This is a genomic window from Klebsiella sp. JB_Kp004 (assembly GCF_040065795.1).
Classification (GTDB): domain Bacteria; phylum Pseudomonadota; class Gammaproteobacteria; order Enterobacterales; family Enterobacteriaceae; genus Klebsiella; species Klebsiella quasipneumoniae.
In genome coordinates this window covers 1-57671 of the sequence record NZ_JBEAKW010000003.1, presented here as the reverse complement: position 1 = coordinate 57671, position 57671 = coordinate 1, and the positions used below count along the sequence as shown (strand labels likewise).

Below are 57671 nucleotides of genomic sequence, written 5' to 3'. Positions count from 1 at the left end.
AGGCCGTGGGCGAGGGTGAAGATCGATTCGGTTTCGCCATTGCCGGCGAGGATATGCCCCGCCGGCAGCTGATGGTGGGCCGCCAGCGCCTGGTGCAGCTGTTGATATTCGACGTCAGGATAGCGCTCGGCGCAGCCGAGGTTATCGACGATCGCCTGCCTGAGCGAGGCAGGCATTCCCAGCGGATTGATGTTGGCGCTAAAATCCAGCAGCTCGTTGGGGGCAATGCCCAGCAGGGCGGCGGCCTCGCGGATATTGCCGCCATGGGCGCTTTTCAGTAAGGCCATATCCTTTTCCTGTGTGGTTATCCACGCCGGGCCAGCGTCGCGCCGTCGGCGAAGTACGCTTTAATCCCGGCAAGGATCGACTCGGCCACCTCCTGCTGGAATTTGGCCGTTTTCAGCTTCCGCTCCTCTTCCACGTTACTGATAAACGCCGTCTCCACCAGAATGGAGGGGATATCGGGCGCCTTGAGCACCGCAAAGCCCGCCTGCTCTACCCGATTTTTGTGCAGATTATTGATGTTACCCATTTTCTCCAGCACCGCCTTACCAAATTTGAGGCTGTCGGCGATGGTGAGGGACTGCACCATATCGAACATGGTGTGGTCGACATAGCGATCGCCGCTCTTGCTGACCCCACCGATCAGATCCGAGGCGTTCTGCGTCTGGGCGAGATATTTTGCCGCGGTACTGGTGGCTCCCTTGGTGGAGAGCGCAAACACCGAGGAGCCGCTGGGCTGGCGGCTGGTAAAGGCGTCGGCGTGAATCGATACGAACAGATCGGCGCGCTGCTTCTGCGCCTTGGCGACACGCACCTTCAACGGGATAAACACGTCTTCGTTGCGGGTCATATAGGCCTTCATATTGCCTTCTTTGTCGATCAGCGCCCGCAGGCGACGGGCAATCTGCAGCACCACGTCTTTCTCGCGGGTGCGATACTTGCCCACGGCGCCCGAATCTTCGCCGCCGTGGCCGGGATCGAGCATAATGACAATCGGCCGATCGCGCCCGGCTTTGCCCGGCTGCGGCCCGCTTTGCGCCGGCGGTACCTGACGCTGCAGATCGCCTTTGTTGTAATCCTCGAGCAGCGCCAGCAGCGGATCCTGCACATCGGTGGCGTTGGCGGGGTAAAGATCCATCACCAGACGCTCTTTAAAGCCGGCCACCGGCGCAAGGGCAAACAGCTGAGGCTTAACGTTCTGCTTGAGCTCGAAGACCATGCGCACGGTTTGCGGATCAAACTGGCCCACGCGGGCGGACTTAATAAAGGGATCGTCATCGCGGATCTGCCCCCCCATGCCTTTCAGCACCGAGTTCAGATTAACCCCTTCCAGATCCACCACCACCCGTTCCGGATTACTGAGGGCAAACTGCCGGTATTTCAGCACATGATTCGATTCCACCGTGACGCGCGTGTAGGTCGATGCTGGCCAGACGCGAACGGCAACCACCCGCGCGGCGGCGGCCAGCCCAACGGGGCTCACGCTCATTAACCACATGGCGCCCGCGCCCTGCAGCAGACGGCGACGGCTTAATCCAGAGTTGTTTCCCGACATGCCACTCCCAAGCAATAAAACGCATTTATACCCAAAACAAACAGATTGACCAGAAACTTTAACGAAAGGCATATAACCTGTCATCTATAAAAGGGTAAACATTCATTGACACCCTGCGCCGGGTCACATGTTTTTCAGGGCTTAGCCTCAAATTGGGGCTTGCGTTTAACGGCAAAACAGAATAAAAATACAATAATTACGAATAATCATGCATTGAGGGTTTGTCATGGTGAAGGAACGTCGCACTGAACTGGTAGAAGGATTCCGCCATTCTGTTCCCTATATTAATGCCCATCGGGGAAAAACGTTTGTCATCATGCTGGGCGGCGAAGCCATTGAGCATGAAAATTTCTCAAATATTGTCAATGACATAGGGTTATTGCATAGCCTGGGCATTCGCCTGGTGGTGGTCTATGGCGCCCGCCCGCAGATTGACGCTAACCTCGCCGAGCACCATCACGAGCCGGTCTATCACAAGCAGACGCGAGTGACTGACGCCAAAACGCTGGAGCTGGTTAAGCAGGCGGCGGGGATGCTGCAGCTGGAGATCACCGCCCGCCTGTCGATGAGCCTCAACAACACCCCGCTGCAGGGAGCCCATATCAACGTCGTCAGCGGCAACTTTATCATTGCCCAGCCGCTGGGCGTTGATGACGGCGTTGATTATTGCCACAGCGGCCGCATTCGCCGCATTGACGAAGAGGCGATTCATCGCCAGCTCGACAGCGGCGCCATTGTGCTGATGGGGCCGGTCGCGGTGTCGGTCACCGGCGAAAGCTTTAACCTGACTTCGGAAGAGATCGCCACCCAGTTGGCCATCAAGCTGAAAGCAGAGAAAATGATCGGCTTCTGTTCTTCGCAAGGGGTTTACAACCAGGCCGGGGAAATTGTCTCCGAACTGTTCCCCAATGAAGCGCAGGCCCGCGTCGAAGAGCTCGAAGCGGACGAAGATTATAACTCCGGTACCGTGCGCTTCCTGCGCGGGGCCGTGAAGGCCTGCCGCAGCGGCGTGCGGCGCTGCCACCTGATCAGCTATCAGGAAAATGGCGCGCTGCTGCAGGAGCTATTCTCACGCGACGGCATCGGCACCCAGATCGTCATGGAGAGCGCAGAGCAAATCCGTCGGGCGACCATCAACGATATCGGCGGAATTCTCGAGCTGATAAGCCCGCTGGAACAGCAGGGCATCCTGGTGCGCCGCTCCCGCGAGCAGCTGGAGATGGAGATCGACAAATTCACTATTATTCAGCGCGATAACACCACTATCGCCTGCGCCGCCCTCTATCCTTTCCCGGAAGAGAAGATCGGCGAAATGGCCTGCGTGGCGGTGCATCCGGATTACCGGAGCTCGTCGCGGGGAGAGGTGCTGCTGGAGCGTATTGCCGCCCAGGCCAGACAGATGGGGCTGAGCAAGCTGTTTGTGTTAACCACCCGCAGCATCCACTGGTTCCAGGAGCGCGGCTTCACGCCGGTGGATATCGATCTGCTGCCGGAGAGTAAAAAGCGGATGTATAACTATCAGCGCCGGTCGAAGGTGCTGATGGCCGACCTCGCTTAAGCCCTTCTTCGCTGTTGCTAACGGCCCGGGATAAAACGGCGTTTATCGCTCCCCGGGCCTGTCCCCTGCTACGCCTGGCCGGCACGCTGTCTGCGGCTCGCGGGTAGAATTCTGCTTTTCGCGTAGACCCTTTACCTCGCTGGCTCACCTATATGCGCCCAGCCGTCGAGGTGCGTCGTCACGCTACCCGTCGCCCAAACGCGGCATCTCAGGGGGCTTTGTGCCCGGCGAAGATCTCCGTCAGGCCGCTTCGCCGCTCGGTTCGCGTCACAATGGCCTGGGAGAGCACCTGCTCGTCGGCATAGAGCGACAACCGCTGTTTCGCGCGGGTGATCGCGGTGTAGACCAGTTCGCGCGTCACCAGCGGGACGCTGCGCGCTGGCAGGATCAGCGCCGCATGGTCGAACTCCGATCCCTGCGATTTATGCACGGTCATCGCCCAGGCGGTATCATGCTCCGGCAGGCGGCTCGGCTGCACCGACTTGATGGCGCCGTCGGGCATCAGGAACCACACCCTCAGCTCGCCGTTGCGCTCCAGCGCTATCCCGATATCGCCATTAAACAGTCCCAGCGCGCTGTCGTTGCGCGCGATCATAATCGGCCGGCCGTCATACCAGCGGGAGTGGCGCGGCAGGGCGATCGCCCGCTGACGGTTGAGCCGCTGCTCCAGCCGCTCATTGACGCCGCTCACGCCGTACGGCCCTTCACGCAGCGCGCACAGCAGCTGAAATTCGCTGAAGGCGGCCAGCATGGCCTGCGGTTCCGCCCGCTCGCGGCGCAGCTGCAGGTAGCGCTCATAGCCCTGCTGTGCCGCGCCGAGCATGGCTTCGTACTCTTCGGTCGTGCTGAGGGGATGAAGCGCGATATCGTCAAACGGCTGGCGCAGCGTGGCCTTCACCTCCGCGCGCGCGCCAGCGTTCACCGCCCGCGCCAGGCTCCCAATGCCGGAGTGACTGCCGAAGCGATAGCTCTTTTGCAGCAGGCACAAGCTATCTCTCAGCGCGCCAGCGATAGCCCCCTCGCCCGCCGGTACCGGCGAACCGGTCAGCCGGGTCAGCTCCTGCGCCCGCGAGGCGGTATAGCCCGAACTCGCCCAGGCGCAGATATCCCCCAGCACCGCCCCCGCTTCCACGGAGGCCAGCTGGTCGCGATCGCCGAGAAAAATCACCCGCCCGTGAGCCGGCAGCGCGTCGATGAGCCGCGACATCATCGGCAGGTCGATCATCGACGCTTCATCCACCACCAGCACGTCCAGATGCAGCGGGTTGCCGGCGTGATAGCGCATGCGCTGGCTGCCGGGCTGGGCGCCCAGCAGACGATGCAGCGTGCTGGCCTCGGTGGGAATCAACGCTTTCTGCGCGTCGGTCAGCGGCAGTTTTCTCAACGCCGCGCCCAGCGATTCGGTCAGGCGCGCCGCCGCTTTCCCCGTCGGCGCCGCCAGGCGAATACGACAGCGCGGACTGTCTTCAATCTGGATTAGCGCCGCCAGAAGTTTGGCCACGGTGGTGGTCTTCCCGGTCCCGGGACCGCCGGAGATCACCGAGATGCGGCGGGTCAGCGCCACCGCCGCGGCCACTTTTTGCCAGTCGGTTTCGCCGGTGCCAGGGAACAGAGCGTTCAGGGTTGACGCCAGCCGGGCCTCATCCATCTCCAGCACCCGGTTGGCTTCGTTGAAGAAGCGGGCAACGGTCAGCTCGTTGCGCCACATCCGGTTCAGATAGAGCCGGTCGCCGCATAAGATCATCGGCGCCGGGGCATCGCCGCAGCTCACCGCCGACGAAGCGAGCAGTAGCCCGGGCCAGTCTTCCGGCGCGCCGGCTTCGGCCAGCAGCCGATCGCGGATTTCCCCCGCTTTCCCGCCGAGCGCCTCGTCGCCGCTCAGCCGCGAGAGCGGCAGGCATACGTGCCCCTCGCCGGCGTCCCGGCTCAGCAAGGCCGCCGCCAGCTTGACCGCCGGCGGGTCGTTTTGCGCCACCATCAGGGCAAACTGGACGTCCAGCGGCCGCAGCAGACGCTGCTCCACCGCCGCCAGCAGTAGTTGTTCGAAAGTCATGAGGCCTCCTCCTGAGTTTCTCCGGCAAAAAGCTGATCCAGACCGTCAATCAGCGGTCGCACCGGCCGGGTGGTGAAGATCCCCTGCCCCCCCTCCTGCCCGTCCATGCCGCGCAGGAAGAGATAAATCACGCCGCCGAAGTGGCGGTCATAGTCGTAATCGGCCAGCCGGTGGCGCAGATAGCGGTGGAGCGCCAGGCTGTACAGCTGATACTGCAGATCGTAGCGGTGAGCCCGCATCGCCTGCTCCATCGCGGGCCGGGTATAGGCCTCGCGATCTTCCCCCAGCCAGTTCGATTTGTAATCCAGCAGGTAATAGCGGCCTTCGTGGCGGAAGACCAGATCGATAAAGCCTTTCAGCATGCCGCGCACCTTGCGGAAATCCAGCGGCGGCGTGTCGGCGGAAAGGGGATCGTACTGGCGGATAAGCGCGTCAAGGCGCTCCGCCGTCAGCAGCTGGGCGATGGGCAGGTAAAATGCCATCTCCACCTGTTTATCCCGCGCCGCAAGGCGATTGAGCGCGATATCCGGCCCCGGCAGACGGGTCTGCAGCACGCCCCCCAGCCAGTCGGTCAGCACCGGCGCCCACTGCGCGTCAAACCCGCTCAGCTGTAGTTTCTCCGCCATCCACCCGTCCGGTACCGGCTGGGTAAAGTCCAGCTCCTCAAACAGACTGTGCAGGAAGGTTCCCGGCGCGGCGCCGCGCGGAAACTGGTGGGGGGTCAGCTGCGGATCTTCCACGACTTCGCCGACGCCGGCGGCATCGACATCCAGACGCGGCAGCAGATCCTGTCCGCCGCTGAAACCATGCTGCTGCAGCCCGGAATAGCTGGTCACCCGCCAGTCGTCGGCGATGCGGCGCTGCAGCTCGCGCGCCGACAGCGGGGGAATGCTCGCCGCCGGCGCCTGCCACGGGGTCAAATCCAGCTCGCCAGGTCTCTGTAATGCAATATCGCCATGGCAGAAGTCCGCTAAGCGCGCGGCCAGCCCGGCGGCATCCATGGCTTCGCCCGCCTGCAGCAGCCGCCCGAGGGCGCTCAGATGAAAATCGCTGTTGCCGGACTTTCGACTGCTGAGGGGCGCCACGCCAAGGCTGCAGTGCCAGACCGCGCGGGTCAGGGCGACGTACAGCAGGCGCAGATCTTCCGCCAGCCGTTCCGCCTCCGCCAGCTCGAGGCTGGCCTCATCCTGGCCCAGATCCAGTACCGCCGCGAACGTCTCGCGATCGTGATAGAACGCCTGGTCTTGTTTGCGAAACCGGGCGATAAACGGCAGCCAGACCAGGGGATATTCCAGTCCTTTTGACTTGTGAATAGTGACGATTTGCACGAGGTGTTTATCGCTTTCGAGACGCATCTGCTGGCTGGCGGCGTTGCTGTCCGGCTCGGCGATATGCTGCGTCAGCCAGCGCACCAGGGCATGCTCGCTTTCCAGCTGGCTGGCCGCCTCCTGCAGCAATTCGCTGATGTGCAGTATGTCGGTTAAGCGCCGCTCGCCGCCCCGGGTCGCCAGCAGGTTCTCGGCGATGTGCCGGGCCGTCATCAGCGCCCGCAGCATCGGCATCACCCCGCGCTGACGCCAGATCTGGCGGTATTCGCTGAACTCCTCCACCAGCGCGTCCCACGCCTGCTCATCCTGGTTGAGGTTTTCAATATCCAGCGCGGTCAGGCCAAACATTGAGGTCGCCAACGCGCTGCGCAGGGTATTTTCCCGCTCCGGGGACAACACCGCCTGCAACAGCCAGAGCAGCTCCTGGGCCTCCAGCGTCTCAAAAACGCTGTCGCGGTTGGAGAGGTAGACCGAGGGGATGCCCAGCGTCTGGAGCGCTTCACGCACCTGCGCCGCCTCCAGCCGGTTGCGCACCAGCACGGTAATATCCGAAGCCTGCACCGGGCGCGAAGTTTCCCCACGCCACAGCCGTGCGCGCCCCTGCTGACCGGCGCTCAGCCAGTCGCGGATCTGCGTGGCGCAGAGCTGGGCCATAAACGTCTGATAATCGCCGGCGCCAACGGTGTCGCCGGGCATCAGCCAGACGTTCATCGCTGGGACATCCGCCGCGTCAACGGTAAAGCGCAGCCCCTGGTTCTTCGCCGCCGACTTCACCGGCAGGAACGGTATCTCGCGAAACATGAAGGGGTTATCGCTGAGGCTGAACAGCCGGTTGACGCTACCCACCATGCCAGGGGAGGAGCGCCAGTTGGTGTCAAGCGTGTAGTGCGCGGCAACGTCGCCGCGCGCTTTCATATAGGTAAAGATATCGGCGCCGCGAAAGGCGTAGATGGCCTGCTTCGGATCGCCGATCAGTAGCAGCGCCGTCTCCGGACGCTGGCGCCAGATACGGCGGAAAATCCGGTACTGCTGGGGGTCGGTATCCTGAAACTCATCGATCATCGCCACCGGAAAACGCTGGCGAATGGCGCTGGCCAGCGCCTCGCCGCTGTCGCCGCGCAGCGCCTCATCAAGCCGGCTGAGCATGTCGTCAAACCCCAACTCGCCGCGGCGGCGCTTTTCGCGCGCGACCGCATCACGGATCTCGACCATCGCTCTCGCCAGCACCAGATCGGTGAGCGTCAGCGACGAGGCCAGCAGCGATTCGACGGCGCTAAACAGAGGATGCACGGGCGGTTCGCCACCGGCTTTGGTACGCTCAAGCAGAAACGACTGGGCAAATTTCTCCAGCGCGTCGGGCAACTGATAGCTCAGCGTCTCTTCCTGCGCCCAGGCGGTCACTTTCTCAAGCCATTTGCCCTGGTTGCCGCGATTGAACTTCCGCCGGTCAAGGCCGGAATCTTCAAGCACGCCTTCGATCTCCCCCACCTGCTCGCGCCACTGCTGCTTGAGCGAGTCAATGCGGCCGATGATTTGCTGATGGCGTTCGGCCAGCGTCTCGTCGGCGGCTGGCGGCGACTTGAGCTGCGGCGCTTCGCCCTGCAGCCAGCGGTCAAGGGACTTCAGCAGGTCGCGCGGCCCTTTCCAGACGTCATGGATCACCGCCGCGATATCGCGGGTCAGTGGATAACAGTGACGGCGCCAGAAGTCGGCGCAGGCCTGATAGCGCAGGCGGGATTCATCCTCGATCAGCTGCTGCTCGAACAGCATGCCCGACTCGAAGGCGTTAAGGCTCAGCATCCGCTGGCAAAAACCGTGGATGGTGAACACCGCCGCCTCGTCCATCTGCCGCTCGGCCAACAGCAGGGTCTTCGCGGCATCGTCTTTATCGGCGATCTCCGCCAGCAGCGCGCTGTAGAGCGGGTTGTCGGATTCACCGCGCATACAGGCGATGCGCAGTTCATGGATGTTGCTGCGGATACGTCCGCGCAGCTCTTCGGTCGCCGCCTCGGTAAAGGTCACCACCAGCAGCTCTTCAACGCTGATGGCGCGGGGATAGGCGGCCTCGCCGCCCAGCCCCAGCAGCAGCCGCAGATACAGCGCGGCGATGGTAAAGGTTTTTCCGGTGCCCGCAGAGGCTTCTATCAGACGCTCGCCCCTCAAGGGCAAGCGCAGGGGATCCAAAGACTCAGCGGTGTCGGTCATTCATTCTCTCGCATCAGGGGTAAGGATTGCTGCAATGCGCTGACGTTTTCCCACACTTTGCCGCCTGCCGGCTGGGCGTAGTCCGCTTTGCCATTCTGGCTACCGGAAATCTGGGACAATATCGTCATGCCCTGCGGATCCACCACCGTCTGATGGAAGAAATCGGCAAGTTTTTGCGGCGTCAGCAGTTTAATCTGAGCCACTACTTTATCACGTGAATCAAAACGCATATTACCGCGATCGAAATCTTTGCTCAGTTTCGATGCCTCTTCGCCCAGCGTCTGCGGCGCCTGCAGCATCTGGCTTATCACCGCCTGCTGGAGCTGGGCAAACTCTTCCGGCTTCATCGCCCGCAGCTTCGCCTCCGCGGTGGGGAAGAAGGCCTGGAACCGCTGCCAGAGGAAAGCCGGCTGCTTATCGCTACTCTGCAGCAGGAAGCCCATACCCCACTGGCGCCCCACGTTCATCGGGAAGGCAAAGACCGCGTAGCCGAGCTGCTCTTCGGTGCGCAGCTGGTTGTAGAACCACGGCTGAATAATCTGTCCCAGCAGGGTGCTGGCGGCGGTGCTGCTGAACTCATCCACGTTGGGCGGCGCAAACACCGCGGCCAGCGCGGAGTCGGTGCTGTTGCCCGCTTTGTTGAAGATCGCCAGCTGCTGCCGGTTCACCACCACGTCTTTATTGCGGCACCATTCGTTGCCGTCTGCGCCCAGCTGCTGCTGGATCTGGCGAGCCAGCGTCGTGGCGGCATCGGCGGACATATTGCCGATCACCATCAGTTCAGGGCGCCCCTTGGTTTTCAGGTTGGCGCGGTAGTCGAGCACTTCCTGCAAGGTGATGGAAGGCAACAGCGCCCGGCGTACTTCGCGCTGGAAATACGGTACCTGGGAGACCATCTGGATCGGCATTATCGCCTGATCGTAGGCTTTGCCCTTCTCAGCGGAGTCCATCATTTGCGCATACCATGATTTGGCCTGCTCCAGCTGCTCCTCGGTCGGCGTATAGCTGAAGTATCCCTGCAGCAGGTCGCTGAACAGCGCCGGCAGGTGCTGGGTGTAGCCGTTGGCATTGACCATTAACCCGTTATTGGCGCCGGTGGAGAACGAAATGCCGCCGACCGCCGCCTGGTTACTGAGCTGATCGAGGGCGATGCCGGCGAGATAATCGTTGAGGGCAAACATCACCTGCCGGCGAGCGCTGTCCATCGCCTGGGGATTACGCAGCACCAGGGAGATATCCGCCTTCGGCTCGCTGGCGAAATACTGGCTCGGGGCATAAACCACCCGCAGGGTCGGCTCATCGAGGATCAGCTGAGGGTGCGGCCAGGCTTTATCGCTTTTGATGAGGGTGAAATCATCCGGAATATAGGGGTTGAGCGCCGGCAGCTGCAGCTTGATCGCCTGCGCTTTTTGCTGCCAGTCAGCGAACGTCTGCTCGCCGATCTTATCCACCTGATACGGCGCATCGACAAAATAAGCGGTCTTGTTATGCGGTTCCTGCGGGCTAATATACCAGATGCGCGCGTTCTGCGGAGTCATCATCGCCAGCCGGTCTTTGATCGCCTGCGGGTCGTAGCGATCGGCAATGTTGACCACGTCCAGCGCATGCTCGACCGGCACCCGGATCATGGTATCCGCCAGCCATTCCACGTAATCCATGTCGCGGTTGATCGACGGATAGCGGAAATCCAGCGCCAACACATGCGCCAACTCGTCAAAGTAACGTTTGTCGACGCCCTGGGTACGCAGGAGGTTGAGGTAGCTGAATATGGCCGCCGTCACTTCGTCGCGGTGCGCCAGGCCTTTATCGGTGAGGGTGGCAGAGATCGCCAGCACGCCGCTGTTGCCGTTCACCGCCGGGTCAGAATCCGCGCGGATACCTTCCGCCAGTCCCTGCTTTTGCAGCCAGTCGGAGAGCGTCCCCGGGCTGCGGTTGCCGATCAGGTAAGTGACCAGTTCATCCGTTTTGCTGCGGAAACGATCGCTGTTGTTGTCGATGCGAAACTCGACGCGCAGCACTTTACGCGGCATCGCCGGCACATAGTGAATAATAATGCCTTTTTGCGCATCGGTTACCACCGGGACGCTTATTTCCGGCCTGCTGATGTGACGATTCGGCACGCGGCCAAAGGTGTCAGCGGCCATGCGCGCCAGCTCCGGCAACGGCTTGTTGCTGTAGATCACCGCTTTCATCAGGTTGGCGGAGTACCAGCTATCGCGGAAGGTGTGCAGCGCATCAAGAACCGGGTTGCCGGGCTTATCGCTGAGCGTCTCGAGGTTGCCGCCAGAGAAGTGGGCCGCCGGGTGAGCCGGGTTAATGGTTTCTGCGCTGACCTGGGCCATGCGCATCCCGTCTCGCGTCCGGGCCATCGTCAGCTCGGCGTTGACCGCGTTACGTTCGCGGTCGGCATATTTTTTATCCAGCAGCGGCGCGGCGATGGCGTCGGCCAGCCGGTCTACGGCCCCGTCCAGCGCATCATTCTCCACTTCGAGATAGAACGCGGTGCGGTAGGGCGCGGTGCTGGCGTTATGGCTGCCGCCGTGCAGCTTAAGAAACTCTGCAAGGCTGTCAGGCTGGGGATATTTTTGCGACCCCATCAGCGTCATATGTTCCAGAAAATGCGCCAGCCCCTGATGATCGGCCGGATCCTGCAGGGATCCCACCGGCACCACCAGCGCCGACAGCGATTTCACCGCCTGCGGATCGGAAACCAGCAGCACGACCATGTCGTTATCAAGACGGATCGCCTGATACTGACGCGTATCTTTTTCGCTTTTGCGGATCGTCTCCTGAACAGGCTGCCATCCGGTGTCGGCTTGACTCAACGGCGCCCAGAGGGCGGCCAGCACTACAAAAACCTTGAACCATAAACTGCGGGGCATTCACGAACCTCATCATTAACAAACTTGCGCTGCACGGCGTGCAGCCTTTTATGTCCATCAGTCCGTGATACGTTGCGCATAATAAATGAACCGCCATTCACTGCGCAATTTTTATACTATTTAAATTTGTGTGGACTGATGGTAACGATATAGCGGTAACAGATAACGCTGCGTCTGGGCAATGATTTCTTCGTAACGCGCCGGCTCCAGCGAACGCCACAGGCGTTGATACCAGATATCGGCGCCTTCCCCGCTGACCACCATGTTACCTTCGTAGGTCTGCAGGAATTTGCTCCGCGCTTTCTGCTGCGTCTCTTCGTCCATTACGATGACATCCTTTTCGGCGTCATAACAGGCTTTCAGCCAGGCGCCACCGCTTTCCGGCAGCAGCAGCAGCGGCTGCGACATCCCCAGCAAATAGCCATCCACCAGCTCATTAAGGTACGCCTGCGCCTCGGCGGGCGCCAGCGGCGGAAAACGCCACTCTCCCTCTTTACGCACAAACAGCCGGCTCTCGCCGGCGCCGCCGCTGGCACAGTAGACAAGGTGTTCCAGCCAAAGTTGCATCCCCTGGGAGACGCTCAGCAGCGAAGGCCGCCAGCGCAGCAGCCCGTCCGGCTGCACCTGCTGCAGCCAGCCGGTCAGATTTACGCCGCCGCACTGGAGATCGATCTCCATGCTCTGCGCCTGCTGGCGCTCGGCTTTCACCCGCTCGGCCAGAGCCTGCATCTCCAGACGCTGCGTCTCCCACACCAGCTCGCCAAAGGCGCCATACGGCAGCTCGCCGGCGGCGCGGAAGCGGCGGAACATGGCCGAGGCGTCCTGTTCCTCGATAAGGGTATTGAGCAGTTGCTGGTTCAGTTGATAACGGCTCAGCCCTTCCAGGGTGAAGGGCTCGTCATCGGGAATATCATCCTCTTCCGCACGGAAATTGACCCGCAGACGCTGCTGAAAGAACGCGCGAACCGGGTGCTGCCAGAAGCGCAGGAGCTGCTCGAACGGCAGGCTGTCTATCGGCGGCGGGGTAAGCGGTTGAATGAAGTCGCTATGCGCCTCACCCTGCTGGCCGGCGGCAGCCAGCCATTCCCGGGCGTAGCTCTTGTTCTCGTCCTCCTGGAAATTGGCGATGTCGAACGGCATGCGGGTATGCAGGTGAGTGATGTGGGCTTTAACCCGCGCCTCGCTGGTGTCGCAATCAAGCTCCTCGTCGCCGGCGAGACAGTGGCTCTGGCCGATGTAATCCACCAGCTCCTGCACCAGCACCGAGGGAAAGCGCTCGCTGTTGTCCTGGATAGAACGGCCGATGTAGCTGATATACAGCGTCTGTTCGGCGGACATCAGCGCCTCAAGGAACAGGTAGCGGTCATCGTCGCGCCGGCTGCGGTCGCCGCGCTGCGGCTTCTGGCTCATTAAATCAAAGCCCAGCGGCGGCAGCGGTCGCGGATAAACCCCATCGTTCATCCCCAGCAGGCAAACCACTTTGAAAGGAATAGAGCGCATCGGCATCAGGGTGCAGATGTTGACCGGGCCGGCGAGAAAGCGCTGGCTGATCCGTTGTTGATCGAGGCGCTGGGCCAGCTCATCGCGCAGCAGCGTCAACGGCACCTGGTCGCCATACTGCGCTTCCAGACCGCTATCAATCACCGCCAGCCACTGCTGCTCAATCAGCGCCAGCGCCGCTTCGGTCTCGCTGTCCGGCAGGAAAAAGTCATTCAGCAGATCGCGACAGACCGGCAGCCACTCCGCCAGCGGCCGCTGCTGGGCGAGACCGCGTCGCCAGAGGTTAAGCTGCATCAGCAGCGATGCGAGGTTACCCACCAGTTCGGCGATCAAACCACTGGATTCGTCATAGGGCAGCACCGACTGCCATTCGCCCTCCCGGCTGTCCATCGCGTAGCCCAGCAGCATGCGGGTAAGGCCGAACCGCCAGGTGTGCTGGCCGGTCGCCGGCAGGTCAAGCTCACGGACGTTGTCGTCATCCATTCCCCAGCGGACCCCGGACTCGTTGACCCACTGGCGCAGGTAGCGCAGCCCCTCTTCGTTGATGTTAAAGCGCGCCGCCAGCACCGGCACGTCCAGCAGCGCCAGCACATCTTCGCTGGCGAAGCGGCTGTCGGGCAGCGAGAGCAGCGTGATAAACGCCTGCAGCACAGGGTGCGACTCCCGGGCGCGGCGGTCGGAGATCGCCCACGGCAGCCAGCGGTCGCCGCTGGCGGCGCCAAACACCGCCTGTATATAGGGGCTGTAGCTATCGATATCCGCCACCATGACGATGATATCCCGCGGCGTGAGCGTCGGATCCGCCTCCAGCATCGCCAGCAGCCGATCGTGCAGAACCTCCACCTCACGCTGCGGACTGTGGCAGACGTGAATGCTCAGGCTGCGGTCATCCTGCGCCAGCGGACGTTTGTCGCGACTGTGAGCGAACGCCTCTGCGCTCTGCCCGGCCACCGCCGCGTTGCGCAGTTCGAGGATATCCGACTGCAGGTTATGCAACAGGTTATCAGGAACGATATCGACAAAGGCGTCCAGCTCCTCATAGCGCTCCAGCCCCGCCAGCAGGTAGATATAGTCGCGTCCCAGCTTGCCCCAGGAGGCGAGCAGCGGGTTGCCGACATCCTGCTCCCCGGCGTCATTAAACAGCCCTGGCGCCTGCCCGGCGTCGCGGAACAGGGGCAGCGCGCGCGCCTCGCGGTGATGGCGTCGCTGACGCGACAGTAGCTTCGCCAGAAACGCCGGATCTTTAATATCTCCCCAGTAGTAGCGGCAGGGGTTGGTGAACAGCACATAGACATCGACATGCTTACCCAGCGCCTGCAGCGCCTGCAGGTAGACCGGCGGCAGCGCGGAAATTCCACAAATAAAGACGCGCGACGGCAGCCCGGCGGGCGGTTCATCCGCCTTTTCCAGGGCGCTGATAAAGCGCTGATAGAGATTGGCGCGGTGCCACTGCGGCTGACCGAGCTCGGCGGTATAGCGCACCAGCGCTTTCCACAGCGGCGCCTGCCACTGCTGGGCGTCGCCGAGGCCGTCAACCCGCTGGTCGGCCTCCCAGCGCATCAGCCATTCCGGGCGATAGACCAGATACTGGTCATAGAGGTCCGCTACCCGGGCGGCCAGCTGAAACAGCTTGCGTTTGTCGCCGTCATCGCTCAGATACTGGCGCAGCAGGATAAAATCGTCTTCTTCCAGGTGCTGCGGCAGGAGAGTCATCAGCTTCCAGCTCATGCTCTGCTTGCTGAAGGCGCTTTCGCCAGGGATATCTTTCAGGACGCGCACGAACATATCCCAGATAAAGCTCGCCGGCAGCGGAAACTCGATGTTGGCGGCAATTCCGAAGCGCGAGGCCAGGGTCATCTGCAGCCACTGCGCCATACCGGTACTCTGCACCAGCACCATTTCAGCCTGAAAAGGGTCATCCAGCCGCTGGCGCTCGACGATAAACTCCATCAACGCCTCGAGAACATCCAGCCGGTTTGAGTGGTATACCCTTAACATAATTGCTCCTGACTACTGGCTGACCGGGCAATGCAGCCGGGTCATCTGCGCCCGCTTTGCAACGGGCATACTGATCGTTACCGTGATGCTGACACATCTTTGCGTCGATGTCTGCATACGGCTTACCTGCTCGCCTGCCGGCGGAGGCGGCGCGGAGAGCTGGCTATAGCGCCAGGCGTCGCGCCATAGCTGACGCGTCTGGTTCAGCTGGTGGACCCCTTGCGCCATTCCGCGCTGATAGCCGCCCAGCGCGGCGACCGTCAGCACCATCAGCGCCATCGCCAGCACGGTTTCCGGCAGGCTAAAACCCCGCTGGCGCTTCATGGCATTTGACATAAGCTCACCTCCCTGAGCGGGCAAAAATCGCTCCAGCCATGGGCGGAGAAACGCACCTGCCCGCCGCGCACCTCGCCGGACTGCCAGACCTGCACCTCGCCGCTGGCGCTGCTGAGCAGCAGCGAACCGTCGTCGAAGATGCGCAGACAGGCGCGCCAGCCCTGCTGCGCCTGCTCGCGGCAGGCCAGCGGCGCCTGTGTCGACCAGGCCTGCTGTTTTCCCCACTGTAGCGCCGAATGGGCCACAGCCGTATCGCGGATCGCCTGCGTTTCGCTGGCGGTTTGCGCCAGCAGCGCCCGCTGCTGCAGGTTAAGCCCCTCAAGCAGCAGGCTACCGAGAGTCAGCAACAGGAGCACCATCAGCAGCGACGACATTCCACGCTGGCGGATCACAGGTTATACCCCGTCACCCGCTGCTCCACCTCGGCCGCCAGACCCACCTGCCGGGCAGAGCGCGCCGCCAGCGTCACGATCAGCTCCGGCGCGAAGCCCTCGGTCAGCAGACGCTGCGCCGCAAAGCGCGTCACCACGATAGCGGCCGGATTGGTGATTTTCTCCCATCCGCTGCCGCGGCAGTCGCTGGCTCCGCGCAAAGTCTCCAGCGCGCCGTCGCGCAGGCGAAAGCCGGTGCTCTCCGCCGCTGCCGCAGGGGAGGTTTCCCATGTCCCATTGCTGTTCGCGTCCCAGCGCACAATCAGGCACTCGCCGTCGGCGGCAAGCTCCAGTCCGGCTCCGCCGCACTCTCCCCGGCAGTATCCGGCGCGCTGCAGATGTTTACCCACGGCATGCACCCGCTGCCACAGTTCGTTCTCCAGGGCCAGCTGTTCGCCCTGGCGCAGAATATGGCGCTGCAGGGCGGGTAGAAAGCGGCAGGCGCCAATCAGCAGCAGCGAGCCTATCGCCATGGCGATAAGCGCCTCCGCAAGGGAAAACCCGCGGCGGCTCACTGGCACCCTCCCGCGCTGTCGCTGCGGCATAAACGAATCCGCCCCCAGTGTGAAATCACAATGCTCCAGCTGCCGGCCTCGCTCTGCAGCCGCAGATTCCCTGCCCAGGCGGTGCTGCGCAGTCCGTAGAATCCCAGGCCAGGCGTGACGCCTGCCAGCGAGATCCCCGGCCAGCGCGGGCGCAGCGTTAAGGTCGACGCGGAGGCGCACGCCGGCGCCTCCCCCTGCGCACTCAGGCACCAGCCCTCTTCATCCTGGCCGACGCGAAGCACGCGGTCCCGGTTGTAGGCGTTGGCGTCATCGCGCAGGAAGACCAGGAAATCCCGCACCTGGACGGCGGTTTGCCACAGTCGTTGCTGCTGCTGCCAGCGCTGCCAGCCGTACAGGCCGCCGACGCTGAGGATCATCATTAACGTCAGCGTCACCAGGGTTTCCATCAGGGTATAGCCATGTTCTCTGTTCATGGCGCAGAGTATGCCGCGGCGGTTAGCCCTGGCGCGACGACGGAAAATAGCTTTCCCGGCCAGACACGCAAAAAAGGTTTGTATGATCAACAGCAGAACATTTTTTTGCGAGCCTCTTTCCAACATTCCCGCCCACAACCGCCTGTGGCCAGGGGGCGGGGTGAAGCGTTCCTATCCTAATGGCGACGAGGGCTGCCACTCATTCAGGTGGTGAAAACGGCATAAAAAAACCGGCGTCATCGGACGCCGGTTGGTCATATCTGCAGAGGGGGTTAAATCGCCACTGGCGCTTTGATTCCCGGGTGCGGATCGTAACCTTCAATCTCGAAGTCTTCAAAGCGGTAGTCGAAGATCGACGCGGGCTTGCGTTTGATGACCAGCTTCGGCAGCGGACGCGGTTTGCGGCTCAGCTGCAGATGAGTCTGCTCGAGATGGTTGCTGTACAGATGGGTATCGCCACCGGTCCAGACGAAATCGCCGACCTGCAGATCGCACTGCTGCGCCACCATATGCACCAGTAGCGCGTAGCTGGCGATGTTGAACGGCAGGCCGAGGAAGACGTCGCAGGAGCGCTGATACAGCTGGCAGGAGAGCTTGCCGTCGGCGACATAGAACTGGAAGAAGGCATGGCACGGCGCCAGGGCCATCTTATCCAGCTCGCCGACGTTCCACGCCGAAACGATGATCCGGCGGGAGTCCGGGTCGTTTTTCAGCTGGTCCATCACCGTGCTGATCTGGTCGATATGACGACCGTCCGGCGCAGGCCAGGAACGCCACTGTTTGCCGTAAACCGGTCCCAGGTCGCCATTTTCATCTGCCCACTCGTCCCAGATGGTGACGTTGTTATCGTGCAGATAGGCGATGTTGGTGTCACCCTGCAGGAACCACAGCAGTTCATGGATGATGGAGCGTAAATGACAGCGCTTGGTGGTCACCAGCGGGAAGCCTTCCTGCAGGTTAAAACGCATCTGATGGCCGAAAATAGAGATCGTGCCAGTGCCGGTGCGGTCATTTTTTGGCGTGCCCTCGGCGAGCACTTTCTGCATCAAATCAAGATACTGTTTCATGGTTCCTCAAGAATTCAGTTGCTGCGGACGGTGGCGGTAAGCCCAAACCATCATGATGATACCCGCAAGCACCATCGGGATCGAAAGAATCTGCCCCATGCTGATGTACTGCACCCAGCCGCCGGTGAACTGGGCGTCGGGCTGGCGGAAGAATTCCACGATAATGCGGAACAGGCCGTAGCCAATCAGGAACAGGCCGGAAACGGAACCGGTCGGGCGCGGTTTACGGATAAACAGGTTCAGGATCAGGAACAGCACCACGCCTTCCAGCGCCAGCTCGTACAGCTGCGACGCGTGGCGCGGCAGCGCGCCATAGGTATCAAACAGCGATTGCCATTCCGGGTGGGTCGGCAGCAGCGCCAGGTCTTCAGCACGGGAGCCCGGGAAAATCATCGTGTAGTGGAAGCTCGGGTCCACGCGGCCCCACAGCTCGCCGTTGATAAAGTTGCCCAGACGCCCGGCGCCAAGGCCAAACGGGATCAGCGGCGCGATAAAATCGGAGACCTGGAAGAAGGTCCGTTTGGTGCGTCTGGCGAAGATAATCATCACCAGGATCACGCCGATCAGGCCGCCGTGGAACGACATGCCGCCGTCCCAGACGCGGAACAGATACAACGGATCGGCAAGAAAGACCGGCAGGTTGTAGAACAGCACGTAGCCGATACGGCCGCCCAGGAAGACGCCGAGGAATCCCGCGTAAAGCAGGTTTTCCACTTCATTTTTCGTCCAGCCGCTGCCCGGACGATTCGCCCGACGGGTGGCCAGCCACATCGCAAAGACAAAGCCCACCAGGTACATTAAACCGTACCAGTGGAGGGAGACCGGGCCTAGAGAAAAAATGACCGGATCGAACTCCGGAAAATGCAGGTAGCCACTATTCATCTGTCACCATAAAGACTTGTTATTCCGCCGAAAGTGGACAGCGGTGATGATCCATGCCCGATTAAAACGGGCACGCCGAAGGAGGCGAATCATAGCATAAGCCAGGTGTGCGATCCGCGCCGGCGTGTAAAAGATATGTATACGGATGCTAACAGAATGCCGTTTTCCCGGTGGTATCCTATTTTGCCGGAGGGTGCGAACAGAGGATTCCCGGGTTACGGCTTACGCCTCACCCGGGCTACCGCTACCGCCCGCCGCGGATCAGGCCGCCGAGACCGCGCCGCTCCATAAAGGCCGCCACCTGATGGCGCACCTCGGCGGTCATCTGGGCTTCGAGGCTGCGACGCGACAGCTCCTGCGCCTCTTCGATATCGATGCGGCGCAGCAGATATTTCACCCTCGCCACCGAGCGGCCGTTCATCGACAGATGGCGATAACCGAGACCGATGAGGATCGTCACGCACATCGGGTCGCCTGCCATCTCGCCGCACAGTCGCAGATCGATGCCAAAGCGCTCCGCGTCATGGGCGATCATCGCCAGCGCCCGCAATACCGCAGGATGCAGGCTGTCATACATGCTGGCGACCCGGGTATTGTTACGGTCGACGGCCAGCAGGTACTGGGTCAGGTCGTTCGTGCCTACCGAGATAAAATCGATCCGGCTGGCCAGCTGCGGCAGCATAAAGACCATCGACGGCACCTCCAGCATCACCCCCAGACGCGGACGCGGGATGGCGTAGCCGATCATCTCTTCCACTTCCCGGCTGGCGCGGTCGATCAGCCGACGGGCCTCATCGACCTCTTCCAGACTGGTCACCATCGGCAGCAAAATGCTGAGGTTGCCGGTGGCGGCGTTGGCGCGCAGCATCGCCCGCACCTGGATCAAAAAGATCTCCGGCTGATCGAGGGTGATGCGGATCCCGCGCCAGCCAAGGCACGGGTTCTCTTCACTGATCGGCATGTACGGCAGCTGTTTATCCGCGCCGATGTCAAGAGTACGCAGGGTCACCGGTTTGCTGTTAAACATCTGCAGCATGCCCTGATACTGGGCGACCTGCTCCTCTTCTGAGGGGAAGCCGCTCTGCAGCATAAAAGGAATTTCGGTACGGTACAGACCAATACCGTCAACAAAGCTGCCGAGCTTCTCTTCGTGCTCCGGGCTTAAGCCGGCGTTGAGCATGACTTTCACCCGTTCGCCGCTTTTCAGCTCCGATGCGCGCTGGAGATCGTCCTCCGCCAGGCGGCTGAGCTCGTTCTCTTCGCTGATAAGCCGCTGATATTCCTGCAACAGAACAGGTTCAGGATCCACCAGCAGCTCGCCGCGATAGCCATCGACAATCAGCGTATGGCCATGCAGCAGCGAGGGCTGAATATCGGCGCCCATCACCGTTGGGATGCCAAGGGCCCGCACCATAATGGCGGCATGGGAGTTGGCAGCGCCATCGCGCACCACCACGCCGGCCAGACGATCCTGCGGCACCTCGGCGAGGGTGGTGGCCGACAGCTCGTCCGCCACGAGGATAATGCGCGCCGGCCAGGTGTTAGGTCCCTGAATACTGTCGTCGAGATGGAACAGCAGACGCTGACCCAGCGTGCGCAGGTCGCCGGCCCGCTCTTTTAGATAGCCGTCGCTCAGCGCGGCAAACTGTTCGGCGAACTTCTCGATGATCTTTTTGACCGCCCACTCGGCGACGGCGCCTTTGTCGACTTCGGCAAAGAGCTCGCGACGCAGGCGGGCGTCGGAGAGCAGGTGCGAGTAGAGATCGAAGATCGCCGCCGTCTCTTTTTGCGCGCCGGCGGCGTAGCGTTTGCTGTAGCGACGAAACTCGTTGGCCGCTTCTTCCAGCGCGCCGGTCAGGCGTTCACGTTCCGAGGCGGTGTCCAGCGTCGAGGCTTCATACACCTGCTCCATCAGCGGCAGGCTGACGTCCATCCAGCCCTCGGCGATCGCCACCCCGGAAGAGGCCGGCAGAGCGCGAATGCGCGTCTGACGATACTGACCGAACAGGGCGTTCAGCTGGGACTGGGAGAGGATCGCCGCCATCTGGGTGGCGAGAGTGACGAGGAAAGACTCTTCGCTTTCATCAAACTGGCGCAGCTCACGCTGCTGGACCACCAGCACGCCCAACAGCTGGCGGCGCTGGATGATCGGCACGCCAAGGAAGGCGCGGAAGCGGTCCTCTTTGACGGCGGGAATATACTTGAAGCTGGGGTGTTTTTGCGCATCGGCGAGGTTGATGGGCTCCGCCAGGCGGCCAACCAGCCCCACCAGGCCTTCATCGAACGCCAGCGCAACGGTGCGCCCGCGAGGTTTTTTTAACCCGCGGGTAGCCATCAGGTAATAGCAGCGTCGATCATTGTCAGCCAGGTAAACCGAGCAGACTTCCGTCTCCATCGCCTGGCAGACATCCGTCACCAGAATATCCAGCGCCTCGTTTAAACGCGGCGCACTCGCGACCTTCTCGACTATTTCTCGCAACCGAGTGAGCATAATGTGCGTGGCTTAACCTCTTTTACGTCGATAAGCAGGCGCGCTTTGCGGCTTAGGTGCGCTCTCCGCCAGCGACATAGTGACGCTGGCGAACTCTTTCATCACCCGGCGGTAGACGTCGCGTTTGAACGACACCACCTGACGCACCGGGTACCAGTAACTCACCCAGCGCCAGCCATCAAATTCAGGTGTGCTGCTGGTTTGCATATTGATGTCCGCGTCGTTACCGATCAACTGCAAAAGAAACCACTTTTGTTTCTGGCCGATACAAACCGGCTTTGTGTCCCAACGCACCAAACGTTTAGGCAACTTGTAACGCAGCCAGTTACGGGTTGAGGCAAGGATCCGCACATCTTTACGGCTTAACCCGACCTCTTCAAACAATTCCCGATACATCGCCTGCTCTGCGGATTCTCCTGGATTTATGCCCCCTTGCGGGAACTGCCACGAGTGCTGACCATAGCGTCGGGCCCACATGACCTGGCCCTGACGATTACAGATTACAATACCGACATTTGGGCGGTAGCCATCGTCATCAATCACCGGACTACCTCAAGATAAGCTTCAATGTGAATGATTGTTTCACACTCGTCGGAAACGGTAAACCACTCTGTTCGCACACTGAGAACGGATAACATTTGAATAACTCACAGTAATTGCCAGAGTTATAAACAGCGAAAGCGCCCGACGTCCGATTTTATTCACTTTTTCTGTGGATAGAGTTGTGAAGAAGTACGGAATTAACCCGGGAAAACCCGGAGCAATCTGAACATCGCACTGCTAGCACCTTATAATAATGATAGCATATTCATTAAGTTAGAATATACTCCTTTCACTTATTACAGCATAACGTGACGATCATCACACATGCGATCCGCCGACTGATGAAAGATCGAACAATGTCGATTTTATCCACAGATTACGCGCAGGTCGCGGGCATATTTTCTCTAAAAATTCGATTTTCGTCGCACGTCAAGGCTGTAAATCGAACCAGTAGTGGGGCTTTTCCCCAGTTATCCCACTTTTCTGTGGATAACATGGTGTAAGATCCTGTTTATTGTCAGTGACCAGTTCTGGAAAACCTGTTTTCATGGTTTTCACCTGCCGCGTAATGACCTTAAAAAATCATATAAATCATGGGATTGGTATAGTTACTCAGAAAACGATAGACTCTATCCACAACGCGCAAAATTAGCGCTCATTTTTTAACCAAAGGTGTCGCCCTATGCCCGCTATCGCTCCGCTCTCTTCTCCGCCGCAAAGTCAGGAACAGCTGTTGGCCCAGGCCCGCCAGCTGGCCGGCTATACGCTGGGTGAGCTGGCGGCGCTGGCCGGGATCCCCATTCCCCGCGATCTGAAACGTGATAAAGGCTGGACGGGCATCCTGCTGGAGCTGTGGCTGGGGGCCAGCGCGGGCAGTAAACCCGAGCAGGATTTCGCCGCGCTGGGGGTGGAGCTCAAAACGATCCCTATCGACAGCCGGGGCCGTCCGCTGGAGACCACTTTTGTCTGCGTCGCCCCGTTAACTGGCAATAGCGGCGTCACCTGGGAGAGCAGCCATGTGCGGCATAAGCTGCAGCGAGTCCTGTGGATCCCTGTGGAGGGAGAGCGCGCCATTCCTCTGGCGGCGCGGCGCGTCGGCGCACCGCTGCTGTGGAGTCCGGACGAAGAAGAGGAGCGCCAGCTGCGCATGGACTGGGAAGAGCTGATGGATCTTATTGTCCTCGGTGAGGTGGAGCGCATTACCGCCCGCCACGGCGAGGTGCTGCAGCTAAGACCGAAAGCGGCCAACAGCAAGGCGTTGACCGAAGCCATCGGCGCCCGCGGGGAGACGATCCTCACGCTGCCGCGCGGCTTCTACCTGAAAAAGAATTTTACCGCCGCCCTGCTCGCCCGCCATTTCTTGTTACAACACGATTAATTTTTTGTTCTGCGTTGGGGCTTGCATATAATTGCTGCTTTCTATTTTGCAGGACTTTGAACAATGTTATTTGCATGGATAACCGATCCTAACGCCTGGCTGGCGCTGGGCACCTTGACGCTGCTGGAGATCGTGCTCGGGATCGATAATATTATTTTTCTCTCTCTGGTTGTGGCCAAGCTCCCCACCGCCCAGCGCGCCCACGCGCGACGGATCGGTTTAATGGGGGCGATGGTCATGCGCCTGGCGCTGCTGGCCTCTATCGCCTGGGTCGTTAAGCTGACCAACCCGCTCTTTACCGTCCTCGGTCAGGAGATTTCGTTTCGCGATCTGATCTTGCTGTTTGGCGGACTGTTCCTTATCTGGAAAGCCAGTAAAGAGATCCATGAATCTATCGAAGGCGAAGAGGAGGGGCTGAAAACTAACGTTCACTCCTTCCTCGGCGCCATCGTGCAGATCATGCTGCTGGACATCATCTTTAGCCTCGACTCGGTGATCACCGCCGTCGGCCTGTCGGATCATCTGTTTATTATGATGGCGGCGGTTGTGATTGCGGTGGGGGTCATGATGTTCGCCGCGCGACCTATCGGCGATTTTGTTGACCGTCATCCGTCGGTAAAAATGCTGGCGCTGTCGTTTCTGATCCTCGTCGGCTTTACCCTGATGCTGGAAAGTTTCGACGTCCATGTGCCGAAGGGATACATCTACTTCGCGATGTTCTTCTCTATTGCGGTGGAGAGCCTTAACCTGCTGCGCAATAAGAAAAACCCGCTGTAAACCACAAAATTGCAGCCTGGTCACAGGCTGCAACCCTTTTTCAGACTTTACTGCTTTTTATGTCTCACAAATCAGGCTATTAATAGACAGGTATGGGGTGCAGCTACTCAAGAGGTGATGACGATGAAAAAATGGGCAGTATTGATTTCCGCCGTAGGACTGGCGTTCTCGGTTTCCGGTTGCAGCAGCGATTACGTCATGGCGACCAAAGATGGGCGAATGATCCTGACCGACGGTAAACCCACCGTGGATGACGATACCGGTCTTATCAGCTACGAAGATCAGCAGGGTAATAAAATGCAGATCAATCGTGACGACGTTTCACAAATCATTAAGCGTTAATTTTTCCCCGTCGGCCCCAGCCTCTGTTGACGCTGCGCTTACCGACAACCAGTCTTATGAGAAGAGTCGGGACACACCAGGACACCGCGGGTTTCACCCACCGCTCCTCCTCGTCACCCGGCTTTTTTGATTTTTTTACTTCCTCTTTTTCTCACCCTCTGCCATGTTGATACTCCTTTGTCGGGGAATGCCTGACCTTATAAATAAAAAGGAAGCTGGCTATGCAGTATCACCGTATCCCACACAGTTCACTTGAAATCAGCACCCTCGGGCTGGGAACCATGACCTTTGGCGAGCAGAACAGCGAGGCCGATGCCCATCAGCAGCTCGACTATGCGGTCGCCAACGGCATCAATCTGATCGATGTCGCTGAAATGTACCCTGTCCCGCCGCGCCCGGAAACTCAGGGGCTGACCGAAACCTACGTCGGCAACTGGCTGGCGAAACGCGGCAATCGTGAAAAGCTGGTGCTCGCCTCGAAGGTCAGCGGGCCCGCGCGTAATAACGACAGCAGTATTCGACCAAACCACGTCCTGGACCGGAAAAATATCCGCGAGGCATTGCACGCCAGTCTGAAGCGTCTGCAGACTGATTATCTCGACCTGTACCAGGTACACTGGCCGCAGCGCCCCACCAACTGCTTTGGCAAGCTGGGCTACACCTGGGCCGACGCCGCCCCCGCGGTGACCCTGCTGGATACCCTCGAGGCGCTGACCGAGTTCCAGCGCGCCGGCAAGATCCGCTACATTGGCGTGTCGAACGAAACCGCCTTCGGCGTGATGCGTTATCTGCACCTGGCGGATAAGCACGACCTGCCGCGGATCGTGACCATTCAGAACCCCTACAGCCTGCTGAACCGCAGTTTTGAAGTCGGCCTGGCGGAAGTGAGTCAGTTCGAAGGCGTGGAGCTGCTGGCCTACTCCTGCCTGGCTTTCGGCACCCTGACCGGGAAGTACCTCAACGGCGCGAAGCCGGCGGGGGCGCGCAATACGCTGTTCAGCCGCTTTACGCGCTACAGCAGCGAGCAGTCGCAGAAAGCGGTGGCGGCGTATGTGGATATCGCCAAACGCCACGGCCTCGATCCGGCGCAAATGGCGCTGGCCTTTGTGCGTCGGCAGCCGTTTGTCGCCAGCACCCTGCTGGGGGCGACGACCATGGCGCAGCTGCAGGCCAACGTGGAAAGTTTACAGCTTGAGCTGAGCGAAGAGGTATTAGCGGAGATTGAAGCGGTGCATCAGGTTTATACCTACCCGGCTCCGTAGCATGACCTGTCGACGCCGGCTTCTGGCGTCGCGTTGTTGCCCGGTGGCGGCTACGCCTTACCGGGCCTTCGCTACCCAGGTCGGGTAGCCACCTCAGCAGCCGCGGTAGCCCGGGTCAGGCGCAAGCCGCAACCCGGGATTTCCCTCTGCCCGCGCGCCTGGCAGGGGTTACGATTTCGAGTCAACCGCGACGAGAAGTTATTTACGCCGCCCCCAGACCCACAGCGCGGCGATGGCCACGGCAAACACCGCGCCAAAACCTATCCCCACGGCGACCGGCGGAACGCCGACGCTCACCGCCAGGGAATAGAGCCCCAACATCAGCAGCATCGCCACGTTTTCGCCCAGGTTCTGTACCGCAATCGCGTTACCCGCCCCGACCGAGTGTTTCCCGCGCTCCTGCAGCAGCGCATTCAGCGGCACGATAAAGAAGCCGCCGAACACCCCGAGCAGCAGTAGCAGTCCGAACGCCGGCAGCAGCGACTGCTGCACCGCAAACGCCATTACCGCAATACCGATCAATATCCCGGCCGGCATACAGCGCGACACCGTCTCCAGAGTCACCAGCTTCGCCGCCGCCCCGGCCCCCAGCACAATCCCCACCGCCACCATCGCATTAAGATAGGTGGGCATGGCGTTGCTGGTAATGCCCAGCGCTACCGGCACCCAGATCACCAGCAGGAAGCGCAGGGTCACGCCAGCGCCCCAGAACAGGCTGGTGCCCATCAGCGAAAAGCGGGTTTCGCCGTTGCGCCACAGCGTGCGGCAGGCGCTGAAGAAGCTGTGCGTCATCGGCTTAAAACGCCATGACTGCCCCGGACGCGCCGCCGGCAGCCTGGGTATCCACAGGTTAGCCACCACCGCCCCGCCGTAGACCAGCGCGCAGACGATCAGCGCCGCCAGCACGTGCCAGTCGGCGAGGATCCCGCCGGCCATGGAGCCCAGCAGGATCGCCGCGATGGTCGAGGACTCCATCAGTCCGTTAGCCTTCACTAACTTATCGCCGGTGGTCAGTTCGCCGAGAATGCCGTACTTGGCCGGCGAATAGGCGGCGGCGCCAATCCCCACCAGCGTATAGCCGATAAATGGATTGACACCGAAGCAGATACAGCCGGCGCCGAGCAGCTTCAGCCCGTTGGCCACCATCATCACCCGGCCTTTGGCAAAGCTGTCGGCGAACTGGCCGACAAAGGGAGCAAACAGGATGTAAGCGCCCACAAACAACATCTGCAGGACCGGCTGGCTCCACTCCGGATAATAGAGCTGCTTCATCAGCGCCAGGGTGGCGAAGAGAAGCGCATTGTCGCCGAAGGCCGACAGGAACTGGGCGCAGATCACCGCCATCATCCCTTTCGAATACAGCGAAGGGTTAGTATGCACTGACTCACTCATGGGTTGTTTCCGCCTCGTCGACCATGTTTTTCAGGGTGACATAGTCTGGCTTGCCGCTGCCGAGCACCGGCAGCTGTTTCAGCCAGCGTATATCGCGCGGCACCGCCAGCTCCGGTACGCCGTGCTGGCGAGCGTAGCGCAGCAGGGCTTCGCGAGTCAGTTCATTATCGGTGGTAAACAGCACCAGCGCCTCGCCTTTGCTGGCGTCCTGTTTAATCGCCGTGGCGTGCATTTTGTCCGGCGATGCGCCGAGGGCCACCTGCTCCACCATCTCAAGAGAGATCATTTCGCCAGCGATTTTGGCGAAGCGCTTCGCGCGGCCCTGGATGCGGACATAGCCCTGCTCGTCGAAGGTGACGATATCGCCGGTGTCATACCAACCCGCTTCCTTTTCGCCGTGCTGGTTTTCCGCCGTCGGCGCTTCCAGCACCCCGGGATTTTCCACTCGCAGGTAGCCTTTCATAATGTTCGGCCCTTTCAGCTGCAGCCGCCCCCCTTGCTCAATGCCAGGCATCGCCAGCAGGCGGGCGTCCATCCCCGGCAGGATACGCCCCACGGTGCCGACCTTCGCCGCCATCGGCACGTTGATCGAGACCACCGGGGCGCACTCGGTCACGCCATAGCCTTCGAGAATGCGCAGGCCGAATTTATCCTGCCACAGCTGTTTGGTGCTCTCCTGCAGCTTCTCCGCCCCGGCGACCACATAGCGCAGACGATAGAAATCATAGGGGTTAGCGAAGCGGGCATAGTTGGCGAGGAAGGTCGAGGTGCCGAACAGCACTGTGCAGTTGCGATCGTAGACCAGCTCCGGCACCACGCGATAGTGCAGCGGGCTGGGATAGAGAAACACCTCCGCGCCGGTAAGCAGCGGCGTCAGCAGACCGACGGTGAGGCCAAAGGAGTGGAACAGCGGCAGCGCCGACATAAAGCGGTCATTAGCGGTAAAGTCGGCAATGGTTTTGATCTGCTCGACGTTGGCCAGCAGACTTTTATGGCTGTGCACCACCCCTTTCGGATTGCCCTCCGAGCCGGAGGTGAAGAGGATCATCGCCGCGTCTTCCGGCTGCTGCTTAACCTGCGCCAGACGCGGCGCCAGCAGATGGCCGAAAATCCACAGTTTGTCCGCAGGGGTGATATCGCCTTTGAGATCTTCCAGGAACACCCAGCGCACCTGAGTCAGTTGCTCCGGCAGGTGCCAGAGCTTGCCTTTATCGAGAAAGGTGCGCGAGGTAAAAATGGTGTTGAGTTCCGCGGCGGCGATGGCGCTGCTGAGCCCTTTCACCCCGGCGGTATAGTTCATCATCGCCGGAATGCGCCCGCGGGCGATCGCGCCGAAAATCACCGCCGCGCTGATGCCGGCGTTGGGCAGCATCAGACCGATCTTCTCGCCCCGCTGGCTGTATTTTTCCAGAATGCGGGCGACAAACAGGGTTTTGGTCAGCAGCTTGCGATAGGTATCCGGCTGGAAGTTGATATCCTCCACGCAGGGTTTGCGCGCGCCGAAGCGGTCCTGCGCCGCCAGCAGCGACTCATACAGGGTTTCCCGCGGACGCACCGCCATCCGGGCTTCCATCATGATCTGATGCAGCATTTCTCCGGCGATTTTGCGCCGGTCGCGGGCGCGCGGCGCCTCAGGCATCGGCAGATGGGTGGGCGGCAGCAGATGCAGCTGAATACGCGGGAACAGGCGACGTTTCACCAGCCCCTTCAGCCGGCTGAAGGGCGTCAATTCAGCGCCTTCAATGCGCAGCGGCACGATGGTCGCCTGCGATTTGGCGGCGACAAAGGCGGCGCCGTCATAAATTTTCATCAGCGAGCCGCTGACCGAAATTCGCCCTTCCGGGAAGATGACCACCGGCCGCCCCTGTTCAATCAGGCGCACCAGATGTTTAATCGACATCGGTTTGGTCGGGTCCAGCGGCACAAAATCGATAATCGGCGTCAGCGCGCGCATAAACCAGCGCTGGCTGATTGAGGTATAGACGGCAAAAACCGGTCGGACCGGCAAAAAGAGCGCCAGCAGAATGCCGTCGAGGAACGAGACGTGGTTCGGGGTAATTAAGACTTTTTGCTGGTGCAAAGCCTGCGTGTCGCCGGTCAGGCTGACCCGGTATAACCCCTTGAACAGCAGTCTGAAAAATCCCAAAAGCATAACAACTCCATGTGACCGGTGATGAGTCAAAGCAGGTTACACGAGAAGGCGTGGGAAAGCAGTGCAGCGGGGGGATTTTCAGAATAAAAAAAACCTGCGCATCCGCGCAGGCTGGTGTAAAACGTCCAGTACGAAGAGCGTACCTGAGAAACTCACCTATCAATACCTCTGGGATCTCGATTGTCGCGTTTTTCGCCCGCTTCGGGCCAGCGGGAAAACGCAAGGGAGTGAGCCTAAGTGCAACCAGTTATTACGATTTTCGCTATCTGTAACAACGTCGGCGACGGGCAAAAAAAAACCTGCGCATCTGCGCAGGCTGGTGTAAGTAAAGTGGTCAACATGACGTTGACTCCACCTATCAATACCTCTGGGATAGCCAGAATATCAACCTGCTCGGCGGACAAACCAGCGAACATTCGCAACAGCGCATCGCAAAGTGTAAGCAAAGGTTTGTATTTCCCCGAGCCGGTTTCAATTACTGATAGCGTTAATGTAAACAGGTCACCGATAAGCCCGCTCTGAATCACATTTGCGCCATTCCTTCGCCGCCGCGCCTTGAATCTGCCGCTCTTTCCCGTAACATAGCAGTATGTAAACGCTTACCCTATAAAAGGCATGGTATGGCGACAATTAAGGATGTAGCCCGACTCGCAGGAGTCTCCGTCGCTACCGTCTCCCGCGTCATCAACAACTCTCCCAAAGCCAGCGAAGCCTCGCGTCAGTCCGTGGGTGCGGCGATGGAAACCCTCAACTATCATCCCAATGCGAACGCCCGGGCGCTGGCCCAGCAGTCCACGGAAACCGTCGGCCTGGTGGTGGGCGATGTCTCCGACCCCTTCTTCGGCGCGATGGTCAAAGCCGTCGAACAGGTGGCCTATCGCACCGGCAACTTTTTGCTGATTGGCAATGGCTACCACAACGTGCAGAAGGAGCGCCAGGCGATAGAGCAGCTGATCCGTCACCGCTGCGCGGCGCTGGTGGTGCATGCCAAAATGATCCCCGATGAGGAACTCGCCGGGCTGATGAAGCAGATCCCCGGCATGGTGCTGATCAACCGCATCCTGCCCGGATATGAAACGCGCTGCGTGGCGCTGGACGATCGCTACGGCGCCTGGCTGGCGACCCGCCATCTGATCCAGCAGGGGCACACGCGTATCGGCTACCTGTGCTCAAACCACGATATCTCTGATGCGGAAGATCGCCTGCAGGGGTACTACGCGGCGCTGGAGGAGAGCGGCCTGCCGTGCAACGACCGGCTGGTCACGTTCGCCGAGCCGGATGAAAGCGGCGGCGAACAGGCGATGACCGAACTGCTTGGCCGCGGCCGCCACTTTAGCGCCGTCGCCTGCTATAACGACTCGATGGCCGCCGGCGCGATGGGGGTGCTGAACGACAACGGCATCGACGTCCCGCGGGAAATTTCGCTGATCGGCTTCGACGATGTCCTGATTTCGCGCTATGTTCGCCCGCGGCTGACCACCGTCCGCTACCCGATCGTCACGATGGCGACCCAGGCGGCCGAGCTGGCCTTAGCCCTGGCGGAGCAGCGCCCGGCGCCGGAGATCACCCACCTGTTCAGCCCGACGCTGGTACGCCGTCATTCGGTGGTGGCCCCGCAGGAAGGCGATAAGTCGTAGCGATAGAGATGCACGGCGGTGGCCGGGTAATCCAGCCCCTCGCCGATGTAGCGCCAGCCGAAGCGTTCATAAAAATCGCGGCAGGCGGAGTAGAGATAAAGCTCCCGATAGCCCGCGCGGCGGGCATAATCGATCACATGCCGCTGCAGTTGTCCGGCCAGCCCCTGACCGCGAGCGGCGGGCGCGACGTACAGCGCCGCCAGCCAGGGAAACAGATCCTGGCGGCTGATCAAATCGCAGCGCCAGAGGCCAATCGTTCCCAGCAGTTGCTCCCCTTCCACGGCAATAAAGGTCAGCGGCAGCGCCTCCGCCGTCTGGCTATGCTGCACAATGCTGGCGAAAAACTCCCGCGGCAGCGCCTCGCCGCCAAAGGCCTGCCACAGCCGGTCGGTCACCTCCCGGGCGAACTGCGGCGCGGCATATAGCGGCAGGATCGTCATACCAACTTCCCCTGAAAAATCGGCACCGAGTCGAACAGATAGCCGTCAAAGTCCGGGGCGTCTTCATCGGACAGCTCCAGCAGACTGTTTTTAACGTTTTCCAGATGCTGCCACATCGCCTGCCAGGCGCCCATCACATCGCGACGCCGCAGCGCGGCAAGCAGGGTCTGCCGGTCGCCGAGCCACTTCAGCCGCCAGGCGCGGCTGGCAATATGCACATTAAACTGCTGCCACAGCGGGCTGCTGTCCATCTGCAGCCAGATCCGCTCCACCGTCGCTAACAGCATCTGGTTCTGCGTCGCCCCGGCCAGCACCAGATGGAACAGACGAGCGTTATCCTGGGCGGTGTCGTTGAGGGCGATTGCCCGCTGCTCCTGCTCGATAATCCGCTTCAGATTATCGATATCGGCGCGGGTGGCCATTTTCGCGGCAAAGGCGGCGATATTGCTCTCCAGCAGCTGGCGCGCCTGGAGAATTTCAAACGGACCAACGTCGCTGCTGAGCAGCTGCTCTTCTTCGCTGTCGTTTTCGTGCGGGATACGCATAACGTACACCCCGGATCCCTGACGGATATCCACCGTCCCCTGCAGCTCCAGCATCAGCAGCGCTTCGCGCACGATGGTCCGGCTGACGCCATAGGTTTCGGCAATATGGCGTTCCGGCGGCAAGCGCGACCCGACCGGGTAGCGCCCCTGCGCGATCTGGGCGCGCAGGTCATCACCAATCTCCTGATAGGGCTTCTTTTCCGGCGGAATTATCGCTTTTTCCACAAAATCACCTGTGCGTTACATGCCTGCGAGTCAAACACGGCGCTATCTTAGCAAATATTGCCCCCGGCTAGCGGTATTCATCATCGATATCCAGCACCAGTTCACGCCGTTCGCCGAGCTGACGAAACCAGTGCGCCGAGGCTTTGGGTCGCCGGGCGCGATGGTTTTGCAGATCGATTTCGATAAGCCCGTAGCGGTTTTTAAAGGCGTTCATCGGCGACACGTTGTCGGTAAACGCCCACAGCATATAGCCCTGGCAGTTGGCCCCTGCCTCGCGGGCGCGCAGGGTGTGCCACAGATGTTCGCTGATAAAACGAATGCGATAGCTGTCGTCAATGGCGCCTTCGCGGTTACGGAACTGGCCTTCGTTTTCCACCCCCATCCCGCTCTCCGCCACGAACCAGGGAATGTTGCGATAGTCATTTTTTATCCGCATCGCCATATCAAAGATGATTTGCGGGTAGATTTCCCAGCCGCGGGAGGCGTTCATCCGCCGGCCGGGCAGCTCAAACGGCTCATAATACCAGGCCGGATGGAACGGGGTATGCGGATGCCAGGCCCGCGACGGGGCTTTGACCCGGTGCGGATAGTAAAGGTTAATCCCCAGCTCATCGACGGTGTGCTCGCGGATAATCGCCAGATCCTCCGCGCTGGCCTCCCACGTCACCTGATGCTGCTCAAGCAGCGCGAGAAGCGCCGGCGGCCAGACCCCGTGCACCAGCGGGTCGAGAAACATACGGTTATAGAACAGATCGTAGATCTCCGCCGCGCGCAGGTCATGCGGGGCGCGGGAGCGCGGGTAGGTCACCTCCGGATTGAGGATGCAGCCGACGGTCCCGGGATAGCCTAGCTCGCGAAATCGCTTCACGACGCAAGCGGTCGCCAGCACCTTATGGTAGTTCCACTGCATCCAGGTGCTGGTGTTCTGCTCATAGGGCCAGCGCAGGGCATCAAGATAGACCCGGGTCTGCACCACGATCGGCTCATTAAAGGTAAACCAGCGGGTCACCTTCGGGTGGTAGCGGGCAAAAACCTGCTCCGCGTAGCGCACAAACAGCTCGACCACCGTTTTCGCCCCCCAGCCGCCATACTTTTCCAGCAGATAGCCCGGTAATTCGTAATGCTCAAGGCAGATCATCGGCGTGATGCCGTTGGCCAGCAGCGCATCGAACAGCTGGTCGTAATAGGCCGCATACTCCTCATCCACCGTGACGTTTTCATAGTCGGTCAGAAAGCGCGACCAGTTGATCGAAGTGCGGTAGTGGGTCAGCCCGGCCAGCTTCATCAGCTGCACATCTTCCTGAAAGCGGTTGATAAAATCGGTAGCCACCGCCGGGCCATAGCCGTTATGCCAGACGTGACGGTCGTTTTTGTACCAGAGATCGGGCCAGGAGTCCTGCCCCGGTTTTTTCCCGCTCCAGCCCTCGGTCTGCCAGGCGGAAGCCGCCGCGCCAAGGATAAAATCATCGGGAATAGTCATCCGTACGGTAGTCATAGGCTCCTCAGACAGGGTTGGCGGTCTGTTGATTGTCTGCCTGACGCTGCGCGGCATCGGCACGGCGGGAGGCGATTTTGACGAAAGGCAGATAGATAAGCACCGCGGCCACGATGCAGATCAGCTGGGTGACCACCGCCCCCATCGAGCCGGCGGTGGAGAGCCAGGCGTTGATCAGCGGCGGCGTGGTCCAGGGCACCATCACCACCGCCTTGCCGGCGAAGCCGGTCAGGGTGGCGAAATAGCCGATGCTGCCGGTCACCAGCGGGGTGATGATAAACGGGATGGCGAGGATCGGGTTGAGCATGATCGGCATCCCGAAGATCACCGGCTCGTTAATATTGAACAGCCCCGGGCCTATCGACAGCTTGGCGATCTCTTTCATCTCTTTGCGCCTGGTGGCGATCATCACCGCAATCAGCAGGCCGATGGTCAGCCCCGAGCCGCCGATGCTCATGTAAACATCCCAGAAGGGCATGGTGATGATGTTCGGTACCTCTTTCCCCTGCTCAAAGGCGCTCATATTGACGGTGATCGCCCCCAGCAGCAGCGGCTCACGGATCGGCTTGATCATCTGGTTGCCGTGAATACCGATCACCCAGAACAGCTGGGCGACGAACATCAGCAGCAGGATCCCCGGCAGGCTCTGCACCACCCGCTCCAGCGGCTGCTGCACCACCTGGTAGACCGCATCGTAGAGATACATTCCCGTCAGCTGGTGGAAGAGAAAACCAAAGGTGGCGATCGCGGTGGTGGTGATGATCGCCGGGATCAGCGCCGAAAAAGAGGCAGAGACGTTCGGCGGCACGGTATCCGGCATCTTGATCTTCAGTCCCTTGCGCCCCTCCAGCCAGCAGTAAATCTCGACCGACAGAATGGCGATGAACATCCCGAGGAACAGGCTGCGGGTGTCGGAGAACTGACGCAGCAGGACATCTTTCACCACGTGCATCTGGCCATCGACCATCATCTCTACCGTGGTCGGCGTGACGCAGATAAAACAGATCACCGCCAGCAGGCCGGGAAACAGGCTTTTGATGCCGTTGATCCGCCCCAGCTCAATGCCGATCAGAAACACGGCGCCGATATTGAGGAAGTTGAGCGTGGCGTAGTTCAGCGCGCTGGTGATCGGCTTCAGCGCGGCGAGAAAGGAGAGCGAGGAAAAGCTGGCGAGCCCATTCTTTGGATCCAGCACCATATTGGAGATCAGTACCGAAAAGGCCCCGACGATGATCACCGGCATCAGGGTAATAAACGCCGATTTGATCGCCATAATGTAGCGATAGCTGTTGAATGTCGTCGCGAAACGCCCCAGCGCGTCGATCAGTTTGTCCTGTAATGCCATAAAAGAGTACCTCAGAGTAAAGGGCTTATTGCGGCCAGGTGGACAGCCAGAGACTTTTGGCATACCAAAACATAGTTGCCAGGCAAAAATTGTTCTGTGACAGCGCTCGCAACCCGCTGCGTGGTATCCCAAATATCGATATTAAAATCTATTGGCATACCAGATAGCGCCGGTTGGTCAGTTCCTGCTAAAAGCGTGATCGCGATGGTTTTTCCGCCCCGCCCCGTCGATATGTCCCTTTTCGGTCTGTGATAAACTGCGCCTTACCACGTGAAATCAGGAATCGATGAATGGCTACAATGCTGGATGTCTCAATTCGCGCAGGCGTCTCGAAAGCGACGGTTTCCCGCGTGTTGAACGGCACAGGTCAGGTGAAAGAGAGCACCCGCCAACAGGTCTTTAAAGCGATGGAAGAGCTGGGCTATCGGCCGAATTTCCTTGCCCGCTCGCTGGCCAATCAGACCAGCAACAGTATCGGGCTGGTCGTCTCCACCTTTGACGGCTTCTACTTTGGTCGTCTGCTGCAGCAGGCGTCACGCCAGACCGAAGCCTGGGGAAAACAGCTTATCGTCACCGACGGCCATGATACGCCGGAGCGCGAAGAGGAAGCGGTGCAGATGCTCGCCGACCGGCAGTGCGATGCGATCATCCTCTATACCCGGCATATGAGCGAGAAGGCGATCATGTCGCTGATTAACTCGATCGCCATGCCGCTGGTGGTGATTAACCGTGATGTGGCGCAGGCCCGCGAACGCTGCGTGTTCTTCGAACAGCAGGAAGCCGCCTTCCAGGCCGTGGAGTATCTGATTACCCAGGGCCACCGCGATATTGCCTGCATCACCGTCCCGATGCACACCCCCACCGGCCAGGCGCGCCTGCAGGGCTATCGCAACGCGCTGATAAAACATGGTATTGAGTGGGATCCGAGCCGGGTGAAATACGGGGACTCGACGATGACCCGCGGCTACGAGCTGTGCCGGGAACTGCTGGACGAGAAAGCCCGCTTCAGCGCGCTGTTTTCCTGTAACGATGATATGGCGCTGGGGGCGTCTAAGGCGCTGCATCAGGCGGGGCTGCGTATTCCGCAGGATGTGTCGCTGTTTGGCTTCGACGATGCGCCAAGCGCGAAATGGCTGGAGCCGGGGCTGTCGACGGTCTATCTGCCGATCGACAACATGATCACCACGGCTATCGATCAGGCGATCAAGCTTGCTAATCAGCAGCCGATCGAAACGATCCCGCCGTTCACCGGCACGCTGGTGTTGCGTGAGTCGGTGACGACGGGACCTTTTTTTAAATAAGCTCTAAGGCCAGCAGCTCCTGGATGGTCTGGCGACGGCGGATCAGCCGCGCCTTGCCGCCATCAAACAGCACCTCCGGCAGCAGCGGACGGCTGTTATAGTTGGATGACATCGAAGCCCCGTAGGCGCCAGTGTCATGGAGCACCAGATAATCCCCTGGGGCCACCGCCGGCAGCAGACGGGTCTCGACTTTCCCCCCTTCCTGCTGGGTAAAGACGTCCCCGGACTCGCACAGCGGCCCGGCCACCACGGTCTCCACCTGCGGCGCGGCGCTGAGATCGCGGCCATCCGCCGCCAGAGCGGTGATATGATGATAGCTGCCGTACATTGCCGGGCGCATCAGGTCGTTAAAGCCAGCGTCAATCAGCACGAAGTGGCGGCTGCCCATCTCTTTCACGCTGCGCACCTGCGACACCAGCACGCCGGACTCGGCCACCAGGAAGCGTCCGGGTTCAATCTCCAGTTTCACCGGGTGACCCAGATGGGTGGCGATCTGCTCCCGGGCGCGGTTCCACAGACCATAATAGTGAGCGGTGTCGATGGCCTCTTCGCTCTCGAGGTAAGGAATAGACAGGCCGCCGCCGGCGGAGATGGCCTGCAGATCCTGACCAAAGTCGACAACCTGGCGCACCATCGCGCCGCACACCTGCTCCAGGTGACCATAGTCGACGCCAGAGCCGATATGCATATGGATCCCCACCAGCTGCAGCTGATAGCGACGCATCACTTCCAGCGCCGCCGGCAGGTGGCTGTACCAGATGCCATGCTTGCTGTTCTCACCGCCGGTATTGGTTTTCTGGCTGTGGCCGTGGCCAAAGCCCGGGTTGACGCGCAGCCAGACGCGATGGCCCGGCGACACTTCACCCAGTTGGCTCAGCATGTCGATCGAGCCGGCGTTCACCGGGATCTGTAACGCCTTGACGCGATCGAGGGTCGCCTCGTCGATCAGATCGGCGGTGAAGACAATATCCTCTGGATTCTGCTGCGGATCGTAGCCCGCCGCCAGCGCACGCTCGATCTCCCCCAGCGACACCGAGTCCACCTTCACCCCCTGCTCGCGCATCAGACGCAGAATATGGATGTTAGAGCAGGCTTTTTGCGCAAAACGCACCACGTCAAACTGGCTGAGCTGGGCAATCTGGCGGCGAATAATCTGCGCATCATAGACCCAGACCGGGCAGCCAAATTCCGCCGGCAGGCGCAGCAGATTGTCCGCGGTCAGATCGGTATCGGTGGCGTAAAGCGAGTGTGGCATAAGAACTCCGGTGTAGTGCGTGTGTTGGTCGCTGTTTTTTCTGATTACGCCACAGCGCCGGACGAATAAAAAATATCGTTTTATCGCGACTCTATGCAAAAATGATATAGTTCCAGCCGAGCCTCAGGGAGACCGCATGCCAGCCGTCAATTTGCGTCATATCGAAATCTTTCATGCGGTGATGACCACCGGCAACCTGACCGAAGCCGCGCGGATGCTGCATACCTCCCAGCCCACCGTCAGCCGCGAGCTGGCGCGCTTTGAGAAGGTGCTCGGCCTGCGGCTGTTTGAACGGACCCGCGGTCGCCTGCAGCCAACCGTGCAGGGCCTGCGCCTGTTTGAGGAGGTTCAGCGTTCCTGGTACGGCCTGGACCGCATCGTCAGCGCCGCCGAGAGCCTGCGCGAGTTCCGCCAGGGCGAGCTGTCGATAGCCTGTCTGCCGGTCTTTTCCCAGTCCTTTCTGCCGCTGCTGTTGCCGCCGTTCCTCGCCCGCTACCCGGAGGTCAGCCTGCAGATCGTCCCCCAGGAGTCGCCGCTGCTGGAGGAGTGGCTCTCCGCCCAGCGCCATGACCTTGGCCTGACGGAGACCCTGCATACCCCCGCGGGCACTGAACGCACCCCGCTGCTGACGTTGAATGAAGTCTGCGTGCTGCCCGCCGGCCATCCGCTGGCGGCGCAGACGACGCTGACCCCCGCCGATTTTCAGGGCGAGAACTACATCAGCCTGTCGCGCACCGACAGCTATCGCCAGCTGCTCGACGCCCTGTTCCTTGAGCATCAGGTCAAGCGGCGGATGGTGGTCGAAACCCACAGCGCGGCCTCGATCTGCGCCATGGTGCGCGCCGGCGCCGGGATCTCGGTGGTTAACCCGCTGACCGCCCTGGACTATGCCGATAGCGGCGTGGTGGTGCGCCGCTTCAGCGTCGAAGTGCCGTTTACCGTCAGCCTGATCCGCCCGCTCCATCGCCCGCGATCGGCGCTGGTCGACGCCTTCGTGACGCACCTGCAGCAGAGTCTGCCGCAGATCCTCACGCCGCTGGCGTCGGTTCTGCAGAGAGCATAAAGTTGACCGCGTCCTCAGCGTGGATCGCCGCGGTGTCAAAGACCGGCAGCGGGCTGAGCTCGGCAGGCACCAGCAGGCCAATTTCCGTGCAGCCGAAAATAACCCCTTCCGCCCCCTGCTCCGCCAGGGCGGCAATCACCTGCAGATAATAATCCCGCGACGCCTCGCTGAAGGTGCCGAGACAGAGTTCGTCGAAAATGATCTGATTGATCCGCGCCCGATCGTCGGCCTCGGGGATCAGCGTCTCGATGGCAAACTGCGCCTGCAGACGACCCCGGTAAAAGGTCTGCTCCATGGTATAGCGGGTGCCCAGCAGCGCGACCCGCCGCTGGCCCTTGGCGGCAATCGCCCTTCCGGTGGCGTCGGCGATATGCAGAAAGGGAACCTGGCAGCGGGCGGCGATGGCATCCGCCACCTTGTGCATGGTGTTAGTGCACAGGACAATGCCCTCGGCGCCCGCCTGCTGCAGCCCAACCGCGGCGTCGGCAAGGATCGCGCCGGCGCGATCCCAGTCGCCGGTGGACTGACAGGCTTCAATCTCGTGAAAATCGACGCTATGCAACACCAGTCTGGCGGAGTGCAGCCCGCCCAGTCGCGCCTTCACGCCTTCATTAATCAGGCGATAGTAAGGGATCGTTGACTCCCAGCTCATGCCGCCTAACAGGCCAATGGTTTTCATCTTTTGCTCCTTATGTTGTTTCTGCCAGTGAAACAAACTTGTGATCAACTTTCCACTTCTCTGGCCGCGTATTTCTTTTTCATGAAGAGTGAGATAACTTAAGTGAAACAATGTTTCATTTTAACAACAGGATCGGCAGATGTTTATTTTCCATAAAGACACCACCCTTGAAGACCTTGGCAATGGCGTAACCCGCCGCATTCTGGCCCATGACGGCAAAATGATGGCCGTGGAGGTAAATTTTGCCGCCGGCGCCGTCGGCCCAATGCATAACCACCCTCACGAACAGCTCACCTACGTGCTCTCCGGCGAGTTCGAATTCACCATCGGCGAGGAGACGCGCGTCGTCAGCGCTGGCGATACGCTGTACAAGCAGCCGGGGATCATGCACGGCTGCGTCTGTCTGCAGCCCGGCACGCTGCTCGATACCTTTACCCCCATCCGCGAAGATTTCCTCCAGGGTTAATCCATGTCGGGGGGCGCTTGCCGCCCCCGGTTATCTACCTGTACCTTCGAATAAAATATACCGGCAAAATCATTATCCTGATAATAATATTCTCCGCCTCGCTTACGCTGATATTTCATACTTTTCAGCCCCTCACAAACGCCTAAAATGCTTACCACCTCACCTTTTTGAAACATCGTTTCGACTTTGATCACATTTCCATCCAGATCTGCATGACGCGGAAATAAATCGCAATAAAATGAAATTAAAACGGTGTTTTATAAAAAACAGATCAGCATATAAAAAGAGCCTGACGGCCCCTCCACGCTGGGCCACTTAAAACCTAACCCATTCATTAACAAGGATATGTTAACCAGAGGAAGCGTTCAGACTTTTTTGCGTGGTTCGCGGCCAAAGGCCGACAGCGCCGCGTCACCGGATCCGTATTACAACTCGTAAGCCAGGTAGGTATGTATGAATGAAAACAAGCTGCTGGGATTGGCATGGATATCGCCCTATATCATCGGGCTGATTGTCTTTACCGCTTTTCCTTTTGTTTCATCTTTCTTTCTCAGTTTTACTGAGTACGACTTGATGAGTCCGCCGGTATTTAACGGCATTGAAAACTATCGCTATATGTTGACCGAGGATAGCCTGTTCTGGAAATCGATGGGGGTGACCTTTGCCTACGTCTTTTTAACCATCCCCTTAAAACTGGCTTTCGCCCTCGGCATTGCCTTTGTGCTCAATTTCAAACTGCGCGGTATCGGCTTTTTCCGCACCGCCTACTATATCCCGTCGATCCTTGGCAGCTCGGTGGCGATTGCCGTGCTGTGGCGCGCCCTGTTCGCCATTGACGGCCTGCTGAACAGTTTTCTCGCCGTCTTTGGCATCGATGCCATCAACTGGCTGGGGGAACCCTCGCTGGCGCTGATGTCAGTCACCCTGCTGCGCGTCTGGCAGTTTGGTTCCGCGATGGTCATCTTCCTCGCCGCGCTGCAGAACGTCCCGCAGTCGCAGTATGAGGCGGCGATGATCGACGGCGCCTCGAAGTGGCAGATGTTTATGAAGGTCACCGTGCCGCTGATCACCCCGGTGATTTTCTTCAACTTTATTATGCAGACCACCCAGGCGTTCCAGGAGTTTACCGGCCCGTACGTGATAACCGGCGGCGGCCCGACCTATTACACCTACCTGTTCTCGCTCTACATCTACGATACCGCCTTTAAGTACTTCGACATGGGCTATGGCGCCGCGCTGGCGTGGGTGCTGTTCCTCGTCGTGGCGGTCTTTGCGTCGATAGCCTTTAAGTCATCGAAATACTGGGTCTTCTATTCCGCCGATAAGGGAGGCAAAAATGGCTGATATTCAACAGATGGCGCCGGTGATAAGCGACGCCGATCGTGAGGTGGCCCGTACGCTGCGCCGGGAAAAGGTGAGCCGGGTGGTGCGCTACGTCGTGCTGGTGTTCGTCGGCCTGCTGATGCTCTACCCGCTGGCGTGGATGTTCTCCGCCTCGTTCAAGCCGAACCATGAGATCTTCACCACCCTCGGGCTGTGGCCGACTCACGCCACCTGGGACGGGTTCATCAACGGCTGGAAGACCGGCACCGAATACCATTTCGGCCACTATATGCTGAACACCTTTAAGTATGTGATCCCGAAGGTCGTGTTAACGATCATCTCCTCCACCATTGTGGCGTACGGCTTCGCACGTTTTGAGATCCCGTGGAAGAAGTTCTGGTTCGCGACGCTCATCACCACCATGCTGCTGCCGAGCACCGTCCTGCTGATCCCGCAGTACCTGATGTTCCGTGAAATGGGGATGCTGAACAGCTATCTGCCGCTGTATCTGCCGCTGGCCTTCGCCACCCAGGGATTCTTTGTCTTCATGCTGATCCAGTTTCTGCGCGGCGTCCCGCGCGATATGGAAGAGGCGGCGCAGATCGACGGCTGCAACTCCATCCAGGTGCTGTGGTATGTGGTAGTGCCGATCCTCAAGCCGGCCATTATCTCGGTGGCGCTGTTCCAGTTCATGTGGTCGATGAACGACTTTATCGGTCCGCTGATCTACGTCTACAGCGTCGATAAGTATCCCATCGCGCTGGCGCTAAAAATGTCTATCGACGTCACGGAAGGCGCGCCGTGGAACGAAATTCTGGCAATGGCGAGCATCTCCATTCTGCCGTCCATCATCGTCTTCTTCCTGGCTCAACGCTACTTTGTGCAGGGCGTGACCAGCAGCGGAATCAAAGGTTAAGAGGGAAATATCATGGCTGAAGTGATTTTCAACAAACTGGAAAAAGTTTACTCAAACGGGTTTAAAGCGGTGCATGGTATCGACCTGAAGATTGCCGATGGCGAATTTATGGTGATCGTCGGCCCTTCCGGCTGCGCCAAATCGACCACCCTGCGCATGCTGGCGGGTCTGGAGACCATCAGCGGCGGCGAGGTGCGGATCGGCGATAAGATCGTCAACAACCTGGCGCCTAAATCCCGTGGTATCGCGATGGTGTTCCAGAACTACGCCCTCTATCCGCATATGACGGTAAGGGAAAACCTCGCCTTCGGCCTGAAGCTGAGCAAGCTGCCCAAGGCGCAGATTGATCGGCAGGTGGAGGAAGCGGCGAAAATTCTTGAACTGGAGGAGCTGCTGGAACGTCTGCCGCGCCAGCTCTCCGGCGGCCAGGCGCAGCGCGTGGCGGTGGGCCGGGCGATCGTCAAAAAACCGGACGTCTTCCTGTTCGACGAACCGCTCTCCAACCTGGACGCCAAGCTGCGCGCCTCGATGCGCATCCGCATTTCCGATCTGCATAAGCAGTTGAAAAAATCCGGTAAACCGGCGACCACCGTCTACGTTACCCACGATCAGACGGAAGCGATGACCATGGGCGACCGCATCTGCGTGATGAAGCTCGGCCACATTATGCAGGTCGATACCCCGGACAACCTCTACCACCAGCCGAAAAATATGTTTGTCGCCGGCTTCATCGGCGCGCCGGAGATGAATATTCGCCCCAGCCAGCTGGTTGAGCACGACGGCCGCCTGTGCCTGACCCTGGGCGACCAGCGCCTGCCGTTGAACGACCGTCTGGCGGAGAAAGTCGGCGCGTATCAGCATCAGGAGGTGTTCTACGGGGTCCGCCCGGAATTCGTGTCGCTCTCCGACGCGCCGTTCGCCGAAGGCGGCTGCATGGGCGAGATGGTGCGGGTGGAAAACATGGGCCATGAGTTCTTTGTCTATCTGCAGGTCGCGGGCTACGAGCTGACCGCTCGCGTGCCGTCGGACGATGCGAAGCCGATGATAGCTAAGGGACTGAATCGAAAAGTCTATTTCACCTTTGATCTTAACAAGTGTCACATCTTTGACGCCAAAACCGAACAGAACCTCTCTCTGTGAACCCTGGAGCATAACAATGAAAAACGTGCTGATAAGCGCCACCCTCTCCGCCACCCTGGGCCTTAGCGCCTTCTCCTCGCTGGCGCAGGATGTCGACCTGCGTATGTCCTGGTGGGGGGGCAATGGCCGCCATCAGGTGACTCTCAAGGCGCTGGAGGCTTTTCACCAGCAATATCCTGATATCAATGTCAAAGCGGAATATACCGGCTGGGACGGCCATCTTTCGCGCCTGACCACCCAGATAGCCGGCGGCACCGAGCCTGACGTGATGCAGACCAACTGGAACTGGCTGCCGATTTTTTCGAAAAATGGCGAGGGTTTTTACGATCTCAACACTCTGAAAGACGAGATCGATCTCAGCCAGTTCGACGCCAAAGAGCTGCAGTCCACCACGGTCAATGGCAAGCTCAACGGCATCCCGGTGTCGGTCACCGCCCGGGTCTTCTACTTTAACGACGAAGCGTGGAAAAAAGCGGGCATCCCCTTCCCGAAAACCTGGGATGAACTGCTGGCGGCGGGGAAAACTTTCGAAAGCAAACTCGGGAAACAGTACTACCCGGTGGTGCTTGAGCACCAGGACGTGCTGGCCCTGCTCAACTCTTACATGGTGCAAAAATACAACCAGCCGGCCATCGATGAGAAAGGACGCAAATTCTCCTACAGCAAAGCGCAGTGGGCGGACTTCTTCGGCATGTATAAGAAGCTTATCGACAGCCATGTCATGCCGGACACCCGCTACTATGCCTCCTTCGGCAAGAGCAACATGTACGAGATGAAGCCGTGGATCCAGGGTGAATGGGGCGGGACCTACATGTGGAACTCCACCATCAACAAATACTCCGACAACCTGAAGCCGCCGGCGAAGCTGGTGCTGGGGGAATACCCGATGCTCCCCGGGGCCACCGATGCCGGACTGTTCTTCAAGCCTGCGCAAATGCTGTCGATTGGCAAATCGACGAAAAACCCGCAGGCGGCGGCGAAAGTGATTAACTTCCTGCTGAACAGTAAAGAAGGGGTGGATATTCTCGGACTGGAGCGCGGCGTGCCGCTGAGTAAAGCGGCGGTCACCTACCTGACCGAAGACGGGATCATCAAAGCCGACGATCCGGCGGTGTCCGGTCTGAAGCTGGCGCAATCCCTGCCCACCACTCTGCCGGTCTCGCCGTACTTCGACGACCCGCAGATCGTCGCCCAGTTCGGCACCACCCTGCAGTACATCGACTACGGTAAAAAGTCGGTGGAAGAAGCGGCCGAGGACTTCCAACGCCAGACCGACCGCATTCTGCGCCGCGCGATGCGCTAACCTGCCCGTCGGAAACCTCCCGCGGCGGCCGCCGCGGGAGAGCCTGCCTGAGTATCCTGTCAGAAGAAATATTTAAAGCGCACCCGGGCGCCGTAGCGTTCATCGGGATTCCCACTCTTCGCTCCCGTGGAATCGAGCCACGAGGCGTAGGCGCCAAGGTAAATATTGAAGTTCGGCATCGCCATAATATTCGGCAACTGCCAGGAAGTATGCACGGTGTGGATGTCATAGCGCCCCGGCGCGAGGATTGCGCAGTCGTCATCGCACTCGCTGCTCACCCCGGCCATGTTGAACTGGTCGATTTTGTTATGCGCGTAGATATAGCCCAGCTCCACGCGATGCCACAGGGCGTTGATCCCGGCGCTGAAGTCGGTTTCGTCCGCCGCGTCCAGCAGGGCGGTACTCAGATTGACCACCGCCCCGTCCTGCGGATCGCTTTTCAGGGTGTTCCAGCTCATGGTCATCCCGTAGCCGGTACGGTTTGACTGGTCGACCCAGCGCCCGCCCTGGTTCTGATAGCCGTAGGCGTTGTTGACGAGGTTGCTCTCTATCGCCGCCGCCGCCGACCACGCGCCGGACTGCCACACCGCCACCGGCCGCACGTACACCACGTTTTTGCGGTTTTCCAGCGCATTACCGTGATAGTTCTGATCGACAAACAGCGAACTGCCATCCTCCACCAGGGTGTTAACCTCGAAATACCAGTTATCCACCGTTTTGCTGAACAGGAGGTTGCCGCCGCTGCTGCTGCGCCCGCGCCCCTCTTTCATCATGTAAATATAGCCATAGCCGTCGGAATAGAGATCGTTGGCGGTATTTCCTGAATATTCAATAAAGGTATCCTGATTCAGGGGGAACATATCCCAGGCTTCAAAGCGGCCTATTTTTATTTTCCAGTCATCCTGCTGACCAAAGAAAAATACCGCATCATCGAGATTCATTTTGCCATCCATATCCGCCAGGGGCTGCACACTGAATCCGGCATATTTCCCGTCGGCGCCATTACGTCGGCCATCGAAACCCAGCAGAATACGGCCATTAATATCCCAACGCTCTTTATCACCGGGCGCCCAGCTTTTATTCGCGCTGGTTTTGACCGACGTCAGGCTGCCGGTGCGGCTGGCGCCATCAAGATTAAATTCGACATCGCCATAAAATTTTAATTCGCCATTGTCGTTTAGCTGCAGGCGCGGCGTAGCCGGCGCCGCGCGGGCGACCGTCGTGGCCAGCTGCTGGCCTTTCAGCGTCTTAATCTCCGCCTCTGCGCTGGCGGCGCGCGCCTCCGTCGCCTTCAGCCGCTGCTCCATTTGCGCCAGCCGATCCTCCAGCGATAACGGCGCCTGCGCCATCGCCTGTGGCAGAGAGAGAGACGTGAGAAAACACCCGACCCAGATTTTATTCATCGGTAAACCCTTTTATTATGGAATGAACTAAATTTGTTATTAATGGGTAATGCACGACGATGCAGGCAATAATAACCCGCCCATCGTCAAAGACGGGTTATTAACGACAACAGCCTTATTATTATTCGAGCTGCCAGGCTCCGGCTTCAGTTAATGCCGCTGAGCCGCTCCAGGCAAATAACGCTAATTCACGGCGGGGAGCCTGCGGATAGATACGGCTGCTCAGGCAGGCTTCGCCGTCATTGACAAACACCTCCACCGAAGAGCTATCGAAAAATATCCGCAGATTGAGATCCGCCCCGGCGGTCAACGGCACGCTGCGCGCCCCGCACAGGCCATGCTGCGGATAATGCCGCTCCAGCACCAGACGCTGCTGCTGGGCATCCACGTAGAGGCGCAGGCCATCGCCAAAGCGCAGGCCATACTGCTCGGCGCTGCTGCGGGCGCAGTTCCAGCGCAGGTTCACCTCCATCGCCTCGCAGTTGTCGACCATCGTGGTCTGCTGATTGTTCAGGGTGCTTACCGGCCACGGGAACCAGGCGCCGCGCAGACTCTCCACTTCTTTCGCCGGGCGCATCTGCAGGCGGTTATCCGCGCTCAGGCTCAGCTCGCGCGGCAGGGAGAGCATGCCCGCCCAGCCGTCCTGCTGCTCCGGCAGCGGTGATTCCCACATATCCAGCCAGCCAATCACGATCCGCCGGCCATCGGGGGTGGCGAAGCTTTGCGGCGCATAGAAATCGTGGCCGTGATCCATCTCTCTGAACTCGCCGTGGCGGACGAATCGCTGCCCCGGCTGCCACTCGCCGATCAGATAGCCGCTCTGGAACAGGTTGCGGTTGCGGAACCCCTCGGCCTGCATCCCCTGCGGGGAAAACATCAGAACGCGTTTGCCGTTGAGGGTGAAGAAGTCCGGGCACTCCCACATATAGCCCATGGCGCTTTCCGCTTCATCCAGCACCCCCACATCCTGCCACTGGCGCAGATCGGCTGAGCGGTACAGCCGCACCTGGCCGGTGTCGCCTTCGCGCGCGCCGACGATCATGTACCAGCTGTCTCCTTCCCGCCAGACCTTCGGGTCGCGGAAGTGGTGCATGCCCGGCGGGGTGTCGACCACCATCCCCTGGCGCTCGAAGTGGATCCCGTCCCGGCTGGTGGCCAGACACTGAACCTGATACAGATTGGCTTCGTCGCCCGGATCGCCGTGGAATTTATGCCCGGTGTAAATCAGCGCCAGGGTATCGCCATCGACCACCGCCGAGCCGGAGAAGCAGCCGTCTTTATCCTCCGGCCCCTCCGGCGCCAGGGCCACCGGCAGATGCTCCCAGTGCACCAGATCCTTACTCCGCGCGTGCCCCCAGTGCATCGGCCCCCACTGAGTTGAGTACGGGTGATGTTGATAAAAGGCATGGTACCAGCCGTCGAACCACACCAGACCGTTTGGGTCGTTGATCCACCCGGCGCGGGCCGCCAGGTGATAGTGCGGATACCAGCGCAGATTGAGCGCCTGGCGTTGTGTCTGGAGTACCTGTTCAGCCCTGGAGATTGTGTAAGTCATCATTTTCACTCTTTTTGATTCAGACAGCGGTAGGTTGCGACACCAGCGGATCGGCGGAGGATTTGCCGGAGCGCAACAAGAAGATGGAAATAAAGGTGGTGCAGAACACCAGCAGGCCCATGATCAGATAGGACTGAGCGAAGCCATATTTTTCATAGCTGTAGCCCGCCAGCGGCGACAAAACGCTGGCGATAATCGAGCTGGTGCAAGCGAAACCCACCAGATAGAGGGTGGAGGAGAGGCGTTTATCGAAGTTGATGCTGTTGTACTTAAAGATAGCCACCAGCAGTATCGGCAGCTCCACCGCGTGCAGCAGTTTAGTGATGGAGATCAGCAGCGGCCCCTCCACCAGGCCGGAGGCCACCATGCGCATCGCCATCACCATGCCGGCGAAAATCAGACCGTTTTTGGCGCCGATGCGGTTCACCAGCCACGGCGCGCAGAACATGCCGGCCGCCTCGAGGAACACCTGGAAGGAGTTGAGGTAGCCATACATCTCATTGCCTTCCTGCAGGGTCGCGAACTGCGATGAGAAATAGACCGGGAACTGCTGGTCATAGACGCCGTAGATGCAGGTGCCGATGACGAAGAAGACCAGCGCCCAGAAGCGCGGCAGCGTCAGCAGGCGCAGCGCATCTTCCAGGGTCACCTTGCCGCCCGAAACCGCCTCCTGCATCGCATGCGGCGCCGAGGAGACGCGCAGCCGCGCCAGCAGGATAAAAAACACCAGTCCGGAACAGCTGGCGACGAGGAAGTTAAGCTGCGGATTGATGTTAAACAGCAGACCGGCGAAGAAGGTGGCCACCGCCCAGCCCAGCGAGCCCCACATCCGCGCCCTGCCGAATTCAAACTGGCTCTGGCGCGCCACGCGCTCGGTATAGGATTCCAGCACGCCAATGCCGCCGTTAAAGGTCAAGCCGATGTAGATCCCGCCGAAGATGCTGCCCAGCAGGACGTTAATTTTCAGCAGATGGCCGAACAGCAGATACGCCGGACCAGAGAGGATCAGCAGCGCGGTGATATACCAGAGCAGATGTTTGCGCAGCCCCAGCTTATCCTGGATAAAGCCATAGCAAACTTGCGCAAACAGCGCGGAAACCGACAGAACGGCGTAGATGATACCGGTATCGCCGGCCTTCAGCCCGACCTCCTGGTGCAGCCAGATGGAAAGCAAGGAGCCGGATGACGACCAGGTCACGAAAAAGAAAAACAGTAAGGCACTGAGCAACGGGTAGCTGTGTGAGTGATGCGCTTTCATCATGACATTCTCGTGTTAGAGGAATGCAATTATGGTAACGTTAACAAAAAACAAAGCGCAGGGGGATTCGCTGCGATACATGATGTTAATCACAAAAGTTAACGTTAACATAATGAAGATGCGATCGCGATCAAATATTAACCGCGGCAGCGTGGAGGACGAGGCTAGCATAAAATCGTTTCACGCTTTTACATCAGCGACTTAGTTGTATAGCCTGTACTCTGCAGCTATGGCGGAGGAAAAAATGGCGTCCCTGAAAGATGTAGCAAAACTGGCGAATGTATCTCTGATGACCGTCTCTCGGGCGCTGAACACCCCGGAGCGGCTCAAGCCGGAGACGCTGGCCCGCGTGCAGGCCGCCATCGCCGAAACCAACTATGTCCCCGACCTGTCGGCGAAAAAGATCCGCGGGGCGCGGGCCACCCCCAGCACCATCGGCGTGCTGGCGCTGGATACCGTCACCACCCCCTTCTCGGTGGAGATCACCCTCTCGATCGAAGAGACCGCCCGCGCCCACGGCTGGAACAGCTTTGTGGTCAACATGTTTTCCGACGATCGGCCGGAAGCGGTGGTCGACCTGCTCCTCTCCCACCGTCCGGACGGCATTATCTTTACCACCATGGGCCTGCGCCAGGTGCCGCTGCCGGACAAACTGCTGACCCTGCCCTGCGTGCTGGCCAACTGCGAAAGCCTCAGCCAGCCGGTGGCCAGCTATATCCCGGACGATGAACAGGGTCAGTACGACGCGGTAAAAGCCCTGCTTGCCGCGGGCTATCGTCGTCCGCTGTGCCTGCACTTACCCGCCAGCCAGCTGGCGACAATCCGCCGCCGTCAGGGGCTGGAGCGCGCCTGCCGGGAGGCGGGCATCGAACCGGACAGCCTGACCCACTCGTATATGGCCCAGGGCGATGAGCATTACCACGATATTCCGGGGGTGGTGATGGCGCATATCCGCGAGGGTAAACCCGGCTTTGACTCGGTGATTTGCGGCAACGATCGCATCGCCTTTATGGTCTATCAGACGCTGCTGGGCCAGGGGTTACGCATTCCACAGGACGTGGCGGTGGTGGGATACGACAATATGGTGGGCATTGGCGATCTGTTTCTGCCGCCCCTCTCCACGGTGCAGCTGCCGCACTACGACATCGGGCGCCTGAGCGCCCTGCATATCATTCACGGCGACAACCATCGGGAGACGCGCAAGGTCGCCAGCCCGTGGCTGCCGCGCGCCTCACATTAACGGTTACCGATGTTGCGCAGCTTCTCGCCCGCCATCAGGTTGCGCTCAATGTGCTCGAGGGTGACATTTTTGGTCTCCGGGATCAGCCAGAAGGTGACGCCGATAAAGGCCACGTTGAGCACCGTGTAGAGCCAGAAGGTCCCGGCGGCGCCGATCGCGTCAAGCAGCGTCAGGAAGGTGGCGCCGATGATCATGTTCGACACCCAGTTGGTGGTGGTGGAGCAGGTGATGCCGAAGTCGCGGCATTTCAGCGGCTGGATCTCAGAGCAGAGGATCCACACCACCGGCGCCGCGCTCATCGCATACCCGGCAATACACATCATGGTCATGCCGACGGAAAGCCAGGAGAGGCCGCTGGAGGCGGTGCCATTGTCGAACTGCATCAGGCAGTAGCCGAGCACCAAGGTGCCCAGCGCCATCACGCTGAAACCGATTTTCAGCGCCGGCTTGCGGCCCGCTTTATCCACCGTGAACACCGCGATAAAGGTGGCAAACATAAAGGTCAGGCCCACCACCAGGGTGGCGATCATCTGCTGTTCGGTAGTGGTAAAACCCGCCATTTTGAAAATACGCGGGGCGTAGTACATGATGATGTTCATACCGGTGAACTGCTGCATCGCCTGCAGCAGCATGCCAAGGAACACCGCCCGGCGCACGTTACGATTGACCTTGAACAACGCCCAACCGCCCTGCTTCAGCTTCAGGCTTTCGCGGATCTCGTTAAGCTCATCGCGCGCCTTCTCCGAGGTATCGCGCAGCATCCGCAGCACCTCTTCCGCTTCGATATGGCGCCCTTTCTCCGCCAGCCAGCGAGGGCTGTTCGGCAGAAAGACGACCAGAACGATCAGGATCACCGCCGGCAGCGCCAGCACGCCCAGCATGGCGCGCCAGTTACCGCTGTAGCTGAAGGCGGTATCGGAAAGAAACGCCAGCACAATGCCGAGGGTCACCATCAGCTGATACATACTGATCATTTTTCCGCGCACGTTCTCGCTGGCCATTTCGGAGAGGTACAACGGCGCGGTATAAGAGGCGATCCCAACGGCCACCCCCAACACCACGCGGGCCACCAGCAGCACTTCCACGCTGGCGGCAAAAGCGGAGCCGATAGAGCCGGCGACAAAAAGCACGGCCCCCGCCATCAGGCTGTATTTGCGGCCAAGGCGGAACGACAGCCAGCCGTTAAACAGCGCGCCTATCGCCGCCCCCAGCATCATGCTGCTGACCACCCACTCCTGAAGCTGGCTGGATAAGGTGAAGTGGTCGGTTATAAAGGGCAGCGCCCCGGATATCACGCCGATATCCAGGCCAAAGAGCAACCCCGCCACCGCCGCGGCGATAGAAACAAACCAGTTCATCCGCCGGGTGTCACGTTGCGCCCGCGGCGTTAATGCAGAGTCGTTACTGATTGAAGTCATTTTTATTCCTGCCACACAGAGAAAGACATAGGACGAAAGTACGTGACTGGCGGAGGAGTTTGTCAGGCTGGATACGCCAAAGATATGGACTATTTTGCTGGCAAGATGGGTTTTGTGATGGACATTAAACTTTCAAAGTAACAAAAAATTCGTTTCGCCTAGTTAATAACCCTGTTCATACAGGGCGGTAACATTCATTCTGCACTCTGGAATATGGACGATCCTCATTTTACGGTATGGACAATAATTGCTCAGACGGCCGGGGCGATGAGTGTCGCGCCGGCCGTCGCCGACGGTTAGCGCGCCAGCCAGCCGCCGTCCACCGCCACCGTGTAGCCATTGATGTAATCGGAGGCTGGGGAAGCGAGGAAGACCACCGGCCCCATCAGGTCGGACGGCAGGCCCCAGCGCCCGGCGGGAATGCGCTCGAGGATTTCGCTACTGCGCTGCTCGTCAGCGCGCAGCTGCTGGGTGTTATTGGTCGCCATATACCCCGGGGCGATGGCGTTGACATTGATATGGTGTTTAGCCCACTCGTTGGCCAGCAGGCGGGTGACGCCCATCACCGCGCTTTTGGACGCGGTATACGACGGCACACGGATCCCGCCCTGGAACGACAGCATCGAGGCGATGTTAATGATCTTCCCGCCGCTGCCCTGGGCGATAAAGTGCTTCGCCGCCGCCTGGGACATGAAAAATACGCTCTTGATGTTGAGGTTCATGACATCGTCCCAGTCCTTTTCGCTGAACGCCAGCGCGTCCTCGCGGCGGATGAGGCCGGCATTGTTGACCAGAATATCAATATGGCCAAACTCCGCCACCGCCCGCTCCAGCAGCTGAGGGATACCGTCGATCTGGCGCAGGTCGGCGGTCAGGCTGAGAAAGCGGCGTCCCAGCGCCGTCACCCGCTCGATGGTTTCCACCGGCTCGACAATATTGATACCGACAATATCGCAGCCCGCTTCCGCCAGCCCGAGGGCCATCCCCTGACCTAAACCGGTATCGCATCCGCTCACGACGGCCACTTTTCCCTGCAGGGAGAATGCATCAAGAATCATAATGTGTTCCTTAGTCGTTCAGAGCCTGCAGTATGCAGGCAAGGTTCTCTCGGCCCGGCTCGCGCCGGCGGCGCGACTGAGCGTAGGGCGAACTCACGGGCATAGCCCATCATAAAAATAAAACAGAGTTCCGTTTTACTAATGGGTGCCATCTTAGCCCCACCCCCTGTCATTTTCAATGATATTTAAAACGTCGTTTCATTTTTTATGACGCCGATTACAAAAAAAGAAAAAGCGAACGGATGCGGCAACCCGCGCCGGACAGGAAGCGGTTTTAAAAGGACGATGATTCAACCGGTTGCCTGGAGAGACGGTCGAAGTGGGGCCAGCAGGCCGCGGAAGATGCGGGAATTGCGCTGAACTGCGTGAGACATCACAAATAATGAAACGTTGTTTTGATAAATTAACACCCATCTTTTAAAACACATCACTCAGCGACACGCCTCTGGTCCAGCGGCATCGCAGGAAAGAAAGGAGCACTACATGGCTAAAGGCATGCGGGTCAAACTGAACTATCACGTCAGCCGCGATCCGGATACCGGGGCGGAAGTCACCCGTTTAACCCCCCCGGAGGTCACCTGTCATCGCAACTACTTCTATCAGAAGTGCTTTTTTAACGATGGCAGCCATTTACTGTTCGCCGGCGAGTTTGACGGCCACTGGAACTACTATCTGCTGAATATCGCCAGCGCCGAAGCTGTCCAGCTGACGGAAGGCGCCGGGGATAACACCTTCGGCGGCTTCCTCTCCCCGGACGATAAGTCGCTCTATTACGTGAAAAATGACCGTACCCTGCTGGAGGTGAACCTCACCACCCTCGCCGAGCGTGAAGTTTACCGCGTCAGCGAGGAGTGGGTCGGCTATGGCACCTGGGTGGCGAACAGCGATTGCAGCAAACTGGTAGGCATTGAGATTGCGAAAAGCGACTGGACGCCGCTCAACGACTGGCAGATTTTTCATGACTTCTTCCACAAAGGACCGCACTGCCGCCTGCTGCGCGTCGACCTGCGCAGCGGTGAGAGCCAGGTGATCCATGAGGAAAAAATCTGGCTGGGACATCCGATCTATCGTCCCTTCGACGACCATACCGTCGCCTTCTGCCATGAAGGGCCGCACGATCTGGTTGACGCCCGCATGTGGCTGGTCAATGAAGATGGCAGCAACGTGCGTAAAGTCAAAGCGCATGCCCCGGGCGAAAGCTGCACCCATGAATTCTGGGTACCGGACGGTTCAGCGCTGATCTACGTCTCCTATCTGAAAGGCCAGCAGGGGCGGACGATCTATCGCTTTGATCCGGAAAGCGGCGTCAACGAGGCCCTGATGACGATGCCCGCCTGCTCGCATCTGATGAGCAATTTCGACGGCACGCTGCTGGTGGGCGATGGATCGGGCACGCCGGTCGATGTCAAAGATACCGGCGGCTACTCCATTGATAACGATCCTTATCTCTACGTCTTTAACGTGGCGGAGAAGCGCTACTTCCGCGTCGCGCGCCATGATACCTCGTGGGCGACAGTGGCCAACAGCCGCCAGGTGACTCACCCGCACCCCTCGTTTACGCCGGATGACAGCGCCATTCTGTTCAGCTCCGATAAAGACGGCAAGCCGGCCATCTATATCGCGAAATTACCTGACCATCCGCCGATGCTGAGCGCCTGAGCCCGGCGAACGTTTTTCTGTAACTGGCCTTGCCCTCCTTCGCGGAGGGCTTTTTTTGTTCCCTCGCTTTGGCGCATAAAAAACCCCGGCTGACGGCGCCGGGGAAAAGAGACGATGAGGGTCTGGCGGAAATCAGAACGAGTAGGCCACCCCGACGCGGAAACGGGTCTGGCGATCGCTGCGGTCATTCACGCCGACGTTGCCGATTTCACCATACGGCGACCAGTTGTTATCCAGCTTATAGGCTACCTTCACGTTATATTCCTGTGAGTAGGGTTTGTTGTCGTTGCGGTTCACCCCTTCCGAACTGCGGGCATAGACATAGTTCAGCTCGGTGCGCCAGTCGCCGAGGGCAAACCCGGCCCACGCGTCGCCGCGATTCACCTTGTCATCATCTTTACCGGCATCGTTCGGATAGCGGGTGTACTCATAGCGATAGCGAGCGGCGACATAGAAGCCATTGTCGAAACTGTACTGTACGTGCAGATGCGGCTTGTAAATGGAGCGGCTGTCGTTGCTCTCTATGGTAAACCCGGGGGTGAGGAAAAGGTTCGACGTCGCTTTCCAGCGCCAGCTGATGGTGTCTTCATGGCCGTTGCCCACCACGTCCGAATAGGGTTGCGACCCGTTGTCGCCGCCTGAACGCCATTTGGCCTCCACGGTAAAGCCTAGCCCGTTGGCGAAGCGGTGGGATACCGAGACGCGGTCGGCATTGCTTTTATCGCTCTTGCCGCCATCAATAAATTCATGACGTAAATCTATCGTGACCGCAGTTGCCGCAAAAGACATACCGCAGAGGGCGGCCAGAACCAGAGATCGTTTTAACATAGGGTACCCCTTATAATAAATAAAATGTCATTTCGTTTTTATGAAACGTTATTTTATTTTTTAAGTACCTCAGTTTTAGTGACCAGGATCGTAGTTATTTGTTTCAAAAAAGGTGGCACAACAAGACGTGACGGAGCTCAATAAATTGACGATGGGGAGAAGGGAAATACGGCAAAAAAGAGGGGGGTCGGCAAAGCGCGGCGCATAAAAAAGGCCTCCCGCAGGAGGCCATGGAAATCGACATTCAGCGCTACGCGCGCTCTACCGCCAGCGCCACGCCCTGACCGCCGCCAATGCACAGCGTCGCCAGCCCTTTACGCGCATCGCGCTTGATCATTTCATGCACCAGCGACACCAGAATCCGGCAGCCGGAGGCGCCGATCGGGTGGCCGAGGGCGATCGCGCCGCCGTTGACGTTGACCCGTCGCTCATCCCACTCCAGTACCCGGCCAACGGAGATAGCCTGAGCGGCAAAGGCCTCATTGGCTTCGATCAGATCGACGTCGTCCAGCCGCCAGCCGGCCCGTTCCAGACAGCGCCGGGTGGCGTGCACCGGGGCGATGCCCATCAGCGCCGGATCGACGCCGACGCTGGCGAAGGCGCGGATCCGCGCGAGGATCGGCAGCCCCAGCTCCTCGGCTTTCGCCTCGCTCATCATCATCACCGCCGCCGCGCCGTCATTGATGCTGGAAGCGTTGCCGGCGGTCACCGATCCGAGACGATCGAAGGCAGGCTGCAGGCTGGCCAACCCTTCCGCGCTGGCATCCACCCGCGGTTGTTCATCGGTATCCACGGTGCGCGGCGCGCCGTTATGCTCGGTAACGACCGGGACAATCTCATCGCGAAAGCGTCCGGAATCAATCGCCTTGCGCGCCTTATGCTGCGAGCTGAGCGCCCAGGCGTCCTGCAGTTCGCGGCTGATGCCGTATTCCCGGGCGAGGTTTTCCGCCGTGACGCCCATATGGTAATCGTTGAAGGCGTCCCACAGGCCGTCATGGACCAGACTGTCAATCAGCTGGCTGTTGCCCAGCTGGGCGCCGGTGCGGCTGTCGGTGAGGACATGCGGAGCGCGGCTCATGTTCTCCTGGCCGCCGGCGATAACCACGTCCGCCTCCCCGCACTGGATGGCCTGGGTGGCGAGGTGCAGGGCTTTCAGACCGGAACCGCAGACGTCGTTAATGGTGATAGCCGATACCGTGTTGGGCAACCCGCCGCGAATAGCGGACTGACGGGCCGGGTTTTGCCCGGTTCCCGCGGTCAGCACCTGGCCGAGGATCACCTCATCCACGCTCTGCGGATCGATTCCCGTCTTCTCCACCAGCGCCTTCACCACCACGCTACCCAGCTCGACGGCTGTATGGCGCGATAGCGCGCCCTGAAAGCAGCCAATCGGCGTTCGCAGCGCCCCGACGATCACGACATCCTTCATCCTCTACCCCTGCCCGTGCTTTTGCGCAAAGAAACAGCGATATACTAGATAATTGTTATCAAAAAACTTTGTAATTGTTTAAAAAAAGTGAGGCCAATCACAAAGAATTAGCCATTCGTTAACGTTCACGCCGCTGCAGATGCTGACGCAGCCAGCTGCCCGCCGCCCCGAGCGGCGCTTTCTTGTTCCACAGCAGATCCACCGAAATCGCCCGCGGCCAGCCGGGGATATCGAGCGCCACCAGCCCGCCCTGCGGCGCAAACTCCGCCACCAGGGCGCAGGGCAGAATGCACCAGCCGAAGCCCTGCACCGCCATGCTGAGCAGCAGCAGGTAGTTTGGCGCCGACCAGACCTGCCCGGCGGCAGGCTCCGTGGCGCTGGCCAGAAAGGTGCTCAAACGCAGCTCGCGCCAGCTGCGCAGTTCATCCCAGACAACCTTGCCCTGCGCCGCCAGCGGATGGTCAGGCGCCACGTAAATGCCCATCGCCGTCTGCAGCGGCAGGCGGGTGCTGCCGATATCGGTCGGGTAGCGCTCTCTCGCCTCAATCAATCCCACCTGGGCGCGGGATTTTTGCAGGAGATCGATCACGTCCTCATCTTCGCCAATCAAACACTCAAACTCGGTATGAGGGAAACGGCGGTCAAACTGCACCAGCAGATCTTCCAGCACGTCCGGGTGCAGGGTGTCCGAGAGCACAAAGGTCAGTCGCGGCTCCGTCTCGCCGGACAGCGACACCGCCAGCTCATCCAGACGCTCGCTGGCGGCGAGGATCGCTTTGACATAGCTCAGCACCTGCTCCCCCTGCAGCGTCAGCGTCGGCTGCCGCGTTGCCCGATCGAAGAGGGTCACCCCGAGGTCAGCCTCCAGGTTGGCGATAGCGGTACTGATCGTCGACTGGCTTTTCCGCAGGCGACGGGCGGCGGCGGAGAACGACCCGCTGTCAACGGCCTCGACAAAGGCGGTTAACGCTTCCGGTGAATAACGCATGATGTATCTACTTTATCGATGGTTTCTATCTTTTGTTTATCATATTTTTCCATAAACTGCCGGGTAATTTCCTGTTCAGGCTAAAACTGGAGGTAGCTCGCCATGCAACAGACCCCGCATCAGCGCAAGACGCTCACCGAACGCGTTATCCACGCCATCACCTTCGAAGGACTGGCGACGCTGATCCTCGCCCCCACCGCCGCCTGGCTGATGCAGCGTTCGGTGGTGGAGATGGGCGGGCTGAGCATTCTGCTCGCCACCCTGGCGATGGTATGGAACATCATTTATAACGCGGCTTTCGATCGCCTGTGGCCGGTCTCCCGCGTCCCCCGCCGGCTGAAAGTGCGGGCGCTGCACGCGATCGGCTTCGAGACCGGCTTTGTTATCATCGGCGTCACCATGGTGGCCATCGTGCTGGGGGTATCGCTGCTGCAGGCGTTTATGCTGGAGATCGGCTTAATGCTCTTCTTCCTGCCCTACACCATGGCGTTTAACTGGGTCTGGGACACCCTGCGCGAGCGCGTGATCCGACACCGCCGCCCGCGCCAGGCGGCACGCGGCTAGCCCCGGGGGGGGGGGGGGGGGGGG

General features: G+C 59.9%; 48 protein-coding genes and 2 pseudogenes (1 of these 50 running past the window's edge). 17 read left to right on the top strand and 33 right to left on the bottom strand.

Features of this window, described 5'->3' with window-relative positions; translation table 11 throughout:
- Together cobD and amiC are read right to left on the bottom strand one after the other, a co-directional pair.
- Positions 1–287, bottom strand: the 5' end (the start) of a protein-coding gene (cobD, locus tag ABLX76_RS03415; RefSeq protein ID WP_023290889.1) for a threonine-phosphate decarboxylase CobD. 790 nt of this gene lie to the left of the window's left edge; the window shows 287 of its 1077 coding nt (coding positions 1–287); its start codon is at positions 285–287; its stop codon lies off the left edge, out of view.
- Between the two features lie 17 nt (positions 288–304).
- A complete protein-coding gene (gene amiC / locus ABLX76_RS03410) occupies positions 305–1558 on the bottom strand; it encodes an N-acetylmuramoyl-L-alanine amidase AmiC (RefSeq protein ID WP_023290890.1) in 1254 nt (417 codons plus the stop codon).
- A 226-nt stretch (positions 1559–1784) separates the two neighbouring features.
- On the opposite strand from amiC, the gene argA reads away from it, so the two are divergent.
- Positions 1785–3116, top strand: coding sequence for an amino-acid N-acetyltransferase (gene argA / locus ABLX76_RS03405; protein ID WP_348873977.1), 1332 nt, complete (start codon positions 1785–1787; stop codon positions 3114–3116).
- A 208-nt stretch (positions 3117–3324) separates the two neighbouring features.
- On the opposite strand, the gene recD is transcribed toward argA, so the two are convergent.
- The 12 genes from recD to rppH all read right to left on the bottom strand — a co-directional run bounded on the left by recD (position 3325) and on the right by rppH (position 21811).
- Positions 3325–5169 carry an exodeoxyribonuclease V subunit alpha gene (gene recD / locus ABLX76_RS03400; protein WP_348873975.1) on the bottom strand — a complete coding sequence of 615 codons (1845 nt, stop codon included), beginning with the start codon at positions 5167–5169 and terminating at the stop codon, positions 3325–3327.
- Positions 5166–8702, bottom strand: coding sequence for an exodeoxyribonuclease V subunit beta (recB, locus tag ABLX76_RS03395; protein ID WP_348873973.1), 3537 nt, complete (start codon positions 8700–8702; stop codon positions 5166–5168). Before recB ends, recD begins: the two co-directional genes overlap by 4 nt.
- Positions 8699–11584, bottom strand: coding sequence for a pitrilysin (gene ptrA, locus ABLX76_RS03390; protein ID WP_348873971.1), 2886 nt, complete (start codon positions 11582–11584; stop codon positions 8699–8701). The genes recB and ptrA overlap by 4 nt, the downstream gene beginning before the upstream one ends.
- A gap of 120 nt (positions 11585–11704) precedes the next feature.
- Entirely contained in the window at positions 11705–15082 is a 3378-nt protein-coding gene (gene recC / locus ABLX76_RS03385; protein ID WP_348873969.1) for an exodeoxyribonuclease V subunit gamma, read from the bottom strand.
- A 12-nt stretch (positions 15083–15094) separates the two neighbouring features.
- Positions 15095–15418: a prepilin-type N-terminal cleavage/methylation domain-containing protein gene (locus tag ABLX76_RS03380; protein ID WP_023290895.1), complete on the bottom strand. Its 324-nt coding sequence runs from the start codon at positions 15416–15418 to the stop codon at positions 15095–15097.
- Entirely contained in the window at positions 15403–15810 is a 408-nt protein-coding gene (locus tag ABLX76_RS03375; protein WP_023290896.1) for a DUF2509 family protein, read from the bottom strand. Before ABLX76_RS03375 ends, ABLX76_RS03380 begins: the two co-directional genes overlap by 16 nt.
- Complete coding sequence (locus tag ABLX76_RS03370; RefSeq protein ID WP_348873967.1) at positions 15807–16364, bottom strand: prepilin peptidase-dependent protein; 558 nt, start codon at positions 16362–16364, stop codon at positions 15807–15809. Before ABLX76_RS03370 ends, ABLX76_RS03375 begins: the two co-directional genes overlap by 4 nt.
- On the bottom strand, positions 16361–16912 hold the full coding sequence (locus tag ABLX76_RS03365) for a prepilin peptidase-dependent protein (protein ID WP_032453981.1): 552 nt from the start codon (positions 16910–16912) through the stop codon (positions 16361–16363). Before ABLX76_RS03365 ends, ABLX76_RS03370 begins: the two co-directional genes overlap by 4 nt.
- A 188-nt stretch (positions 16913–17100) precedes the next feature.
- On the bottom strand, positions 17101–17895 hold the full coding sequence (thyA, locus tag ABLX76_RS03360; protein ID WP_087849656.1) for a thymidylate synthase: 795 nt from the start codon (positions 17893–17895) through the stop codon (positions 17101–17103).
- Positions 17896–17901: 6 nt separating this feature from the next.
- Positions 17902–18777, bottom strand: a complete 876-nt coding sequence (gene lgt, locus ABLX76_RS03355; RefSeq protein ID WP_004205445.1) for a prolipoprotein diacylglyceryl transferase — start codon at positions 18775–18777, stop codon at positions 17902–17904.
- Between the two features lie 244 nt (positions 18778–19021).
- Positions 19022–21268, bottom strand: coding sequence for a phosphoenolpyruvate--protein phosphotransferase (ptsP, locus tag ABLX76_RS03350; RefSeq protein WP_023290901.1), 2247 nt, complete (start codon positions 21266–21268; stop codon positions 19022–19024).
- Positions 21269–21280: 12 nt separating this feature from the next.
- Positions 21281–21811 carry an RNA pyrophosphohydrolase gene (gene rppH, locus ABLX76_RS03345; RefSeq protein WP_004205443.1) on the bottom strand — a complete coding sequence of 177 codons (531 nt, stop codon included), beginning with the start codon at positions 21809–21811 and terminating at the stop codon, positions 21281–21283.
- A gap of 453 nt (positions 21812–22264) precedes the next feature.
- Between rppH and ABLX76_RS03340 the strand changes: the two are divergent.
- The 5 genes and pseudogenes from ABLX76_RS03340 to ABLX76_RS03320 form a co-directional block, all read left to right on the top strand.
- Positions 22265–22405, top strand: a pseudogene (locus ABLX76_RS03340) (hypothetical protein); the annotation flags it as partial.
- An 88-nt stretch (positions 22406–22493) separates the two neighbouring features.
- Complete coding sequence (mutH, locus tag ABLX76_RS03335; protein WP_048298206.1) at positions 22494–23189, top strand: DNA mismatch repair endonuclease MutH; 696 nt, start codon at positions 22494–22496, stop codon at positions 23187–23189.
- A gap of 63 nt (positions 23190–23252) precedes the next feature.
- The gene (locus tag ABLX76_RS03330) at positions 23253–23966 is read left to right on the top strand and encodes a TerC family protein (protein ID WP_023290903.1); all 714 of its coding nucleotides are present in this window, start codon (positions 23253–23255) and stop codon (positions 23964–23966) included.
- Positions 23967–24089: 123 nt separating this feature from the next.
- Positions 24090–24308, top strand: coding sequence for a YgdI/YgdR family lipoprotein (locus ABLX76_RS03325; RefSeq protein ID WP_002915974.1), 219 nt, complete (start codon positions 24090–24092; stop codon positions 24306–24308).
- Positions 24309–24529: 221 nt separating this feature from the next.
- On the top strand, positions 24530–25570 hold the full coding sequence (locus tag ABLX76_RS03320) for an NADP(H)-dependent aldo-keto reductase (protein ID WP_008806332.1): 1041 nt from the start codon (positions 24530–24532) through the stop codon (positions 25568–25570).
- 198 nt (positions 25571–25768) lie between these two features.
- Here ABLX76_RS03320 and lplT read toward each other — a convergent pair whose 3' ends face one another.
- The 3 genes and pseudogenes from lplT to ABLX76_RS03305 all read right to left on the bottom strand — a co-directional run bounded on the left by lplT (position 25769) and on the right by ABLX76_RS03305 (position 29641).
- Positions 25769–26962 carry a lysophospholipid transporter LplT gene (gene lplT / locus ABLX76_RS03315; RefSeq protein WP_023290904.1) on the bottom strand — a complete coding sequence of 398 codons (1194 nt, stop codon included), beginning with the start codon at positions 26960–26962 and terminating at the stop codon, positions 25769–25771.
- Complete coding sequence (gene aas, locus ABLX76_RS03310; protein ID WP_101976257.1) at positions 26955–29114, bottom strand: bifunctional acyl-ACP--phospholipid O-acyltransferase/long-chain-fatty-acid--ACP ligase; 2160 nt, start codon at positions 29112–29114, stop codon at positions 26955–26957. The genes lplT and aas overlap by 8 nt, the downstream gene beginning before the upstream one ends.
- 262 nt (positions 29115–29376) lie before the next feature.
- A pseudogene (locus ABLX76_RS03305) lies at positions 29377–29641 on the bottom strand (hypothetical protein).
- A gap of 93 nt (positions 29642–29734) precedes the next feature.
- Between ABLX76_RS03305 and galR the strand changes: the two are divergent.
- Positions 29735–30751, top strand: a complete 1017-nt coding sequence (gene galR / locus ABLX76_RS03300) for an HTH-type transcriptional regulator GalR (protein ID WP_002915981.1) — start codon at positions 29735–29737, stop codon at positions 30749–30751.
- Here the strand turns inward: galR and ABLX76_RS03295 are convergent.
- The 4 genes from ABLX76_RS03295 to ABLX76_RS03280 form a co-directional block, all read right to left on the bottom strand.
- Positions 30712–31191 carry a GNAT family N-acetyltransferase gene (locus ABLX76_RS03295; protein ID WP_060592051.1) on the bottom strand — a complete coding sequence of 160 codons (480 nt, stop codon included), beginning with the start codon at positions 31189–31191 and terminating at the stop codon, positions 30712–30714. The genes galR and ABLX76_RS03295 overlap by 40 nt on opposite strands.
- A complete protein-coding gene (locus ABLX76_RS03290) occupies positions 31188–31961 on the bottom strand; it encodes a GntR family transcriptional regulator (RefSeq protein WP_004205433.1) in 774 nt (257 codons plus the stop codon). The genes ABLX76_RS03295 and ABLX76_RS03290 overlap by 4 nt, the downstream gene beginning before the upstream one ends.
- A gap of 67 nt (positions 31962–32028) precedes the next feature.
- On the bottom strand, positions 32029–33456 hold the full coding sequence (locus ABLX76_RS03285; protein ID WP_048335227.1) for a glycoside hydrolase family 1 protein: 1428 nt from the start codon (positions 33454–33456) through the stop codon (positions 32029–32031).
- A 7-nt stretch (positions 33457–33463) separates the two neighbouring features.
- Positions 33464–34801, bottom strand: a complete 1338-nt coding sequence (locus ABLX76_RS03280; protein WP_023290908.1) for a PTS transporter subunit EIIC — start codon at positions 34799–34801, stop codon at positions 33464–33466.
- A gap of 299 nt (positions 34802–35100) precedes the next feature.
- Between ABLX76_RS03280 and ABLX76_RS03275 the strand changes: the two genes are divergently transcribed.
- Complete coding sequence (locus ABLX76_RS03275; protein WP_004229436.1) at positions 35101–36102, top strand: LacI family DNA-binding transcriptional regulator; 1002 nt, start codon at positions 35101–35103, stop codon at positions 36100–36102.
- Here the strand turns inward: ABLX76_RS03275 and lysA are convergent.
- A complete protein-coding gene (lysA, locus tag ABLX76_RS03270) occupies positions 36095–37357 on the bottom strand; it encodes a diaminopimelate decarboxylase (RefSeq protein ID WP_262962494.1) in 1263 nt (420 codons plus the stop codon). The genes ABLX76_RS03275 and lysA overlap by 8 nt on opposite strands.
- 136 nt (positions 37358–37493) lie before the next feature.
- On the opposite strand from lysA, the gene ABLX76_RS03265 reads away from it, so the two are divergent.
- Entirely contained in the window at positions 37494–38420 is a 927-nt protein-coding gene (locus ABLX76_RS03265; protein WP_023319085.1) for a LysR family transcriptional regulator, read from the top strand.
- Here ABLX76_RS03265 and ABLX76_RS03260 read toward each other — a convergent pair.
- Positions 38386–39099 (bottom strand): aspartate/glutamate racemase, encoded by a 714-nt coding sequence (locus ABLX76_RS03260; protein WP_023290911.1) that lies wholly within the window; start codon positions 39097–39099, stop codon positions 38386–38388. The two genes, ABLX76_RS03265 and ABLX76_RS03260, sit on opposite strands and share 35 nt — an antisense overlap.
- Positions 39100–39238: 139 nt before the next feature.
- On the opposite strand from ABLX76_RS03260, the gene ABLX76_RS03255 reads away from it, so the two are divergent.
- Entirely contained in the window at positions 39239–39565 is a 327-nt protein-coding gene (locus ABLX76_RS03255) for a cupin domain-containing protein (protein ID WP_023290912.1), read from the top strand.
- Here ABLX76_RS03255 and ABLX76_RS03250 read toward each other — a convergent pair.
- A complete protein-coding gene (locus tag ABLX76_RS03250; RefSeq protein WP_048335229.1) occupies positions 39562–39759 on the bottom strand; it encodes a hypothetical protein in 198 nt (65 codons plus the stop codon). The two genes, ABLX76_RS03255 and ABLX76_RS03250, sit on opposite strands and share 4 nt — an antisense overlap.
- Before the next feature lie 259 nt (positions 39760–40018).
- Between ABLX76_RS03250 and ABLX76_RS03245 the strand changes: the two genes are divergently transcribed.
- Genes ABLX76_RS03245 through ABLX76_RS03230 form a run of 4 tightly spaced genes read left to right on the top strand, consistent with a single transcriptional unit; the run spans position 40019 to position 44247 of the window.
- Positions 40019–40909 carry a sugar ABC transporter permease gene (locus ABLX76_RS03245; protein ID WP_002915995.1) on the top strand — a complete coding sequence of 297 codons (891 nt, stop codon included), beginning with the start codon at positions 40019–40021 and terminating at the stop codon, positions 40907–40909.
- Positions 40902–41804 (top strand): carbohydrate ABC transporter permease, encoded by a 903-nt coding sequence (locus ABLX76_RS03240; protein WP_023290913.1) that lies wholly within the window; start codon positions 40902–40904, stop codon positions 41802–41804. Before ABLX76_RS03245 ends, ABLX76_RS03240 begins: the two co-directional genes overlap by 8 nt.
- A gap of 12 nt (positions 41805–41816) precedes the next feature.
- Positions 41817–42944, top strand: a complete 1128-nt coding sequence (locus ABLX76_RS03235; RefSeq protein WP_017899248.1) for an ABC transporter ATP-binding protein — start codon at positions 41817–41819, stop codon at positions 42942–42944.
- Positions 42945–42960: 16 nt separating this feature from the next.
- Complete coding sequence (locus ABLX76_RS03230; protein ID WP_032453986.1) at positions 42961–44247, top strand: ABC transporter substrate-binding protein; 1287 nt, start codon at positions 42961–42963, stop codon at positions 44245–44247.
- Between the two features lie 59 nt (positions 44248–44306).
- On the opposite strand, the gene ABLX76_RS03225 is transcribed toward ABLX76_RS03230, so the two are convergent.
- The 4 genes from ABLX76_RS03225 to ABLX76_RS03210 all read right to left on the bottom strand — a co-directional run bounded on the left by ABLX76_RS03225 (position 44307) and on the right by ABLX76_RS03210 (position 48613).
- Complete coding sequence (locus ABLX76_RS03225; RefSeq protein ID WP_348873962.1) at positions 44307–45650, bottom strand: carbohydrate porin; 1344 nt, start codon at positions 45648–45650, stop codon at positions 44307–44309.
- 121 nt (positions 45651–45771) lie between these two features.
- Positions 45772–47205, bottom strand: coding sequence for a glycoside hydrolase family 32 protein (locus tag ABLX76_RS03220; protein ID WP_348874050.1), 1434 nt, complete (start codon positions 47203–47205; stop codon positions 45772–45774).
- A gap of 19 nt (positions 47206–47224) precedes the next feature.
- Complete coding sequence (locus tag ABLX76_RS03215) at positions 47225–48466, bottom strand: MFS transporter (RefSeq protein WP_023290917.1); 1242 nt, start codon at positions 48464–48466, stop codon at positions 47225–47227.
- Between the two features lie 12 nt (positions 48467–48478).
- Complete coding sequence (locus ABLX76_RS03210) at positions 48479–48613, bottom strand: hypothetical protein (protein ID WP_032429210.1); 135 nt, start codon at positions 48611–48613, stop codon at positions 48479–48481.
- A 94-nt stretch (positions 48614–48707) separates the two neighbouring features.
- Here ABLX76_RS03210 and ABLX76_RS03205 point away from each other — a divergent pair, with 94 nt between their 5' ends.
- Complete coding sequence (locus ABLX76_RS03205; protein ID WP_032453988.1) at positions 48708–49703, top strand: LacI family DNA-binding transcriptional regulator; 996 nt, start codon at positions 48708–48710, stop codon at positions 49701–49703.
- Here the strand turns inward: ABLX76_RS03205 and ABLX76_RS03200 are convergent.
- Both ABLX76_RS03200 and kduD read right to left on the bottom strand, forming a co-directional pair.
- Positions 49700–51121, bottom strand: a complete 1422-nt coding sequence (locus ABLX76_RS03200) for a sugar porter family MFS transporter (protein WP_004205402.1) — start codon at positions 51119–51121, stop codon at positions 49700–49702. The two genes, ABLX76_RS03205 and ABLX76_RS03200, sit on opposite strands and share 4 nt — an antisense overlap.
- A gap of 296 nt (positions 51122–51417) precedes the next feature.
- Complete coding sequence (gene kduD, locus ABLX76_RS03195; protein WP_101977726.1) at positions 51418–52179, bottom strand: 2-dehydro-3-deoxy-D-gluconate 5-dehydrogenase KduD; 762 nt, start codon at positions 52177–52179, stop codon at positions 51418–51420.
- Between the two features lie 483 nt (positions 52180–52662).
- Between kduD and ABLX76_RS03190 the strand changes: the two genes are divergently transcribed.
- On the top strand, positions 52663–53838 hold the full coding sequence (locus tag ABLX76_RS03190; RefSeq protein WP_032453989.1) for an oligogalacturonate lyase family protein: 1176 nt from the start codon (positions 52663–52665) through the stop codon (positions 53836–53838).
- 132 nt (positions 53839–53970) lie between these two features.
- On the opposite strand, the gene ompK26 is transcribed toward ABLX76_RS03190, so the two are convergent.
- From ompK26 to ABLX76_RS03175, 3 genes are all read right to left on the bottom strand, one after another.
- Positions 53971–54666: a KdgM family porin OmpK26 gene (ompK26, locus tag ABLX76_RS03185; protein ID WP_004205398.1), complete on the bottom strand. Its 696-nt coding sequence runs from the start codon at positions 54664–54666 to the stop codon at positions 53971–53973.
- A 250-nt stretch (positions 54667–54916) separates the two neighbouring features.
- Positions 54917–56095 (bottom strand): acetyl-CoA C-acetyltransferase, encoded by a 1179-nt coding sequence (locus ABLX76_RS03180; protein ID WP_087775411.1) that lies wholly within the window; start codon positions 56093–56095, stop codon positions 54917–54919.
- Between the two features lie 118 nt (positions 56096–56213).
- The gene (locus ABLX76_RS03175) at positions 56214–57083 is read right to left on the bottom strand and encodes a LysR family transcriptional regulator (protein ID WP_348873959.1); all 870 of its coding nucleotides are present in this window, start codon (positions 57081–57083) and stop codon (positions 56214–56216) included.
- A 102-nt stretch (positions 57084–57185) separates the two neighbouring features.
- Here ABLX76_RS03175 and ABLX76_RS03170 point away from each other — a divergent pair, with 102 nt between their 5' ends.
- The gene (locus ABLX76_RS03170) at positions 57186–57647 is read left to right on the top strand and encodes a multidrug/biocide efflux PACE transporter (RefSeq protein ID WP_348873957.1); all 462 of its coding nucleotides are present in this window, start codon (positions 57186–57188) and stop codon (positions 57645–57647) included.
- Positions 57648–57671 lie beyond the last annotated feature (24 nt).

Bases quoted from the DNA above. Each gene is read 5' to 3' on its own strand.
- amiC (WP_023290890.1), bottom strand. From the start codon at position 1,558: ATGTCGGGAAACAACTCTGGATTAAGCCGTCGCCGTCTGCTGCAGGGC.
- argA (WP_348873977.1), top strand. From the start codon at position 1,785: ATGGTGAAGGAACGTCGCACTGAACTGGTAGAAGGATTCCGCCATTCT.
- recD (WP_348873975.1), bottom strand. From the start codon at position 5,169: ATGACTTTCGAACAACTACTGCTGGCGGCGGTGGAGCAGCGTCTGCTG.
- recB (WP_348873973.1), bottom strand. From the start codon at position 8,702: ATGACCGACACCGCTGAGTCTTTGGATCCCCTGCGCTTGCCCTTGAGG.
- ptrA (WP_348873971.1), bottom strand. From the start codon at position 11,584: ATGCCCCGCAGTTTATGGTTCAAGGTTTTTGTAGTGCTGGCCGCCCTC.
- recC (WP_348873969.1), bottom strand. From the start codon at position 15,082: ATGTTAAGGGTATACCACTCAAACCGGCTGGATGTTCTCGAGGCGTTG.
- ABLX76_RS03380 (WP_023290895.1), bottom strand. From the start codon at position 15,418: ATGTCAAATGCCATGAAGCGCCAGCGGGGTTTTAGCCTGCCGGAAACC.
- thyA (WP_087849656.1), bottom strand. From the start codon at position 17,895: ATGAAACAGTATCTTGATTTGATGCAGAAAGTGCTCGCCGAGGGCACG.
- lgt (WP_004205445.1), bottom strand. From the start codon at position 18,777: ATGAATAGTGGCTACCTGCATTTTCCGGAGTTCGATCCGGTCATTTTT.
- ptsP (WP_023290901.1), bottom strand. From the start codon at position 21,268: ATGCTCACTCGGTTGCGAGAAATAGTCGAGAAGGTCGCGAGTGCGCCG.
- mutH (WP_048298206.1), top strand. From the start codon at position 22,494: ATGCCCGCTATCGCTCCGCTCTCTTCTCCGCCGCAAAGTCAGGAACAG.
- ABLX76_RS03330 (WP_023290903.1), top strand. From the start codon at position 23,253: ATGTTATTTGCATGGATAACCGATCCTAACGCCTGGCTGGCGCTGGGC.
- ABLX76_RS03325 (WP_002915974.1), top strand. From the start codon at position 24,090: ATGAAAAAATGGGCAGTATTGATTTCCGCCGTAGGACTGGCGTTCTCG.
- ABLX76_RS03320 (WP_008806332.1), top strand. From the start codon at position 24,530: ATGCAGTATCACCGTATCCCACACAGTTCACTTGAAATCAGCACCCTC.
- lplT (WP_023290904.1), bottom strand. From the start codon at position 26,962: ATGAGTGAGTCAGTGCATACTAACCCTTCGCTGTATTCGAAAGGGATG.
- aas (WP_101976257.1), bottom strand. From the start codon at position 29,114: ATGCTTTTGGGATTTTTCAGACTGCTGTTCAAGGGGTTATACCGGGTC.
- galR (WP_002915981.1), top strand. From the start codon at position 29,735: ATGGCGACAATTAAGGATGTAGCCCGACTCGCAGGAGTCTCCGTCGCT.
- ABLX76_RS03295 (WP_060592051.1), bottom strand. From the start codon at position 31,191: ATGACGATCCTGCCGCTATATGCCGCGCCGCAGTTCGCCCGGGAGGTG.
- ABLX76_RS03285 (WP_048335227.1), bottom strand. From the start codon at position 33,456: ATGACTACCGTACGGATGACTATTCCCGATGATTTTATCCTTGGCGCG.
- ABLX76_RS03280 (WP_023290908.1), bottom strand. From the start codon at position 34,801: ATGGCATTACAGGACAAACTGATCGACGCGCTGGGGCGTTTCGCGACG.
- ABLX76_RS03275 (WP_004229436.1), top strand. From the start codon at position 35,101: ATGCTGGATGTCTCAATTCGCGCAGGCGTCTCGAAAGCGACGGTTTCC.
- lysA (WP_262962494.1), bottom strand. From the start codon at position 37,357: ATGCCACACTCGCTTTACGCCACCGATACCGATCTGACCGCGGACAAT.
- ABLX76_RS03265 (WP_023319085.1), top strand. From the start codon at position 37,494: ATGCCAGCCGTCAATTTGCGTCATATCGAAATCTTTCATGCGGTGATG.
- ABLX76_RS03260 (WP_023290911.1), bottom strand. From the start codon at position 39,099: ATGAAAACCATTGGCCTGTTAGGCGGCATGAGCTGGGAGTCAACGATC.
- ABLX76_RS03255 (WP_023290912.1), top strand. From the start codon at position 39,239: ATGTTTATTTTCCATAAAGACACCACCCTTGAAGACCTTGGCAATGGC.
- ABLX76_RS03245 (WP_002915995.1), top strand. From the start codon at position 40,019: ATGAATGAAAACAAGCTGCTGGGATTGGCATGGATATCGCCCTATATC.
- ABLX76_RS03240 (WP_023290913.1), top strand. From the start codon at position 40,902: ATGGCTGATATTCAACAGATGGCGCCGGTGATAAGCGACGCCGATCGT.
- ABLX76_RS03235 (WP_017899248.1), top strand. From the start codon at position 41,817: ATGGCTGAAGTGATTTTCAACAAACTGGAAAAAGTTTACTCAAACGGG.
- ABLX76_RS03230 (WP_032453986.1), top strand. From the start codon at position 42,961: ATGAAAAACGTGCTGATAAGCGCCACCCTCTCCGCCACCCTGGGCCTT.
- ABLX76_RS03225 (WP_348873962.1), bottom strand. From the start codon at position 45,650: ATGAATAAAATCTGGGTCGGGTGTTTTCTCACGTCTCTCTCTCTGCCA.
- ABLX76_RS03220 (WP_348874050.1), bottom strand. From the start codon at position 47,205: ATGACTTACACAATCTCCAGGGCTGAACAGGTACTCCAGACACAACGC.
- ABLX76_RS03215 (WP_023290917.1), bottom strand. From the start codon at position 48,466: ATGATGAAAGCGCATCACTCACACAGCTACCCGTTGCTCAGTGCCTTA.
- ABLX76_RS03205 (WP_032453988.1), top strand. From the start codon at position 48,708: ATGGCGTCCCTGAAAGATGTAGCAAAACTGGCGAATGTATCTCTGATG.
- ABLX76_RS03200 (WP_004205402.1), bottom strand. From the start codon at position 51,121: ATGACTTCAATCAGTAACGACTCTGCATTAACGCCGCGGGCGCAACGT.
- kduD (WP_101977726.1), bottom strand. From the start codon at position 52,179: ATGATTCTTGATGCATTCTCCCTGCAGGGAAAAGTGGCCGTCGTGAGC.
- ABLX76_RS03190 (WP_032453989.1), top strand. From the start codon at position 52,663: ATGGCTAAAGGCATGCGGGTCAAACTGAACTATCACGTCAGCCGCGAT.
- ompK26 (WP_004205398.1), bottom strand. From the start codon at position 54,666: ATGTTAAAACGATCTCTGGTTCTGGCCGCCCTCTGCGGTATGTCTTTT.
- ABLX76_RS03180 (WP_087775411.1), bottom strand. From the start codon at position 56,095: ATGAAGGATGTCGTGATCGTCGGGGCGCTGCGAACGCCGATTGGCTGC.
- ABLX76_RS03175 (WP_348873959.1), bottom strand. From the start codon at position 57,083: ATGCGTTATTCACCGGAAGCGTTAACCGCCTTTGTCGAGGCCGTTGAC.
- ABLX76_RS03170 (WP_348873957.1), top strand. From the start codon at position 57,186: ATGCAACAGACCCCGCATCAGCGCAAGACGCTCACCGAACGCGTTATC.